General features: G+C 38.2%; 66 protein-coding genes and 1 riboswitch (2 of these 67 cut by a window edge). Of the genes, 45 read left to right on the forward strand and 21 right to left on the reverse strand.

Annotated elements, in window-relative coordinates; translation table 11 throughout:
• The 3 genes from ACIQ38_RS15155 to ACIQ38_RS15165 form a co-directional block, all read left to right on the forward strand.
• Window positions 1-549, forward strand: partial view of an MFS transporter gene (locus ACIQ38_RS15155; RefSeq protein ID WP_402824639.1) — the 3' portion only. Its footprint begins 711 nt before the window's first position; the window shows 549 of its 1260 coding nt (coding positions 712-1260); its start codon lies beyond the left edge, outside the window; it ends in the stop codon at window positions 547-549.
• A 42-nt stretch (window positions 550-591) separates the two neighbouring features.
• Window positions 592-691: riboswitch (guanidine-I (ykkC/yxkD leader) on the forward strand.
• Between the two features lie 120 nt (window positions 692-811).
• Complete coding sequence (locus ACIQ38_RS15160) at window positions 812-1153, forward strand: DMT family transporter (protein WP_402824642.1); 342 nt, start codon at window positions 812-814, stop codon at window positions 1151-1153.
• The gene (locus ACIQ38_RS15165; RefSeq protein ID WP_402824645.1) at window positions 1153-1467 is read left to right on the forward strand and encodes a DMT family transporter; all 315 of its coding nucleotides are present in this window, start codon (window positions 1153-1155) and stop codon (window positions 1465-1467) included. The genes ACIQ38_RS15160 and ACIQ38_RS15165 overlap by 1 nt, the downstream gene beginning before the upstream one ends.
• 18 nt (window positions 1468-1485) lie before the next feature.
• Here ACIQ38_RS15165 and ACIQ38_RS15170 read toward each other — a convergent pair whose 3' ends face one another.
• The 3 genes from ACIQ38_RS15170 to ACIQ38_RS15180 are packed head-to-tail and all read right to left on the reverse strand — an operon-like array spanning window position 1486 to window position 2377.
• Complete coding sequence (locus tag ACIQ38_RS15170; RefSeq protein WP_402824648.1) at window positions 1486-1650, reverse strand: hypothetical protein; 165 nt, start codon at window positions 1648-1650, stop codon at window positions 1486-1488.
• Complete coding sequence (locus tag ACIQ38_RS15175; protein WP_402824651.1) at window positions 1647-2117, reverse strand: hypothetical protein; 471 nt, start codon at window positions 2115-2117, stop codon at window positions 1647-1649. Before ACIQ38_RS15175 ends, ACIQ38_RS15170 begins: the two co-directional genes overlap by 4 nt.
• 14 nt (window positions 2118-2131) lie before the next feature.
• Complete coding sequence (locus tag ACIQ38_RS15180) at window positions 2132-2377, reverse strand: hypothetical protein (protein ID WP_402824653.1); 246 nt, start codon at window positions 2375-2377, stop codon at window positions 2132-2134.
• A gap of 181 nt (window positions 2378-2558) precedes the next feature.
• On the opposite strand from ACIQ38_RS15180, the gene ACIQ38_RS15185 reads away from it, so the two are divergent.
• A complete protein-coding gene (locus tag ACIQ38_RS15185; protein ID WP_402824656.1) occupies window positions 2559-4223 on the forward strand; it encodes a hypothetical protein in 1665 nt (554 codons plus the stop codon).
• A gap of 57 nt (window positions 4224-4280) precedes the next feature.
• On the opposite strand, the gene ACIQ38_RS15190 is transcribed toward ACIQ38_RS15185, so the two are convergent.
• Complete coding sequence (locus ACIQ38_RS15190; RefSeq protein WP_402824659.1) at window positions 4281-4751, reverse strand: DUF3221 domain-containing protein; 471 nt, start codon at window positions 4749-4751, stop codon at window positions 4281-4283.
• Window positions 4752-5220: 469 nt separating this feature from the next.
• On the opposite strand from ACIQ38_RS15190, the gene ACIQ38_RS15195 reads away from it, so the two are divergent.
• On the forward strand, window positions 5221-6060 hold the full coding sequence (locus ACIQ38_RS15195) for a MerR family transcriptional regulator (protein ID WP_402824662.1): 840 nt from the start codon (window positions 5221-5223) through the stop codon (window positions 6058-6060).
• A gap of 77 nt (window positions 6061-6137) precedes the next feature.
• A complete protein-coding gene (locus tag ACIQ38_RS15200; protein WP_402825204.1) occupies window positions 6138-7307 on the forward strand; it encodes an MFS transporter in 1170 nt (389 codons plus the stop codon).
• 146 nt (window positions 7308-7453) lie between these two features.
• On the opposite strand, the gene ACIQ38_RS15205 is transcribed toward ACIQ38_RS15200, so the two are convergent.
• The gene (locus ACIQ38_RS15205) at window positions 7454-8233 is read right to left on the reverse strand and encodes an alpha/beta fold hydrolase (protein ID WP_402825207.1); all 780 of its coding nucleotides are present in this window, start codon (window positions 8231-8233) and stop codon (window positions 7454-7456) included.
• A gap of 130 nt (window positions 8234-8363) precedes the next feature.
• On the opposite strand from ACIQ38_RS15205, the gene ACIQ38_RS15210 reads away from it, so the two are divergent.
• From ACIQ38_RS15210 to ACIQ38_RS15265, 12 genes are all read left to right on the forward strand, one after another.
• A complete protein-coding gene (locus ACIQ38_RS15210) occupies window positions 8364-9185 on the forward strand; it encodes a squalene/phytoene synthase family protein (protein ID WP_402824665.1) in 822 nt (273 codons plus the stop codon).
• Window positions 9186-9353: 168 nt separating this feature from the next.
• Window positions 9354-9860: a ferritin gene (locus ACIQ38_RS15215; RefSeq protein WP_402824668.1), complete on the forward strand. Its 507-nt coding sequence runs from the start codon at window positions 9354-9356 to the stop codon at window positions 9858-9860.
• A gap of 233 nt (window positions 9861-10093) precedes the next feature.
• Entirely contained in the window at window positions 10094-10645 is a 552-nt protein-coding gene (locus ACIQ38_RS15220) for a biotin transporter BioY (RefSeq protein WP_402824671.1), read from the forward strand.
• Between the two features lie 29 nt (window positions 10646-10674).
• Entirely contained in the window at window positions 10675-12156 is a 1482-nt protein-coding gene (locus ACIQ38_RS15225; protein ID WP_402824674.1) for an AMP-binding protein, read from the forward strand.
• Complete coding sequence (locus ACIQ38_RS15230) at window positions 12153-13304, forward strand: thiolase family protein (RefSeq protein ID WP_402824677.1); 1152 nt, start codon at window positions 12153-12155, stop codon at window positions 13302-13304. The genes ACIQ38_RS15225 and ACIQ38_RS15230 overlap by 4 nt, the downstream gene beginning before the upstream one ends.
• Window positions 13301-13699, forward strand: a complete 399-nt coding sequence (locus tag ACIQ38_RS15235) for an FAS1-like dehydratase domain-containing protein (protein WP_402824680.1) — start codon at window positions 13301-13303, stop codon at window positions 13697-13699. The genes ACIQ38_RS15230 and ACIQ38_RS15235 overlap by 4 nt, the downstream gene beginning before the upstream one ends.
• Complete coding sequence (locus ACIQ38_RS15240; RefSeq protein WP_402824682.1) at window positions 13677-14021, forward strand: MaoC family dehydratase; 345 nt, start codon at window positions 13677-13679, stop codon at window positions 14019-14021. Before ACIQ38_RS15235 ends, ACIQ38_RS15240 begins: the two co-directional genes overlap by 23 nt.
• A complete protein-coding gene (locus ACIQ38_RS15245) occupies window positions 14018-14839 on the forward strand; it encodes an SDR family NAD(P)-dependent oxidoreductase (protein WP_402824685.1) in 822 nt (273 codons plus the stop codon). Before ACIQ38_RS15240 ends, ACIQ38_RS15245 begins: the two co-directional genes overlap by 4 nt.
• The gene (locus tag ACIQ38_RS15250; RefSeq protein WP_402824688.1) at window positions 14840-15640 is read left to right on the forward strand and encodes an energy-coupling factor transporter ATPase; all 801 of its coding nucleotides are present in this window, start codon (window positions 14840-14842) and stop codon (window positions 15638-15640) included.
• The gene (locus tag ACIQ38_RS15255) at window positions 15625-16482 is read left to right on the forward strand and encodes an ATP-binding cassette domain-containing protein (protein WP_402824691.1); all 858 of its coding nucleotides are present in this window, start codon (window positions 15625-15627) and stop codon (window positions 16480-16482) included. Before ACIQ38_RS15250 ends, ACIQ38_RS15255 begins: the two co-directional genes overlap by 16 nt.
• Window positions 16475-17278, forward strand: coding sequence for an energy-coupling factor transporter transmembrane component T family protein (locus ACIQ38_RS15260; protein WP_402824694.1), 804 nt, complete (start codon window positions 16475-16477; stop codon window positions 17276-17278). The genes ACIQ38_RS15255 and ACIQ38_RS15260 overlap by 8 nt, the downstream gene beginning before the upstream one ends.
• Entirely contained in the window at window positions 17279-17587 is a 309-nt protein-coding gene (locus ACIQ38_RS15265; protein WP_402824697.1) for a CHY zinc finger protein, read from the forward strand.
• A gap of 67 nt (window positions 17588-17654) precedes the next feature.
• Here the strand turns inward: ACIQ38_RS15265 and ACIQ38_RS15270 are convergent, their stop codons facing one another.
• Both ACIQ38_RS15270 and ACIQ38_RS15275 read right to left on the reverse strand, forming a co-directional pair.
• Window positions 17655-18584: a hypothetical protein gene (locus ACIQ38_RS15270; protein ID WP_402824700.1), complete on the reverse strand. Its 930-nt coding sequence runs from the start codon at window positions 18582-18584 to the stop codon at window positions 17655-17657.
• Window positions 18577-19068, reverse strand: coding sequence for an RNA polymerase sigma factor (locus ACIQ38_RS15275; RefSeq protein ID WP_402824703.1), 492 nt, complete (start codon window positions 19066-19068; stop codon window positions 18577-18579). The genes ACIQ38_RS15270 and ACIQ38_RS15275 overlap by 8 nt, the downstream gene beginning before the upstream one ends.
• 325 nt (window positions 19069-19393) lie before the next feature.
• On the opposite strand from ACIQ38_RS15275, the gene ACIQ38_RS15280 reads away from it, so the two are divergent.
• From ACIQ38_RS15280 to ACIQ38_RS15290, 3 genes are all read left to right on the forward strand, one after another.
• Window positions 19394-20218 carry a beta-keto acid cleavage family enzyme gene (locus ACIQ38_RS15280; RefSeq protein WP_402824706.1) on the forward strand — a complete coding sequence of 275 codons (825 nt, stop codon included), beginning with the start codon at window positions 19394-19396 and terminating at the stop codon, window positions 20216-20218.
• A gap of 15 nt (window positions 20219-20233) precedes the next feature.
• A complete protein-coding gene (locus ACIQ38_RS15285) occupies window positions 20234-21184 on the forward strand; it encodes a 3-hydroxyacyl-CoA dehydrogenase family protein (protein ID WP_402824709.1) in 951 nt (316 codons plus the stop codon).
• Between the two features lie 102 nt (window positions 21185-21286).
• A complete protein-coding gene (locus ACIQ38_RS15290) occupies window positions 21287-22471 on the forward strand; it encodes an acetyl-CoA C-acetyltransferase (protein ID WP_402824712.1) in 1185 nt (394 codons plus the stop codon).
• A gap of 118 nt (window positions 22472-22589) precedes the next feature.
• Here the strand turns inward: ACIQ38_RS15290 and ACIQ38_RS15295 are convergent, their stop codons facing one another.
• From ACIQ38_RS15295 to ACIQ38_RS15315, 5 genes are all read right to left on the reverse strand, one after another.
• On the reverse strand, window positions 22590-23978 hold the full coding sequence (locus tag ACIQ38_RS15295) for a GntP family permease (protein WP_402824715.1): 1389 nt from the start codon (window positions 23976-23978) through the stop codon (window positions 22590-22592).
• 75 nt (window positions 23979-24053) lie between these two features.
• Window positions 24054-25097 carry a ketopantoate reductase family protein gene (locus ACIQ38_RS15300; RefSeq protein ID WP_402824717.1) on the reverse strand — a complete coding sequence of 348 codons (1044 nt, stop codon included), beginning with the start codon at window positions 25095-25097 and terminating at the stop codon, window positions 24054-24056.
• 5 nt (window positions 25098-25102) lie between these two features.
• Window positions 25103-25933, reverse strand: coding sequence for a beta-keto acid cleavage family enzyme (locus tag ACIQ38_RS15305; protein ID WP_402824720.1), 831 nt, complete (start codon window positions 25931-25933; stop codon window positions 25103-25105).
• A gap of 213 nt (window positions 25934-26146) precedes the next feature.
• Complete coding sequence (locus ACIQ38_RS15310; RefSeq protein WP_402824727.1) at window positions 26147-27508, reverse strand: sigma-54 interaction domain-containing protein; 1362 nt, start codon at window positions 27506-27508, stop codon at window positions 26147-26149.
• A gap of 223 nt (window positions 27509-27731) precedes the next feature.
• The gene (locus ACIQ38_RS15315) at window positions 27732-28922 is read right to left on the reverse strand and encodes a class I SAM-dependent rRNA methyltransferase (RefSeq protein ID WP_402824731.1); all 1191 of its coding nucleotides are present in this window, start codon (window positions 28920-28922) and stop codon (window positions 27732-27734) included.
• A 145-nt stretch (window positions 28923-29067) separates the two neighbouring features.
• Here ACIQ38_RS15315 and ACIQ38_RS15320 point away from each other — a divergent pair, with 145 nt between their 5' ends.
• From ACIQ38_RS15320 to recQ, 4 genes are all read left to right on the forward strand, one after another.
• Window positions 29068-29409: an ArsR/SmtB family transcription factor gene (locus ACIQ38_RS15320; RefSeq protein ID WP_402824734.1), complete on the forward strand. Its 342-nt coding sequence runs from the start codon at window positions 29068-29070 to the stop codon at window positions 29407-29409.
• Between the two features lie 20 nt (window positions 29410-29429).
• Entirely contained in the window at window positions 29430-29930 is a 501-nt protein-coding gene (locus tag ACIQ38_RS15325; protein WP_402824737.1) for an SRPBCC family protein, read from the forward strand.
• An 833-nt stretch (window positions 29931-30763) separates the two neighbouring features.
• Entirely contained in the window at window positions 30764-30991 is a 228-nt protein-coding gene (locus ACIQ38_RS15330; RefSeq protein ID WP_402824740.1) for a hypothetical protein, read from the forward strand.
• A gap of 40 nt (window positions 30992-31031) precedes the next feature.
• Window positions 31032-32798: a DNA helicase RecQ gene (gene recQ / locus ACIQ38_RS15335; protein WP_402824743.1), complete on the forward strand. Its 1767-nt coding sequence runs from the start codon at window positions 31032-31034 to the stop codon at window positions 32796-32798.
• Here the strand turns inward: recQ and ACIQ38_RS15340 are convergent.
• Window positions 32783-33004 carry a DUF2187 family protein gene (locus tag ACIQ38_RS15340; RefSeq protein WP_402824746.1) on the reverse strand — a complete coding sequence of 74 codons (222 nt, stop codon included), beginning with the start codon at window positions 33002-33004 and terminating at the stop codon, window positions 32783-32785. The two genes, recQ and ACIQ38_RS15340, sit on opposite strands and share 16 nt — an antisense overlap.
• A 206-nt stretch (window positions 33005-33210) precedes the next feature.
• Between ACIQ38_RS15340 and ACIQ38_RS15345 the strand changes: the two genes are divergently transcribed.
• Together ACIQ38_RS15345 and ACIQ38_RS15350 are read left to right on the forward strand one after the other, a co-directional pair.
• Window positions 33211-33510 (forward strand): AraC family ligand binding domain-containing protein, encoded by a 300-nt coding sequence (locus ACIQ38_RS15345; RefSeq protein WP_402824749.1) that lies wholly within the window; start codon window positions 33211-33213, stop codon window positions 33508-33510.
• Between the two features lie 13 nt (window positions 33511-33523).
• On the forward strand, window positions 33524-34963 hold the full coding sequence (locus tag ACIQ38_RS15350) for a DEAD/DEAH box helicase (RefSeq protein WP_402825210.1): 1440 nt from the start codon (window positions 33524-33526) through the stop codon (window positions 34961-34963).
• Window positions 34964-35038: 75 nt separating this feature from the next.
• Here the strand turns inward: ACIQ38_RS15350 and ACIQ38_RS15355 are convergent, their stop codons facing one another.
• Complete coding sequence (locus ACIQ38_RS15355) at window positions 35039-35482, reverse strand: NUDIX hydrolase (protein ID WP_402824752.1); 444 nt, start codon at window positions 35480-35482, stop codon at window positions 35039-35041.
• Between the two features lie 136 nt (window positions 35483-35618).
• Here ACIQ38_RS15355 and ACIQ38_RS15360 point away from each other — a divergent pair, with 136 nt between their 5' ends.
• The 4 genes from ACIQ38_RS15360 (at window position 35619) to ACIQ38_RS15375 (ending at window position 38228) form a co-directional block, all read left to right on the forward strand.
• A complete protein-coding gene (locus ACIQ38_RS15360; protein WP_402824755.1) occupies window positions 35619-36698 on the forward strand; it encodes an AI-2E family transporter in 1080 nt (359 codons plus the stop codon).
• Complete coding sequence (locus tag ACIQ38_RS15365; protein ID WP_402824757.1) at window positions 36699-37163, forward strand: PH domain-containing protein; 465 nt, start codon at window positions 36699-36701, stop codon at window positions 37161-37163. It begins immediately after the preceding gene.
• A gap of 12 nt (window positions 37164-37175) precedes the next feature.
• On the forward strand, window positions 37176-37562 hold the full coding sequence (locus ACIQ38_RS15370; protein WP_402824759.1) for a DnaJ family domain-containing protein: 387 nt from the start codon (window positions 37176-37178) through the stop codon (window positions 37560-37562).
• 126 nt (window positions 37563-37688) lie between these two features.
• Window positions 37689-38228: a biotin transporter BioY gene (locus tag ACIQ38_RS15375; protein WP_402824762.1), complete on the forward strand. Its 540-nt coding sequence runs from the start codon at window positions 37689-37691 to the stop codon at window positions 38226-38228.
• 43 nt (window positions 38229-38271) lie between these two features.
• Here ACIQ38_RS15375 and ACIQ38_RS15380 read toward each other — a convergent pair whose 3' ends face one another.
• From ACIQ38_RS15380 to ACIQ38_RS15390, 3 genes are all read right to left on the reverse strand, one after another.
• Window positions 38272-38481 (reverse strand): hypothetical protein, encoded by a 210-nt coding sequence (locus ACIQ38_RS15380; RefSeq protein WP_402824765.1) that lies wholly within the window; start codon window positions 38479-38481, stop codon window positions 38272-38274.
• Window positions 38471-38779, reverse strand: a complete 309-nt coding sequence (locus ACIQ38_RS15385) for a DUF3243 domain-containing protein (protein WP_402825213.1) — start codon at window positions 38777-38779, stop codon at window positions 38471-38473. Before ACIQ38_RS15385 ends, ACIQ38_RS15380 begins: the two co-directional genes overlap by 11 nt.
• Window positions 38780-38856: 77 nt before the next feature.
• Window positions 38857-39549, reverse strand: coding sequence for a hypothetical protein (locus ACIQ38_RS15390; protein WP_402824768.1), 693 nt, complete (start codon window positions 39547-39549; stop codon window positions 38857-38859).
• Window positions 39550-40006: 457 nt separating this feature from the next.
• Between ACIQ38_RS15390 and ACIQ38_RS15395 the strand changes: the two genes are divergently transcribed.
• A complete protein-coding gene (locus tag ACIQ38_RS15395; protein ID WP_402824771.1) occupies window positions 40007-41206 on the forward strand; it encodes an NAD(P)-dependent malic enzyme in 1200 nt (399 codons plus the stop codon).
• Between the two features lie 272 nt (window positions 41207-41478).
• Complete coding sequence (locus tag ACIQ38_RS15400; protein ID WP_402824774.1) at window positions 41479-41817, forward strand: DUF6054 family protein; 339 nt, start codon at window positions 41479-41481, stop codon at window positions 41815-41817.
• 24 nt (window positions 41818-41841) lie between these two features.
• Here ACIQ38_RS15400 and ACIQ38_RS15405 read toward each other — a convergent pair whose 3' ends face one another.
• The 4 genes from ACIQ38_RS15405 to ACIQ38_RS15420 form a co-directional block, all read right to left on the reverse strand.
• Window positions 41842-42828, reverse strand: coding sequence for a DMT family transporter (locus tag ACIQ38_RS15405; protein WP_402824777.1), 987 nt, complete (start codon window positions 42826-42828; stop codon window positions 41842-41844).
• 12 nt (window positions 42829-42840) lie between these two features.
• Entirely contained in the window at window positions 42841-44067 is a 1227-nt protein-coding gene (gene pepT / locus ACIQ38_RS15410; protein WP_402824780.1) for a peptidase T, read from the reverse strand.
• 202 nt (window positions 44068-44269) lie between these two features.
• Entirely contained in the window at window positions 44270-44713 is a 444-nt protein-coding gene (locus ACIQ38_RS15415) for an RDD family protein (protein ID WP_402825216.1), read from the reverse strand.
• Window positions 44714-44734: 21 nt separating this feature from the next.
• Complete coding sequence (locus ACIQ38_RS15420) at window positions 44735-46432, reverse strand: M3 family oligoendopeptidase (protein ID WP_402824783.1); 1698 nt, start codon at window positions 46430-46432, stop codon at window positions 44735-44737.
• Between the two features lie 163 nt (window positions 46433-46595).
• Here ACIQ38_RS15420 and ACIQ38_RS15425 point away from each other — a divergent pair, with 163 nt between their 5' ends.
• The 12 genes from ACIQ38_RS15425 to ACIQ38_RS15480 all read left to right on the forward strand — a co-directional run.
• Entirely contained in the window at window positions 46596-47351 is a 756-nt protein-coding gene (locus tag ACIQ38_RS15425) for a DUF2087 domain-containing protein (RefSeq protein WP_402824786.1), read from the forward strand.
• 148 nt (window positions 47352-47499) lie between these two features.
• Window positions 47500-47853 (forward strand): GIY-YIG nuclease family protein, encoded by a 354-nt coding sequence (locus ACIQ38_RS15430; protein WP_402824789.1) that lies wholly within the window; start codon window positions 47500-47502, stop codon window positions 47851-47853.
• A gap of 266 nt (window positions 47854-48119) precedes the next feature.
• Entirely contained in the window at window positions 48120-49181 is a 1062-nt protein-coding gene (locus tag ACIQ38_RS15435; RefSeq protein ID WP_402824792.1) for a phosphotriesterase family protein, read from the forward strand.
• Between the two features lie 42 nt (window positions 49182-49223).
• Window positions 49224-50219: a phosphotriesterase family protein gene (locus ACIQ38_RS15440; protein ID WP_402824795.1), complete on the forward strand. Its 996-nt coding sequence runs from the start codon at window positions 49224-49226 to the stop codon at window positions 50217-50219.
• A 54-nt stretch (window positions 50220-50273) separates the two neighbouring features.
• Window positions 50274-51437, forward strand: a complete 1164-nt coding sequence (locus ACIQ38_RS15445; protein WP_402824798.1) for a thiolase domain-containing protein — start codon at window positions 50274-50276, stop codon at window positions 51435-51437.
• A gap of 3 nt (window positions 51438-51440) precedes the next feature.
• A complete protein-coding gene (locus ACIQ38_RS15450) occupies window positions 51441-51857 on the forward strand; it encodes a Zn-ribbon domain-containing OB-fold protein (protein WP_402824801.1) in 417 nt (138 codons plus the stop codon).
• Window positions 51858-51884: 27 nt separating this feature from the next.
• On the forward strand, window positions 51885-53579 hold the full coding sequence (locus tag ACIQ38_RS15455; protein WP_402824804.1) for a CocE/NonD family hydrolase: 1695 nt from the start codon (window positions 51885-51887) through the stop codon (window positions 53577-53579).
• A gap of 13 nt (window positions 53580-53592) precedes the next feature.
• Window positions 53593-54549 (forward strand): MBL fold metallo-hydrolase, encoded by a 957-nt coding sequence (locus ACIQ38_RS15460; protein ID WP_402824807.1) that lies wholly within the window; start codon window positions 53593-53595, stop codon window positions 54547-54549.
• Window positions 54549-55235: a 3-oxoacid CoA-transferase subunit A gene (locus ACIQ38_RS15465; protein ID WP_402825218.1), complete on the forward strand. Its 687-nt coding sequence runs from the start codon at window positions 54549-54551 to the stop codon at window positions 55233-55235. Before ACIQ38_RS15460 ends, ACIQ38_RS15465 begins: the two co-directional genes overlap by 1 nt.
• Entirely contained in the window at window positions 55228-55914 is a 687-nt protein-coding gene (locus ACIQ38_RS15470) for a 3-oxoacid CoA-transferase subunit B (RefSeq protein ID WP_402824810.1), read from the forward strand. The genes ACIQ38_RS15465 and ACIQ38_RS15470 overlap by 8 nt, the downstream gene beginning before the upstream one ends.
• Window positions 55911-56666: a GntR family transcriptional regulator gene (locus ACIQ38_RS15475; protein WP_402824812.1), complete on the forward strand. Its 756-nt coding sequence runs from the start codon at window positions 55911-55913 to the stop codon at window positions 56664-56666. The genes ACIQ38_RS15470 and ACIQ38_RS15475 overlap by 4 nt, the downstream gene beginning before the upstream one ends.
• A 67-nt stretch (window positions 56667-56733) precedes the next feature.
• Window positions 56734-57671: the 5' portion of an FAD-dependent oxidoreductase gene (locus ACIQ38_RS15480; RefSeq protein ID WP_402824815.1), read on the forward strand. It continues 160 nt past the right edge of the window; only the first 938 of its 1098 coding nucleotides appear in the window; its start codon is at window positions 56734-56736; the stop codon falls past the right edge of the window.

Consider the following 57671-nt stretch of genomic DNA (forward strand, 5'->3'; position numbering starts at 1 on the left):
ACGAATTACTTGTTTCCTGTGTATTTAGCGGATGTGCTAAAGGCTTCTGGGAGTTTTTACGGCATCCAAAGTATGGTTTATGGGGTAGGAGCAGTAATTGCGGGAATGATGGTGCCCATTATTGCTAGGAAACTAGGGGATGAAAAGACAATCGTATATAGCGTTATTACTTATACTATTGCTATTTCGTTAATTGTTATCGCCAATATTCCTTTTTACTTATCCCTTATGTTCTTTATCGCACTAGGTAATAGCGGAGCGCGTGTTGCCCGAAATTCTTTCTTAATGGACCGAATACCAAATGAAATAATAGGAAGAGTGGATAGCCTATTTCGATCGGTTGGGCTTCTATTAAGAATTATTTTACTTGGCATTTTTACTGGTATGGTATCAGCGGGTCTCATTATTTATTGTTTCTTAATACTTAGCGGAATACTAATTATTGCATCTATATTTGTAACTTTTTCTTGGAAAAATGACTTCCAGGGGAATGGAAAAACTATTGATTTTAAGATGAAAAAAAAACGATTAGCAAAAGCTAAAGCTTGAATGGACCATCAAAATGTGTATAATGTAAATTAATTGCATACGTAAAAAGTTTTCTAGGGTTCCGCAACGAATAAGTTGGTCCGTGACCGAGAGAAAACGCTCAGCTTACGCTGTGTCACGGAAGGATAAAAGCCTGGGAGAAACTGTTATTACAGTTCTCCTAGGCTTTTTTATTTTGTAACTTGAAAACATTTTTGCGAACAAATAGGAAAAACTGTTATTACAGTTCTCCTAGACTTTTAAAAAATTTGGAGGGATTTTTGTGAATAAAGATTGGTTGAAAGTTTATATTGCTGCTTTTTTTGAAGTTTTTTGGGTGATTGGCTTAAAGCATGCAGACGATTTCTGGACTTGGTCAGGGACGGTTATTTCGATTGTTGTAAGCTTTTATTTGATGATAGTTGCTGGTCGTAAGCTTCCTGTCGGGACTGTATATGCTATTTTTGTTGGTATGGGGACAGCGGGAACAGTCCTTTCAGAAATTCTGTTCTTTGGAGAAGCGTTTAAACTCAGTAAAATTCTGTTGATTGTTATTTTATTGGCTGGTGTCGTTGGATTGAAATTAGTTACAAAAGACAAAGTGCAAGAAGGGGATGAGTTGTAATGGCATGGATTTCGTTAATAGTAGCAGGTATTTTAGAAATGTTTGGTGTGGCGATGATTACCAAACTACACAAAGACCGTAACTGGCAAGCGTTCGTTCTTCTTTTTCTTGGATTTGGAGGTAGCTTTTTGTTTCTTGCATATGCGATGAAAACTCTGCCTATGGGAACAGCATATGCCATTTGGACAGGAATCGGCGCATCTGGTGGTGCTATTTTAGGAATGATTTTATACGGAGAACCAAAAGACTGGAAAAGACTTGTTTTTATCGCAATGGTATTAGGAGCAGCAGTCGGATTGAAGTTGGTCTCTTAAGGATAAAAGCGATTTATCCTATTTCTTCCTATTCATAAAGTAAAATGCCGTACCGGCAATAAACAGAGCGGTACTTAATGCCATTGCAATGCCGTTCCATTCTCCATTGAATAAGGTGATATTCGTTAATGTAATAAATTGCATTAAGATAATGATGATGTATAATCCCGTTATTGGTCTCATAGTACTTTCTCCTTTGAAATATATTTACTTCTTCTCTCTAATAGTTGATAATCTTTCGTTTTAGAAGTTGGTATGTCATGTTTATCTGTAAATGTAAGTAATTCATTGAAAATTTCATTAGGTGAAAAAAGTGCAAGTCGTAAATTTATACCCTTCTTTGTTTGGATGAGAGCTCCTTGCGTAGTCCAACCATAACGTTTGAACTCCACTTTTTTCATTTGGGAAGGAGAGATTACTCTTTTGTAAATACAAAAAGTCATAATAAATACTTCGTAACTCAAATGTTCATCCTGAATGGTAAAAGTATATTTAACGAAAAATAATGTAATGAAAAAGAGAATTAGCAAAACATTAAAATAGAATAAGTATCCAAAAGATTGAGTGATGACATCAAATACAATATTTGTCCCTAGGATTAACAAAAATAAGGCTAAAAATGATCTCTGGGTTTTAGCATGGAAAGCCATTTTATTTCACCTCTTTAATGTATTAAGTAGTCTTTGATCAGCGTAAGTAAAGTCATATAGATGATGAAAAGACCTAAAGAAAGACCGATAGAAAAATATCGTGGATCTTGTTGCTTCCATTTATATGCATTAAATATAGATTGAGTACCTAGCAAAAGTAAAAATAAACTAGTAGTAAAGGGTGAAATGAAAATAGGGATGAATAATAAAATGGCTACTATTATTTTCAAGACGGAGTGGTTCTGTGTTTGACCAAACAACTATCAGCACCTCTATTTGTAGTATCAAAGTGGATATATATGTTAATAGTGTAGCATTTGAAGAAACTGATATCTACTTGTTTCTGAAAGTTCCGTATTTAGTTATGTAATATATTTCCTGAAACCGTTCAATCTTTCATCCGTATAATAGCTAAGTAGAAAAAGGAAGAGAGATGATTGTATGACCTTTGTTTTTATTATTTCGGCAGTTGCAGCAATTGTTACTGCATTATTAGTCGTACCTTTGACAGCTAAGAGAAAAGACATGGTTTCTTCTTTAATCAGCCTTACCGTTCTAATGTTTATCTTATTAGCGAGTGTATATTATTTAACAAATGTAGACCGTAATTGGATAGCTTTATGGCCGTTGTTAGTACTTGCAACTTTAGCTGGGACTATTTTGTCAAAAGGAGCAGAGCAAAAAGCAAAAGGTTTGCTCTTCTTAGGAAGCTTGGTGTTATCCATTTATATGCTATCAGCACCTATTTGGAATGCCGACGCAAAATTTGAAGTAGCTAAAATGGATGAGCAAGTAGAAATCGAAGCCTTTGATGAAACGAAAACACCCGCTAGTGTGCCGCCTCAATTTGCGAGAAATAAGATGAAAAAAGCATTTGGGCAAGTTCCAAATACGAGTTATTATGAATTAGGCAATTTACAAATTCAAAAGGTGAATGAAGAATATGTGTATATTGCGCCAGTAGAGTTTTCAGGGTTTTTCAAATGGTGGAATGGGGATGTAACACCAGGTTATTTTACGATGAGCGCGACAGATTCATCGGATAATCCAGAATTTATCGAAGCAGATATGACTTACACACCTTCTTCCTACTTCCATAAAAACTTAGAAAGACATATGCGTATGAAGCATCCAACGAAAATATTTTATGGGGATGTTCAGTTAGAAATTGATGAGGACGGGAAGCCATATTATATCCGTTCATATGGAAAATTCATTTCTGCTCGTAATGGTTTTGATGTAGAAGGAATCGTTGCAGTAGATCCTGCTACTGGTCAAACAGATGCTTATGCTTTAGCAGATGTACCAGCATTTATAGATGGAGCAGTGTCACCAGAGACAGTTAGTCTGCAAAATAGCTATTACGGGAAATATATACACGGTTTTATGAATAGCTTATTCGGTAAGAAAGATGTGAAATTACCTTCTGATGAAGGAACAGAAGCAAATGTTAGCCCAATTTTCGGAGAAGATGGTCAAATGTATTATTTCACTGACTTTACGAGTCCAAAAGAAGGCGTCGATTCGATGCTGGGCTATTCATTAACAGATGGTCGAACTGGTAAAGCGACTTATTACACTGGAAATTTAGAAGATTCATATATGGATTCACAAGGGGCACTACAAATTATCGAAAAGAAATTTATCGAGAAGAAATGGCAAGGCGAGATGCCAGTGCTGTACAATTTCTACGGAGAGGCTAGCTGGTTAACACCAGTACTTGATTCGAATGGGTTCTTACAAAATTACTTCATCGTATCTGCTGCAAACCCGGAAATATCCGTGTACGGAAATACACCAAACGAAGCACTGAAATTGTATAAAACTGCTATTCAACGTGGTGGAAGTTCAGTAGACGGCAGCTCAAATGCAGAAGAAAAATCGGTGAATGGTACGGTTGTACGCGTGTTTAAGGAACGGGTTGGAGACTTCACACAAGTTTCGTTCCTACTTGATAATAAAGAAAACTACATTGTATCTTCCGAAATAGCTCCACTTGCAGTTTATATGACTGAAGGAGATATTGTTCAAGTGAAATTCTTGAACACAGGTGAACTATTCCTGCCTGTCAAAGAAGTGACAATACAAGGAATCGAGATAGAATAAATAAGAATGTCGACAAACCCTAATTTATTGGGATTGTCGACATTTTTTATATAAATATTAATTCAAAGGTTTGTCTTCTATTTGAAAATATAATTCCTCGTCATTACTTATTACAGTTACATCCCAGTAGTCCTTATTGTCCTGATATATTATCTCTTTTATAACTGGTATTTCTAAATCTTCATTTTCATTTAATAAAACTTGTATTACATCTTGTTCAGATAAATCAGCCTTGCTTGGTTTAGTAGATTTTAAAATATTTATCCTTTTGGATGTAGTTTGTCCTGGATAGGATTCTTCCATAGAGTCATAATAAGCCTTTACTTTTTGCCCAAGTTGATACTTTTTTTCGTTTGTAGATATCCAAACAGCAGGATAATCCACAGCCCTATCTTTTGAATTATTAGTATCATTAGGATTAGTGCTCACAACAAGTATTTTTCCTTCCTCTTTATCAACAATAAATCCTTCAATGTTAGAACAGCCTGTTAACAAAAAGATAAGAAAGATAAAAATCCGCTTATTCATATAACCTCCTATAATAACAATACTTAGACAACTTGGTTGAAAATCACTGCTTAGATGGTATAATAAAAACATAGCAAGGATATATTAAAAAGACTGCTCGGTGCGCTAACACCAAACAGTCATGTAATAAAATAGCATCGCTTCAAAGGCGATCAGCAAACAGAAAGAGTAAATCACCCTATTGCTTGTGGCTCAGGGGCGGTTTACTTTTTTTCTTTCGAAAAAGTAAGAATGGTAACAATCAAACCAGCGAACGCAGGCAGCGAACATCAAGGCTTCGAAAGTTGACATCGGCAACACCTCCTTTCCCTATTTTTGGTTGGAACCAAAAATAATAAATAGGAATAAAGGAAATGCTGACCGCCCATGAACACCCTATTCTATTACTTTTCTATTATACCATGTACCTTTGTTATAGTTGTTAGAATTTTAGAAATATACAACCAAACGAAACAACAGGAGTGATTCCTTGAAAATCCATTACTTAACAATAGGCGAAGTAGCGAAACTCAGTAATATATCTATCCAAACATTGCGGTTTTATGATCGAATTGATTTATTTAAACCAATAAAAATTGACCCTAAAAATCAGTATAGATATTACCAAAATACGCAATTATATTATTTAGACATTATTAAATCACTAAAATATCTTGGGATGTCCTTAGAAGAAGTGAAATCTGTACTAACATTGAGTCCCGAAGAACTAGTGGATTATTTGGCAGATCAAGAAAATAAAATCGAAGAGGAATTTAAAAGACTAATCGAAACAAAAGAAGTATTAAAACGAAAAAAGGAACAAATACAAGCATTTGTAGTGGATTCCGATAAAATGCATGTCTGTATAAAGGAAATACCTGCACAAAGGATAGTGAAGATTAAAACATCCAATATAAGTGTGAACGATATCCCAAACAGAGAATATGGACTTATTAGCAAGGTGCTAGAAGATATGGGGAGTGTATTCGACACGCTGTATGGTGGTGCATTTGCTTTACGGAAATATGAATCACTAGAAGATATTAATTACGACTATCTATTTACATACGCTGTAACAGACAAGGAAATCGAGATTAACTTGGAGGATGTAGAAATAAGCACTATACCTGCGGGACAATATCTAAGTATTACTTTTGCATTTGTAGATGACGCATATAAAATTTGTTATCAAAAATTAATGGACTATATTGATCAGCAGCAGATGATAATAGAGCCAATCGTGTATGACGTTTGGATGCCAATCAATTTCACCGCTTCAAATGAAGATGAATTTTTAGTTGAATTAAAAATACGAATTCAAGCTACTTGACCCTATAGTTACTATAGGGTTTATTTTTGTAGGTAGAAAGTATTTTTTACTAGATAGCAAGGAGCTTGAAATTGGTTATGCAAAAAAGTAGTTTGAATAAGACAGTATATTTAGTACTAGTCAATTTATTTGTTGTGTTTTTAGGGATAGGATTAATTATTCCTGTAATGCCTACATTGATGAGAGAAATGCATTTAGAAGGATCTACAATGGGTTACTTAGTATCCGCATTTGCTTTCACTCAATTATTAGTGTCTCCTATTGCAGGGAAATGGGTTGATACATTTGGCCGTAAAAAAATGATTGTAATCGGTATGCTTCTTTTTGCACTATCCGAGATGCTTTTCGGATTTGGGAAAGACGTAACGGTATTGTATATATCTAGAATGTTAGGCGGTGTTAGTGCGGCTTTCATGATGCCAGCGGTGACCGCTTTTGTTGCGGATATTACTACGTTGAAAGAACGCCCTAAAGCAATGGGCTATGTTGCAGCGGCCATTAGCACAGGGTTTATCATTGGACCGGGAATTGGTGGGTTTTTAGCTGAACATGGAACGAGACTTCCTTTCTTTGTTGCAGCTGCTTTAGGATTTTTAGGAGCTGTTTTTTCACTAATTATATTGAAAGAGCCTAAACGACCAGAAATAAAAGAAAAGGCAACAGAGAATCAAGTAGTAAAATCGGGATTCCGCAAAGTGTTGGAACCGATTTATCTCATTCCGATGATTATCATTCTTGTATCAAGCTTTGGTCTTGCTGCTTTTGAAACAGTCTACTCCCTTTTCGTTGATCATAAATTTGCCTTTACACCAAAAGATATTGCTTTAATCATCACAATCAGCGGAATTCTAGGTGTTATTGCGCAAGTGTTATCGTTTGACCGTATCGTAGGGAAAATTGGAGAGATCAGACTAATCCAGATTTGTATGGGTGTATCGGCAATATTCATATTTGCGATGATTAAAGTGTCTTCATACTGGTCTATATTAGTGGTGACTTTTATTATTTTCCTAATGTTTGATTTGATAAGACCTGCACTGACGACGTATTTATCTAAAATAGCTGGTGATGCACAAGGTTTTGTAGGAGGATTGAACTCTACTTTTACGAGTGTGGGAAATATTATTGGACCCGGAATAGCAGGAATATTGTTTGATGTGAATATCGATTATCCATATGTATTATCCATGTATGTGCTTGCACTTAGCTTTGTTATTTCGTTGTTTTGGAAAGAGCGAGCAAACTAAAATAAAAGCTATCCTCTTGGAAAATTAGAGGATAGCTTTTTATGTTGGGCATAGAAGGAGAACTATCTTGCGGTTTATGAAGCTTAATTTGCGATTTGCAATCCTTATCTTGCGATTCACTGATATATTGCTCAAATATTAAATAATTAAAGAAAGCTTTCCTGATATTTATGAAAAAAACGATGTAGCAAATGATTATATTCATTCTTCTTCTCTAAAATTGGTAAATGTCCACAGTTGCCGAGAATGACCAACTCCGCTCGTGGCATAAACCATTTCGTTTGGAGGACACTAAACAAAGGATTTACCTCATCGTATTGCCCTCCGATGATGAGAGTTGGAGCTTTGACAAATGGCAGGATGGGAAGATAGTTAGATTTGATTGCAGAAAAAGAGGATGCCAGATAGGGTGTTTTTTTAATAAGAAACATTTTTTTGGCTGCATCGATTAAATTAGTTTCTTTTCGATATAGACATTTTTCGGCGGTATAGGTTGTATATTCATCACTTGTTGATGAATGCAAATTTCTTGCACCCTTCATAACTGTCAGTTGTCCTAAGCATGTGGGAGCATAAGAAAATGTATTAGATAGAACCATCGACCGGACAATCTGATTGTTTTGACAATAAATTTCTTGAACGACTAGTCCTCCCATGGAAAGACCACAAAAATGAGCTTTTTTAATACCTAACTTGGCAAGTAGTGATAAAATATCCTGTGCAAATACAGAAATGGAAATATTATTGTATTCTTGCGATTCACCATGTCCGCGAAGGTCGGGTATGATCAATCGATAATTGGAAGATAATTCGTATTGGTTTTCCCAGGATTCCTTTATGCTTCCTAATCCATGAATTAAAACGACAGGTTCGCCTTGACCGATATCTAAATAATGGATGGTATAGACCTCCTTTACTAAGCTTATTAACGTCTAGTGTTCCCGTGCGACTTCCCATTATTCCTATTTTATTCATAAGGAAGTTGTTTTGTCTTTTTACGAAAATCCGATACAATAGGAGATAAGAACATTTAGTGGTGAAATGGAGGACTTTGTCGTGCCCGAAGCAACAACTTTACAAAAAGAAGCAATGGACATGCTAAAAAAGACAAGCAGAACTTTTTACATACCAATCACATTTTTGGAACCAAAACTGAAAAAAGCGGTTGCCTCTGCTTATTTGGTGATGCGTGCTATAGATGAAATAGAGGATCATGAAGCATTAGGTTCGGAAGAAAAGCAGGCACTATTACGTGCAACGAGTAAAATGTTAGCAACTGGATTTAATGTAAAAGAATATGAACAACTCGTAGCACCTTTTAAAGATATACTGCCTGAGGTTTCCTTAAGACTTGGTGATTGGCTTGCAATTTGTCCAGCAGATTTAGTGGAAAAGGTAAAAGAATCTTCAAGCGAGATGGCAGAAGGTATGGCTAAATGGGTAGAAAAGAATTGGCAAGTAAAAACAAAAGAAGATCTGGATGAGTATACATATTATGTGGCGGGTCTAGTCGGGGTAATGCTTTCTGACTTATGGAAGTGGAGTGCAGATATCGATACAGACCGAGAACTAGCGATTGCTTACGGGCGAGGTTTGCAAGCGGTAAATATTTTGCGCAATAAAGACGAAGACAAAGAACGAGGAGTCCAATTCTTCCCAGAAGGCTGGACGCGTGAGGACATGTTCCGCTATGCTGAAGATAATTTAGCAAAAGCAGATGAATACAACAAAAGTATTAAACGAAAAAGTATCATGCTGTTTTGCAAACTACCACTTGCATTAGCGCATAAAACGTTAAAAGCGTTGAAGAGTGGAAAAGAAAAAATGACCCGAGCAGAAGTAGAAGCTACTGTGGAGGAAGTACAGGCGGAAGTTTAATTTTTGGGGGTTGTCCATTATAGGATAGCCTTTTTTTAAAGCTATCTTTTTCTAATGATTGATAACGATTATCATTTATCAATTGCATTGAAAATGTTCCTAGTTGTATACTTGTAATTGAAGGTGAAGCTTTCATCTATCATGCTATCAAAAAGGGAGGAATCTATGTTGTTATCTGAAAAACTACATGAAGCCTTGAATGAACAAATGAATTTTGAATTCTATTCTGCACATGCGTATCTCTCAATGGCTGCATACTGCACAGCAGAGGCATATGACGGATTTGCTAATTTCTTTTTAGTACAAGCAGAGGAAGAACGTTTCCATGCGATGAAGTTTTACAACTTTCTAAGTGATTTAGGATACAGAGCTACGATTGATGGATTTTCAAATCCACAAAATGATTTTGCCTCTATTTTGGACACTTTCGAAACTGCATTATCGCATGAAAAAGAAGTGACACGCCGTATTTATAATTTATCAGATATTGCTTTAGATGAGCGAGAGCATGCAACTATGGCATTTCTAAGATGGTTTATCGACGAACAAGTAGAAGAAGAGTCAACATTCGATACGCTAATCAATAAAATCAAGCGCATTGAAAATGATTCAAATGCAATATTTATGCTAGATTCGGAGCTAGCGACACGTACATTCACTCCGGACGAAGCGTAAAATTAATATTTAAACGAAAATCCCAAGAAGAAAAAATTCTTCTTGGGATTTTTTTGTCCCTGTGCAGCAAAGAATTCAGAATTGTTTGCTGCACAGGGGCATACCGGAATGAGTTAACCAATAAAAAAAATATGTTTACACAAATGAATATTCGAGCTATGATTTATTTAATTCATGGATGTCGACTTCTTTTGAAAATTTGCAATTATACATTGTGTTAATGGGGGAAGAAAATGAAAACAAAGGAAATGGTATTTGCTGCTTTATTTGCTGCATTAATAGGAGTATTGGGGATGATTCCGCCAATTCCATTAGGTTTTATACCAGTGCCGGTTACAGCACAAACGCTTGGTGTTATGCTTGCGGGGAGTTTTTTAGGAAAGAAAACGGGAGCAATTAGCTTAGTTTTATTTATCGTATTGGTCGCTTTAGGTTTACCTTTATTGTCAGGTGGACGGGGAGGTCTTGCTCCGTTAGTAGGACCGTCTGCTGGGTACATATTCAGCTGGCCCATTGCCGCATTTTGTATCGGGCTTGCCATTGAAAAAGTGTGGCCGACGTTAAGGATATGGAAAGTGATAGTTATCAATTTTATTTTCGGCGTTGTTCTTGTTAGTTTAATTGGTGCACCAGTAATGGCGATTATAACGAATACATCTGTTTGGGCTGGACTTGTAGGTGCTACTGCATTTTTACCTGGAGATTTAATAAAAGCAATCATTGTAGCCATTATTATTGTGCAAATAAAAGCAGTTAGTCCAATTGAACAGAAGGTTAATAACTAAAATATAAAACGATTAATAGGATGATGAGAATGAACTTAGTAGGCACTATACTACATAATGCTACACAGTACCCTGACAAACTTGCTTTAACGGATGGACAAAAATCCTGTACGTACGCAGAACTTGTACAGTCGATGAAAAAGGTAGCTAACGGGCTATATAGTAATGGTTTCAAGCATGAAAATATCGCCATCTTGTCAGAGAATCGTATCGAATTCGTGGAGGTTTTTCTTGGAGCAATTTATGCCGGCTGCGTCCCCATTCCATTAGATCCTAAATGGAGTACAAATGAATTGACGACTATTATTCAGCAGTGTAAACCTGAAATAGTTTTTGTAGAAGAGGCACTGGTAGCAAATTTAAACTTACAAGATAGAGAGATGCAAATAGTAAGCTTTTCTACTGTTGAAACAGGTTCTTATGCAGACTGGAAAGTCGGGTTAAAACCAGAAGCCAAAATGGATAACACAAACGAGTTGTTATTTATCGGCTTTACATCGGGGACAACTGGTATTCCAAAAGGGTATATGCGCACTCATTTATCATGGATCAGAAGTTTTGCAGCGACGAATGAAGCGTTCCAATTCGACGAGATGGAGCATATTTTAGCACCGGGTCCATTTGTCCAATCATTGTCCTTGTTTGCTGTAATGCAAAGTTTGTATAGTGGGGCTACTTTTCATATCATTCGAAAATTTAATGCGAAGGAAGTTTTACGGATTTGCAGTCAGCATTCCAATGCAATTTTGTTTGTAGTCCCGACGATGATCGAACCCATACTTGAAGAAATTACACCAGGTCAGGTGCATATCCAAGCGCTCATTTCTTCTGGGGCAAAGTGGTCAGAGGAGTCAATCAATAAGGCAAGGAAAATGTTTGGTGTAGCAAAGTTATATGAATTTTATGGTTCATCGGAAGCGAGTTATATTAGTTATTTAGACGTAAATGCAAAAGAAAAGCCCAATTCATTAGGGAAGCCCTTTTCTGGTGTCCAAGTATCGATTCGAGATGAACGATTTCAGGAAGTACCGTTCGGAACAATCGGACAGCTCTGTATTCGAAGTGACATGATGTTCTTAGGGTATCATCATTTACCTGAAGAGACAAAATCGGTCTTTCGAGACGGTTGGCTTCTGCTTGGAGACTATATGTTAATGGACGAAGATGGTTATTTATATTTGGCGGGCCGTGTGAAGAATATGTTGGTATCTGGAGGCTTGAATATTTACCCCGAAGAAGTAGAATCCGCACTACGGCAACATCCAGCAATCAGGGAAGTAATGGTGATCGGAAAACCAGATGCATACTGGGGAGAACGAGTAACAGCACTTGTAAAATGGGGTGGGCAACAACGTCTATCCATAGAAGAAGTGAAAGCGTATTGTCGAGACTATTTAGCAAGTTATAAAGTACCAAAACAACTTATAACGGTGGATGATTTTATTTACACAAGTAGTGGGAAATTGGCGCGTCAGGCAATGAAAGACTATATGGAGAAGGTGATGGTATGACAGAAGCGGTGATCGTCATGGCAAAACGCACGCCAATAGGTAAGATGGGTGGCATGTTAAGTACGCTGGAACCGGAAAATTTATTGGCGCCCCTTATCGAGCATATTTTTGCGGAAACAGATCTACCAAAGGACATAATCGATGATGTGATTATCGGTAATGTAGTCGGATCTGGAGGCAATATTGCTCGTGTATCAGCACTAGAGGCAGGTCTACCTTTTACCGTTCCTGGCGTGACTGTTGACCGTCAATGCGGCTCTGGTCTAGAGGCAATCAATATAGCTGCTAGATTAATACAAAGTGGTGTCGGGGAAGTTTATTTAGCAGGTGGTGTGGAAAGTACGAGTCGCGCCCCTTGGAAAATGGCTAAGCCTCAAAACTTAATGGGTGTACCAGAATTATATACACGTGCCAAGTTTACACCTAGTAGCTACGGCGATCCAGATATGGGAATTGCTGCTGAAAATGTAGCCGAAAAATATGCAGTTACAAGAGAAGCCCAAGATCAGTTTGCTTTGGAAAGTCATCGAAAAGCCACCCATTCTCAGCAAACGGGACGATTTGAACAGGAAATCGTGCCTCTTCAAGTTAATGGAGAATGGATTACCGAAGATGAATGCCCAAGATCTAATACGAGTATGGACAAGTTACAGAAATTGCCGCCTGTATTTCAGGGAAATGGAACGGTTACTGCAGGAAATGCCTGTCCGCTAAATGACGGAGCTGCACTTATATTGATCATGTCCCGTGATAAATGTGAAGAACTAAATCTTAAGCCCATTTTAAGAGTAGTAGATGCGCAAGCCGCTGGTGTGAATCCAAACTATTTAGGAATTGGACCGATTCCAGCTGTGCAAAAAGTGCTAAAGAGACAACAAATGACAGTAGATGATCTAGATATAGTGGAATTTAATGAAGCCTTTGCCTCGCAAGTATTAGCCTCGTTAATGGAACTTCATATTCCACTGGAAAAAGTTAACCGTGGGGGCGGTGCATTAGCAATCGGTCATCCATACGGGGCATCTGGTGCCATTTTAATGACAAGATTATGTGCTGAAATGCTACATAAACCTTATAAAAAGGGACTTGCCACACTAGGCATTGGTGGTGGAATAGGGCTTGCAACGCTTGTAGAGGCAGTCCAATGAATAAAGTCCAAAAACAGTTACAAGTGACGGCAGAGTGGATTTCGCAGTATGCACAAAGTATAGAATTTCCTTTACAAACGATGGACGGTAAATTCATTGCCCCTTCCACCATGCCCATTATTTTTTGGCAGGAGTTTGATATTCCATGGCTTACAGGAGATAAAGCACTGATTCATGGTACACAGTCTTTTTTGTACGAGGAACCCATCAAAGCGGGAATGGTGCTAGATTGCGAGTTAATGTTAACCAATGTGGAGGAAAAAGCAGGAAAGCAAGGGCTGTTCACTTTTTTAACACATACGCTCGTTTGTAAATATAAGGATAATCTCATTGTTACAGCAGAAACAGTATTAATCCAAGTAGGTGACTCCCGTGAAAAAACATATAACAGTTGAAGCAATCGAAAAATATGCTGCTGTTTCAAAAGATAAGGCGGCGATTCATCTGGATGTGGATGCCGCACGAGCAGCTGGGTTTGATCAGCCTCTTGTTCATGGCATATATGTGATGGGGTTAGCGCAATCATTGTTTATGGAAGGGCATCCTAAGCAATGGATTACAGCTTATAAAATGAAGTTTCAAAAACCACTTTTGGTGGATACGATAGCGGTTTTTAATTTTGAGCGCGTAAAGGATAGTGTGGGAGTGACGGTTACAAAGGAAAATGGCGATAAGATTGCTGTAGGGACTTTTTTAGTGAAGGAGTTGCAACGATGAAAAAAGTAGCGATTATTACGGGTTCCACAAGAGGTATTGGGTTAAGCATTGCCATGCATCTTGGGCAGTCAGATTATCAGGTTGTCGTGAATGGCACAAAACAGGAGTTAGTAGACGATGTTGTGCAACGTATTAATCGAAATGGCGGTGACGCGGTAGGTCATGTTGCCAATATTGCCGATCCAATTGCAGTTACAAAAATGGTTGAGGCAGTTATTGCTCAATTTGATCGCATAGATGTGCTTATACATAATGCAGGTAATTTGCATGATCAAAAATGTCTAAAGATGACCGATGAAGAATGGCAGTCCGTACTAGACGTGCATTTAAACGGTGCTTTCTACAGCATTGGGCGAGTACTTCCACATATGCAAGAAAGTGGTGGTGACATAATTTTAATGACCTCTACAGCGGGATTAGGGGGTTCTATTGGTCAAGTGAATTATAGCGCGGCAAAAGCAGGAATACTTGGTATGACGTGGACGCTTGCAGCTGAACTAAAGCGCAATAATATTCGAGTGAATGCTATTTCACCAGCTGCTTTAACGGATATGACTAGACCTGTGATTGAACATTTAAAGACTAAATATGCCAGTAAAAATGAGCTGTTTCCGGAGTATTGGAAAGTAGGAGAACCAGATGATGTTGCCCACTTTGTAGGAGAGTTACTTGCACACCGAGATTCGGATTTAACTGGTGAAATATTTGGTGTTAATGGCTCGAAAGTGACCCGGTGGCAAAAGCCTATCCCAACATTTTCTGAAGATAGTATAGATGCATTTTTCACTACATGGCAAAGTCGAAAGGGAAATGAATAGATGCTTACTTTCGATCATGTTGAGTTTTATTATAAAAAAGGGCAGCCCGTCATTGATGGTGTGAGTTTTACGATTCAAGCGGGGGAGTTTGTGTCGATTGTTGGAGCCAATGGAAGTGGGAAGTCCACTGTTGCAAAGCTTATTGACGGTTTGCTTTTACCTAAGAAAGGAACGGTAAAGGTTCACCAACTAGATACGGCAAATTCTGATGAACTCCTAAAAATTCATCAGCAAATAGGCTTCGTTTTTCAAAATCCAGAGGATCAATTCATTACAACAACCGTAATGGATGAAGTGCTTTTTGGCTTGCAAAATATTCAGGTCCCAAGGGAAGAGATGCGTGCTAGAGTGGATGCTGCCTTGCACGCAGTTCAGATGGAGGAATATTTGGAAGCAATGCCGCATCAATTATCGGGCGGGCAAAAGCAACGGGTAGCGATTGCGGCAATACTAGCAATGCGACCACAAATGATTATTTTTGACGAAGCAACTTCTATGTTGGACCCGCAAGGTAGAAAGCAAGTGCTATCTATTATGCATGAGCTGCATAATCAAGGCATGACGATTGTCCATATCACGCATCATATGGAGGAAGTGCTATGTGCAGAGCGTATTTTACTAATACAGGAAGGGCGTCTTCAATTTGATGGTGACCCGTTAAGCTTTTTTGAAACAGTAGCTGTTGCAGACTATCAATTACAGCTACCTTTTGCAGTTCGTCTACATAAAACACTCCAGCTAGAAGGACCATTAGCTGCCGATTGGAAAGAAGGGATTCGTTCGCAATGGTCTATCAATTAAACAATGTAAGTGTGAACTATTCCAATCGAATGGCATTAAGAAATGTAAGTTGCACAATCGAAAAAGATAAATGGATTTCGGTCATTGGTCAAACAGGTGCAGGAAAGTCAACTTTCGTCCAAGTGCTAAAAGGATTGATTCCCCATATTAATGGAGACTATTTAATCGATCACCAGCCTGCTAAAAGGGATGCCAAGGGGCAGCTAAAGGTTATTTCAGAAATCGGTTTTGTTTTTCAATATCCGGAGCATCAATTATTTGAAACAACCGTATTTAAGGAGCTTGCTTTTGCCCTGAAGCAACAAGGTTGGTCTAATGAGCAAATCAAAAAGAGCATCTCAGAAGTTTTGCCACAACTAGGTCTGTCGGAAGACATTTTACCATTAGCGCCATTCCAATTAAGTGGCGGTTTGAAACGCCGTGTAGCTATTGCCTCTGTAATAATGATGAATCCGAAGCTACTTATCGTAGACGAACCAACAGCCGGTCTTGATCCAGTTAGTAAGGTTGCGTTATTACGATTACTAAAAAATTGGCAACAGCAAGATAATCGCACGATTATTTTCGTGTCACATCAAATGGAAGATGTAGCGGAGTATTCAGATGAAGTGATCGTTTTTCATGAAGGTTGCTTAATGGGGCAATTGGACACTTGCACATTATTTTTGGAACAATCTCATTTACTAGAGAAAATAGGCATGTCGCTACCAGAATCTGTACAGTTATTAAAGTTAGTAGAGGAACTATCTGGAGAGAAGATTAAAATCTCCTGCTGTAGGGAGCAGGAGATTTTCGAAAAGATCCTACCGATTTGGAAGGCAGGGAGGATTCTACATGTCTGATACCGTCTTAATAGGCCAGTATATGGAGACGAATTCCGTGTTTCACCGACTTGATCCGAGGACAAAAATTATAAGTATCTTTCTGATCATGCTTAGTTTTCTAGCGCTTGAAACCATTACGAGTTATACAGTTGCGACTTTATTTGTCTTTGGCATATTAGTGCTATCGAAAATCCCCTTTCCAGTTTTTATGAGAGGATTAAAGCCGATTATATTTATTTTAACGTTTACTTTTGTTTACAATGTCCTGCTCACAAAAGGGAATATCATTTGGTCCTGGTCGTTTATCGAAGTGACTACGGAAGGATTGCAAAATGGAGTTCGTTTCGTTTGGCGAATTATTTTACTCGTGTTATTAGCCTCTATTTTAACGTTAACGACAAAGCCTTTAGAATTAGCAAGTGGTCTTGAAAAACTATTAGCACCTTTATCCAAACTCCAAGTGCCGGTAGAGCAGTTTTCCTTGATGATTGTAATTGCCATTCGTTTTATCCCGACAATTTTGCAAGAACTCGACCGGATTATACTCGCTCAAAAAGCAAGAGGACATGATATCGTTCATTTACCGCTAGTAAAGCGAATGCTTGCTTATATTCCGATTTTAGTTCCTTTACTATTCACTACAATTCAGCGTGCGGAGCAGTTAACATATGCAATTGACGCACGTGCTTATGGAAAAGGCAAGGGAAGAACTACGTATAAGCTATTGCAATATCAGCAAATAGATTACCTAGTAGGGATGGTCGCTGTTTTATTTGTGATTACCGTATTGGTCATACAGGTAGGAGGAGTATAAATGAAAGTATATGGTGCTGTCGTAGACAACGAAACTCGCTGTAAACACTATCATACAGAGAAAGATATCATCGCCATAAAATTCAAATGTTGTGATCGTTATTATCCTTGCTATAAATGTCATGAGGAAGATACTGACCACAAAATCGACCGTTGGCCAAAGGAGCAGTTTGATGAACTTGCTATTCTCTGTGGGAAATGTCAGACAGAGTTAACGGTTCATCAGTATATGGATACTGCTAGCTGTCCACACTGTCAGGCAACTTTTAATGAGCGGTGTAGCGCCCATTATCCGATATATTTTGAATGATTTTATAATATAATCCCAAGATATTATTCTTCTTGGGATTATTGAAACTTCGTATATAAATACTTTATTAAAACCCAAATACACATAAAACTAAAGCAACAGTCCCAATTAGATGATTAATAATGGTCAATTGAATAGAGCGCATATGCTCTCCTTTTTTCAAACGATATGCTACTTGGCAAGCTCCATACATAAGCCATAATGCAGCGTATGCAGCAATATGAAAGGTTCCATGATCCCTAACCCAAACCCAGAAGAATCCAGATATAAGGACAATGGCTAAATAATTTAGCAAATGATGTGTCCAGTTTAAAGACCATTCGCGGCGCTTGATAGTAGGAAATTTGTGTTTGAACCAAAGTGTCATGGAAAACGGCATGAAAAACAATAGAAGTATTCCAAGTACTTTTCCTAAATTGGAATTAGGATTTTTAAAAAATTCCTTTGAAAAGTCGAACCAACTATCAGAAGGAATATAAAAAAGTTCATCTGATTCCATATCAAGAAAAACAGAACTACTCAATTCTTTTAATCGAAGTTCAGATCCATCCTCGTACATTATGAGGACATCCATCGCTGGAAAATCCGTACCAGACCAACTACTATAATAATCCTCTTTAGAACGAGTTACTATGTCTTGTAAAAAAGACTGGAACTGATCAAGCATCTTCGGATCATTCACTACCCCAACATGTAAATAAAAAGGAGACCACTTTTCAAAAAATGTATCCTCATCCCAAGTTCCATTAGTAAAATAATATACTTTTTCAATGCTTTGAGTGTCAGATGTGGAAGTTAAAGAGCTATTATGATTGGATGTCACTAAATAAAAGGTTAATAAAAATACCGAGACTAATGATACAGTGCTAATGAAAGAAACCATCCAATTTTTGATTGGCTTTGCTGTTGCATCCGTAATTGCCTGGATAGATGTGTTTTGTTCTGTATCTGTTTGCTTTAATCTCCGCATTTGTTCAAAAATCTTTTCTTCATTCATTTTGCACACCTCCCATTTCTTTCCGCAAAGCCTGCATCGCTCGTTTTAATGTATTTTTGACTTTTTCCTCACTCCAACTAAGTATTTCCGCCGTTTCTTTTGTAGAAAGTTCCTCAATCTTTCTCCATATGATGACTTCCCGATAGGAAGGTTTCAATTTTCCTAAAGCAATATATAATTCGCGAACTTCCTCCATTTCAAAAAATGGGTGTTCACCCACTCTTTCATGGATTGATATAAAAGGAATAAATTCAATAAGCCGTTTTCTACGCAAGTAGTCAAACGCAATATTTCGCGCTGTTTTACGAAGCCAAGCTTGAATTTCGACTGGTGTTCTATGTATATCTCCCATCCTGACAAAGCGAATAAAAACTTCCTGCGTTAAATCTTCCGCTACTTGTTTATGCTGCACTAAATAGGACATATATCTGAAAATGGACGGGCTAAACTGCTTATATATATTCGCTACCTCATATTCATTCAACAACTGCACCTCCTTATTACTTAATACGAATGAAAGGCTAAAAGGGGTCAAAATTGGGTTGAAATATTAGTTAATTATTAATTAGATCAAAACAGACATATTAAAAGTGTTGCTGTTATCAATAGATGATATAAATCATCGAGGGTGATGAATAATATCATCATGAAAAATCTATATATGGTGCTAACTTTATGAAAATAAAAGAAAAAACGATGAATATTTTCATCGTTTTTTCTTTTTTAATTTGACGAATGCTTATTCTTAGCCATTTGCATTATGGCATGAATCTTGCAGTAAAAAGTAATAAAAAGAAGGAGTGATACAAATGAAAGATAAAGTAATTATTACAGCAGCATTGACAGGTGCATTTCCTGCGAAGGATAAAAACCCTAACATTCCTTTGACACCTAGAGAAATCGCAGATGATGTTATTAACGTTTGGAAAGCAGGAGCTGCCATCGCGCATCTGCATATGATTGACGACGAAGGTAAGGGCACGATGAATAAAGAAAGGTTTAAAGAAACGGTAGAGCTTGTTCGTGAAAGAGAATGTGATATTATCTTAAATTTAACAACTTCAGGTGATTTAAATGCAACAGATGAAACGCGTATGGCACATTTAATCGAACTTAAACCTGAAATGGCATCATTTGACGCGGGTAGTATGAACTGGATGCACAAAACAATTTTCTTAAATACTCCAACCTTTTTAGAAAAGCTTGGTCAAGTAATGCTCGATAACAACGTGAAACCAGAAATTGAAGTCTTTGATGCTGGTATGCTATACAATACCCTATATTATGTAAAAAAAGGACTGGTTGCAGAACCAACACATTATCAATTTGTTCTTGGGGCTCCAGGTGGTACAGCAGCTACGGTTGAAAACCTCGTCTATTTAAAAAGTTTACTTCCTGAAAATTGTACATGGTCCGCATTTGGAATTGGGCAAGGTCATTTACCAATTCTATACGCAACATTGGCACTGGGAGGACATATACGAGTAGGTTTGGAAGATAACATTTATTATGCTAAGGGACAAATAGCGAAATCAAATGCGGAATTTGTGGAAAGAGCTGTTCGTATCATTCGTGAACTAAATAAAGAAGTTGCCACTCCCGAAGAAGCACGACAAATTTTAGGATTGAGATAGGGGTAGGTGCGATAAATGATCAAGACTATTGGTGTAATAGGTGCTGGCACAATGGGCCATGGTATTGCAACGAGCTTCGCGATTAACGGATATGAAATCCATTTATACGATGTAGATGAAAAGCGATTAAACAGCGTAGAAGGAGATATAGAACAAGAGCTTCGTATTTTATGTGATGAAAAAGTGATTGAAGAATCTACTGTTATGAAGGCGCTACAAAATATTAGCTACTTTAATGACTTACGTGAAGCCGTTTCACAATGCGATTATGTGATTGAAGCAGCGCCTGAAATGATAGAGCTAAAACAAAACCTTTTTAAACAATTAGATGCCTTTTGTCCCGAGCATACAATTTTAGCGAGTAATACATCTAGCCTAGACTTGGAAAGTATGATGGCGTACGTGAGCAAAAAGCGTAAAGAACGTATGATGATAAATCATTGGTATAATCCGGCTCATATTATGCCGATTGTAGAGCTATCCTTTTTTGGTAATATGCCATTACATATTTATGAAGAAGTCGACAAGCTTTATCAATCGATTAACAAGCAACGCGTTAAAGTATTAAAGGATGTACCAGGCCTGGTAGCGAACCGAATTCAACAAGGTATCGCACGGGAAGTATTTTCGATTATTGAACAAGGTATTGCTTCTTACGAGGATGTGGATCGTGCATTGAAATTTGGTCCAGCTTTCCGTTATGCTACTGCTGGTCAGCTGGAAATTGCTGATATGGGCGGGCTCGATATTTGGTGTACAGTTGGGGATAATTTGTTGAAGGTCATGGATAATAGCCAACAAGCAAATGAGCTATTAAGAAGTAAAGTATCTGCTGGTGAGTTAGGCGTTAAAACGGGAAAAGGATTTTTTGATTACGATGAAAAGCAAAGTGTGGACATAAAGAAACAATTTAATAGGAGGCTTATTCACCAGTTAAAAGCGTCCAGATATTATATGGAACAATAGATGTTTGGAGAGAAAGTATTCGATATATTTTAAGTATATTTTGGACACCATGCTTGGTTTCTTCGTTCTATCATTATTGTTATATAAAAGGAGAGCTAATAAATGACAATGGAAGTAGTGATTGTGAGTGCAGTACGTACAGCTATCGGTTCATTTCAAGGATCGCTAAAGGATGTGCCAGCAACAAAACTTGGAGCTATCGTTATTAAAGAGGCGCTACATCGAGCCGGTGTAAAGGGAGAACAAGTGGATGAAGTCATTATGGGAAACGTGCTGCAAGCAGGGCTAGGGCAAAATCCAGCTCGTCAGGCTTCGATGCAAGCCGGATTACCGCAAGAAGTATCAGCGATGACGATTAATAAAGTATGCGGATCTGGTTTGAAATCTGTACACTTGGCGGCACAAGCCATTGTCGCTGGAGATGCAGAAATTATTGTTGCAGGTGGATTTGAAAATATGAGCCAGTCACCATATTTATTGAAAAATGCACGTGATGGTTACCGCATAGGCGATCAAAAAGTAGTAGATAGTATGATTCTGGACGGGTTATGGTGTGCATTTAATGATTATCATATGGGGTTAACGGCAGAAAATTTATGTGATCGGTATGGCATCACACGTGAGGAACAAGATGAATTTGCAGCGCGTTCCCAAGCAAGTGCTGTGGCCGCTATAGAAACGAATCGTTTTGCCCATGAGATTGTGGCTGTAGAAATCCCACAACGTAAAGGGGAGCCAATTATATTTAATCGAGATGAATTTCCACGAGCAAGTTCTACAGAGGAGAAATTAGCAAGCCTACGTCCAGCATTTAAAAAGGACGGCTCCGTAACAGCGGGTAATGCATCCGGTATTAATGATGGAGCTGCGGCAGTCGTTGTAATGTCAAAGCGCAAGGCAGAGGAGTTAGGGATTAAGCCATTAGCAACGATTGTTGCGAATGCAAGTGCAGGAGTGGATCCTTCTATAATGGGAATTGGCCCTGTAAAAGCTGTTAACAAAGCATTAGAAAAAGCGAATAAAAGCCTTGCAGATATCGATTTAGTAGAAGCGAATGAAGCATTTGCTGCACAGTCACTCGCTGTAGATCGAGAGCTTGGCTTTGATGCGGAAAAATTAAATGTGAATGGCGGTGCGATTGCACTAGGGCATCCCATTGGTGCAAGTGGAGTACGTATATTAGTGGCGTTATTGCATGAGATGGAGAAGCGTGACGCTAAAACTGGACTAGCCACTTTATGTATAGGCGGTGGTCAAGGAGTCGCCACTATTGTACAACGTGGATGATATTTAGAAGTCTCTAAAAAAGTCCGTATATTTATTATTAAGTAAAAACGAGATATTTATAATCTTTACAAAGAAAAGGGTGTCCCATTTGTTATTGGGACGCCCTTTCTGTTTGTCATTATACAATGAAAGATAGTATTACAGCTGTACCAAACGCTACAAGTGCTTTCATAATTGTAATTGCGAAAATATCTCCATATGATTGGCGATGAGTAAGACCACAAATGGCAAGGATAGTGATTGTTGCACCACTATGTGGCAGTGAATCTAAACCGCCTGCTGACATGGAGGCAACCCTATGAAGAAATTCCGGATCAATCCCCATAGAATTCGCTAAGTCCAGATAATGTTGCCCCATTACTTCAAGAGCAATAGACATCCCACCTGATGCTGATCCGACTACACCAGCTAGTACGTTAACGGCAATAGACTCCGATATTAATGGATGGGAAGAGACTCCCGTAATTGCATTTCTGATGACTTCAAAACCCGGTAGTGTTTTTACAACATTTCCAAAACCTACTTCTGATGCTACATTGAACACGGCTAGCAAGGAACCGCTTGCAGCCAAAGTGAGTCCAGAAGAGAGTTTAGAAGGTGTAAATGATTTGATATTGATAAAGAGCGCAGCGATAATCCCTACTACAAGTGCGACAATAAGTGCCCATGTAGAACTTAGGCTACTCAAGTTTTGGATATTGAAAGTACTTTCCAATAATTCAGGTGAATACCAGTGACTAACTGCGAAACTTGTTTTAGTAAATACAAAGTTAAGAACAACAACTGCTACTAAAGGAATAATTGCTACCCAAAAGTTTATTACTTTTTCATTTGGATCAATGACTGGTTCGTTTGTATGTCCTTCTCCGTAACCTTCTCCAGCTAGATTTGCTTTCTTCACTCTTTTTGCTAACCAGAGGTAACCTAGGAAGAAGATAACTAACCCTGCTACAATTCCTGTGATTGGAGCCGCATATGCATCAGTCCCAAAATAGTTTGTCGGGATAATATTTTGGATTTGAGGTGTACCTGGAAAAGCATCCATTGTGTATGTACACCCACCTAAAACAATTACTGCAGGGATGAATCTCTTTGGAATACCTGCCTCTCGAAAAACTGCTGCAGCAAATGGATATACCGCGAAAACTACAACGAATAAAGAAACACCGCCATAAGTTAAAATAGAACAAGCGATTATTGTCGCTAATAGTGCTCTTTTAATCCCAAAGATGTTCATAATTTGTTTCGCGATTGCAGTCGTAGCTCCATTTAGTTCCATTAACTTTCCGAACACTGCACCTAAAATAAAAATAGGGAACCATGTTTTAATATAGTTTGCCAAATTCGGCATATATACTTCTGTATAGCTTGGTAATAAAGCCATACCAGAAAGAGCGACTGCTAATAATGTGACGATAGGAGCGATGACGATAACTGGAAAACCCCGATAGGCTAAGAATATAAGTAACCCTAATGAGATGAGAATAGCAATAACTTCGATAAACATTGGTTACACCGTCCTTTTTCATATATCATTTTGGAATAGGCGCACTAATGTCCGCCCATCCCTACATTTTATTTTTCAATTGAATGTTTTTTGCTCATCGCTCACTAGGTTAAATTCCTTCATATTTTCAGCAAAGATAGGCAGTTCTTTCGTTTCTTCTGATTTTTTTACAAGGGCACAGACTAAATCATTATAAGGAGTGGGAATATTTTTCTCTCTTCCTTTTTTCGATACATGCCCATTAATAAAATCGATTTCTGTTTTAAGACCTTTCTCTAAATCTTGTAACATACTAGCTTTAAGATTTGCATGAGGTCCCCAAACTTCTTCGTAAAATGCCATTTTCTCAGGGATGTCTTCTTGCTTTTCCAACTCTAAAAATTCAAAGTCTTTCCCTTGCATTTCTACTAGTTGAACATTATTCGCTCGTGCAACTTTAATCGTTTCGTCGGCGATGTTTGCTAAGCTTTTCATGGCGTCCTGATTATTTAATACCTCTCCGAATGTGCACCCTAATGCAGCGGACATTCCACTAAAGGTGGCATTCATTAACAGCTTAGACCATTTCATCCCATTAATATTAGTAATGATTTCGCAATAACCAACCGTTTCCAAAATGTCTTTGATTGTAATTAATCGTTCGGTGATTTCTCCTGTAAGTTCCCCAATATCAAAAGCATATTTTTTCACTACTTCTAGTTTCGTTGTAAGTTCGGATACCCCGGGTCCTTTCCAAGTAGCCCCGAAGCCTACGACACCGCCAATCGTTCTTTCCTTCCCAACAATAGCGGCAACATTTTCTTCTGGTATACCGTTTTGCAACGTACACACCACACTATCCTCATTTAAAAAAGGAAGAATGTTTTCCAGTGAGTCTTTTGTGTAAACTTGCTTCGTTAGTAGAAATATCAAATCATATTTTTCGCTTAAGTGGTCCGGATGTTTTGCTTTTACAGGGATGATTTCTTCTAAAAAGCCTGTTATCTTTGCTCCATTTTGATTTAGTTCATCTACATTTCGTTGATTGATATCTATCAAATCAACATCATATCCTCCTTTCGTGATTAGTGCCCCGATAATTGTCCCAAGTGAACCTACTCCCAATACGCCTATCTTCATGAAAGTCACCCCTTAATTAATTTTTTGGATAGTTGTAAAATTTTTCTTGCTTCATCTGGTGTAGCAACTTCTCTTCCTAAAATACCAGCTAACTCTACTATTCTTTTTACAAATTGAGCATTTGTAGTAGCTAACTCACCTTTACGGTAGTACACACTATCTTCCATTCCAACTCGAACATGACCGCCTAAAAGGATGCTCATCGTATTAATCGTTAGTTGCTCCTTACTAGCCCCTATAGCTGACCAAGTGGAACCTTTAGGAATGCTATCCACTAAAAACATGAGATTTTTAGGGGTCGCTGGCATTCCCCCATGAATCCCTAATACAAATTGAAAATGGAATGGTTCTTCCAATAATCCCTTTTTTGCGATTCTTAAAGTATTATCTATCATTCCAACATCAAAAATCTCAATTTCCGGTTTAATTTGACGTTCTTTTGTAACCGCTGCCAACTCTTCTAAAAAGGAAGGAGTATTATGGAAAACCTCTTGACCGAAGTTCATTGTGCCTGCATCAAATGTCGCCATTTCTGAATTTAACTCGCAAACTTTTAATCTTGCTTCTTCATCGTTCACTAATCCTCCGGCAGTTGTGAGGTTTAAAATAATGTCACATTTATCTTGGACTCGATCAATTACTTCTTTATACGTGTCTAGATCAAGCGTATTGTCTCCTTTATGATCTCTAACGTGAATATGCGCAATGGCTGCCCCTTCTTTCCATGATTCATAAACGGAATCGGCAATATCCTTTGGTGATAATGGCACATATGGTGTATGTTCCCGAGTAGTTTGTGATCCAGTTGGTGCTACTGTAATGATTAATTTTTCCATCCCTTTTTACCCCCGTTTTCTCTATAATTGCTTACGCACTTTTATAATGCAATTTGTGTGCCAACTATAAAAAAGCAGAATGATAAAGGCTTATTTTCCTTCTGTAAAATAAAGTGATGAAATAATTCATCGATATATAATAAAAAACATAATTATCTGTCAATTATTGATGTTAGTAGGCGATTAAAAAAGGAATCAGTTCTGATTCCTTTTTTAATCACTTATATGAATTCCTAATTTTTTTGCCTTTTTTACTACGGATGATTGACTAATTTTTAATACTGCAGCTGCTTTTCTCGTACTGCCATAGTCTTTTAATGCCTTTTCTATTATTTTCCTTTCTACATTTTCTACAATTTCTTTCAGGCTTAGTTCACCAGTTGATGTTTCTGTGCTCTCTGGCTCCATATTTAATATTTTTCTGGCTAATTCCGTATTAATTTTTTTATATTTATCAGAGGTAATAACTAATCGCTCCACCACGTTTTGTAATTCTCTTATGTTTCCTGGCCATGTATACGTTTTGAATACCTCAGTGACTTCACGATCGAATACTACTTGTTTTCCATATTTCGTGTTGTAAATGTCTAAATAATGCTGCGTTAATAATTCAATATCTGAAAAACGATTTCGAAGGGGAGGTATATGTATAGGAAATACATTTAATCTGTAATATAAGTCTTCTCTGAATTTCCCGGTTTTCACTAGTTCATATAAATCACAATTAGTAGCAGCGAGGATTCGAACATCGAGTTTAATTGGTTTTGTTCCGCCAACGCGGGTGACCTCTTTTTCTTGGATAATTCTTAGCAGTTTTGATTGTAATTCAAGGGGCATTTCTCCAACTTCATCTAACAGCAATGTACCTTTATTGGCTAATTCGAACATACCGATTTTCCCTTTATTAGATGCTCCAGTGAAGGAGCCAGCTTCGTATCCAAACAACTCTGCTTCTAGTAGATTTGCGGGAATTGCAGCACAATTCACTTTTATAAAAGGTTTGTCATGTCTGTCACTATTTTTATAAATTTCATTTCCTATCACTTCTTTGCCTACTCCAGTTTCTCCGGTTATAAGAACAGTTACATCCAAATTGGCTACTTGATGAATCATTTGCATAATAGGCTGGATCTCATCGCTTTTTCCTATTAACTTATTCGTAACTTGTAAATTCCTTAGATGTTCAATTTCATTTTGGGAGGCAACGAGTTTCTTTTGCATATCCAATAGATCTGACATGTCTCGGTTAATAACGACGACTTTCTTTATATTGCCTTCTTGATCTAAAATAGGGGATCCGGAGAGTAATACTTTTACCCCTGTACGAATTTCTGCCATTGCATTAATCGGTTTTTTTGTTTTAATAATGTCCGGTGTGATTGCATTTTTGTACAGACCTTCCTTCATAAGATCAATTACATACTTACCTAGGACGAGGTCGGGGGACAAACCAGTTATTCTGCTATAAGACTTGTTCACATATAAAGTTTTTCCTTTTTCATCAGCGATATAAATCCCATCGTATAATTCATCACAAATTTTTTTATAATCGACAGATTCCACATACTCTTCCAATTGTACATAATCTCCTTTTAAACCCGATTCCACTTCGTTCTAATCTAGAATCAAGTAGTCAATTTTAAATACTCATCTCATACTTTTCTATATTTTCAGTATATATAATAGACATTTAGTTTACCATGCTACTATTCAATTAAGCCTAAATGAATGGGAATAGCAAAAAACCTCCTGATTATTTAGCAATCAGGAGGTTTTTAGAAACTAGCGCCTATTCGTGTTATTTTGTTCTGACAAACAATACTTTCAAATAATTCCCCTCTTTAAATAGTGGAGAAGTTTTAAAATCACTAGGAAGTGAAAACTCTTCTTCAATTGTGTACTTACGATTACTATCTTTGAATGCCTTTTCGACAAAAGTTTTGAACTTTTTCATACCAAACGTAGCGTTGTTGGTAGAGGCTATGATGACACCATTTTTTTCTGTAATAGCGATCGTATCTTTCAATAAGTTCGTGTAATCCTTAGATGAGCTAAAGGTGTATTTTTTAGAACGTGCAAAGCTTGGTGGGTCGAGAATTACTACATCAAAAGCTAATTCTTTTCGTTTAGCATATTTAAAGTAATCGAATACGTCCATTACAATAATGTCTTGTTTCTCCGCGTCGATTCCGTTCACTTCAAACTGCTCGGTAGTTTTACTTAAGCTACGTTTTGCAAGGTCCACACTTGTCGTTTTCGTTGCACCACCTGCAGCTGCGAAAACAGAAAAAGCACCCGTATAAGAAAACGTATTAAGCACTGTTTTTCCTTTAGAATAAGCATCTCGAATCTTTTTTCGAACGTCACGTTGGTCCAAAAATACACCAACCATAGCTCCATCGTTTAAGTAGATAGCAAAGTTTTGTCCACTTTCTTTCACGATTAGTGGAAACTCTCCACGTTCCCCTTTGACAAAATCATCATCTTCCAAATACTGACCTTTTGTATCGAAGCGTTTTTTCTCATAAATCCCTTTATAGGTCACAGAAGCTTCCAGACCAGCTAATATCATTTCTTTAAATGAATAAATTCCTTCACTATACCAGCTGATTAAGTAAAAACCATCGAAATAATCAATCGTTAAGCCGCCAATTCCATCGCCTTCTCCGTTAAATACACGAAAAGCAGTCGTATCGCTACTATCGAAATAATCCGCGCGATGTTGAATTGCAGTTGCAATTTTCTTTTGGAAAAAGGAAGTGTCGATTGGTTCGCTTTCATTTTTCGTTAGAAGCCAGCCTATTCCTTTATTTTGCTTACCGACATAGCCTTTACCGACAAACTTGCCCGCAGGGTTGCGCAGTTTTAAAATTGCACCTTCTTGTAAAGAGTCTATTTCGTCGAACCCGTCTTTTAGTAAAATAGGAACTCCTTTTTGTAAGTCTTGTGCTAGTGCATCTTTTACTTTTATGTCTATTTCTTTATGCATGATTGTCATCCTCGAAGTTTGTTTTTCTTTTATTATCACATATGAAAGTACTTAAATAAAAGAAATGCGTTAAATTGGGTAATATAATTTATTATATTTAACCATATAGTTGAATATCTAACGGGAATCAATTATATTTAACTTCATGGTTAATCAAAATGAAGACAATCTAAATGAAGTTTTCCAAGCTTTAGCGAACGACACGAGAAGAGATATGATTCGTATGATGGCAACGGAAGAAAGGACGGTCTCAGAACTTGCGGAACCGTTTGACATGTCCTTAGCTGCAATTTCAAAGCATATAAAAGTTTTGGAAAGAGCAAATTTAGTCGAGCGGATAATAAACGGAAGAACGCATATATGCCGCTTAAAGACGGAGTCACTATCTCAAGCAACAGAATGGCTTCATTTTTACGAGAAGTTTTGGAACAAGCGCTTTGATCTCCTTGAAAGTGAGCTAATGAAGGCAAAAAGGAAAGAACATTAAACGATAAAAGGAGCAAGAACATGAACAATTTATCAACAACCACTTTAACAATGACAAGAACATTTGACGTAGCCCCAGAGCGAGTTTTTGATGCATGGCTGAACCCTGAGATGATGAGAAAATGGTTTTTTACATTGGAGGGGACAAACAAGGTTGCACAAAATAATCCTCAAGTAGGGGGAACTTGGGAAATCGTCGATCATCGAGGTGGTCAAGATTACCGAGCAATTGGAGAATATCTTGAAATAGATCCTCCTCAAAAATTGGTATTTACTTTTAAAATGCCTCAATTTAGTGAATTAGAAGATATAATTACGGTAGAGCTAAAAGAACTTCCCCAAGGCTGCGAAATGACATTTTCACAAAAGATTCATGTTGCACATGAAGAAAATTGGACAGAATCTGATATTGAGAAAGCGCTAGGAGAATATCATGATGGATCGGAACATGGTTGGAATTTAATGTTCATGGGATTGAAAGAATTACTTGAAACAGGAAAAATTAGTTATACAGGTCAATAATATAGTTTAATAATAGCCGCATTTTCTGACTGGAAAATGCGGCTATTTGTTATGCTCTAGGAAATTGTAAAATCTATGGTGTATGAATACGTATCTCCAAATCACACAAAGAATGTAACTTACTTCTATTTAAACGTGATATAGAGATAATGCGCTGCAGCAAAAATCAATAAAAATTGCATACTTATGTAGAGACGATATTAACAATAAGTGGTTGAACAAGACAATATACATCTTGAAGGCAACAAAATACCTCTCGAACACGACAAACCTGTCTAGCAGATGCCGGACAGGCGAGTTTGAAGGGCTTTCAGGGTTGGTGTTACCATTATATGTAAAAGTGGTAGCTGTTTAACTCCGAGTAAACTTGCTATTGTAAGAATTAATCGCTTTCGTGGGAGATTTAGTTGCTCTCATACTTGATTTAGTCGCTCTCAGACTAAAACTAGTTGCTTTCAATGACCAGTTAGTTGCTCTAAGCCATTTACTGCATGCTCTACATGAAAAGATGATTGTTTTAAGCCAGATGATACTGAAAAAGTAAGCAAGTTCTACTGATTTTCACAGCAGCCGGCGACTCCTGTGGGAAAAGCATGAGCCGCAGACCCCACAGGAGCGCTAGCGACGAGGAGGCTAAGGCCATGCCCACGGAAAGCGTCCGGTTGCTGCGAAAATCTCAGCGGATACTCCCTTGCCACACATTATCCCCATATTGTATAAAATATCAAAGAGAATATAGTGAAGAAGACTAGATGGATATACTCTCACTCGCTCCTTAAAGAACTGTTTATGGTACAATATACTATACATATGTACGAGGAAGGAAGTTCGTTGTGAAAAAGTCGAAAGTTGTCATTCCGATTATGGTCGTGGTAGCAATACTCGCTACATGGATACTGAAGGACCATACGGATGTACCGATTCTCCATAAGGTCCTTATTACAATAGGTGCTTGTATAATGTCGGGAGGACTTGGCTACATATTACTAAAACCTGACGTTCAAAAAGTTGACCCAAAACCAAATCTGCAACAAACAAACAAAAAGGGAAGCAGAAAGTAATCTGTTTTCCTTTTTTCTTAAATAGATAGGAGGTACAAGAATGCTCGAAAATGCTCGTCAATTATTACAAAATTATTTTGGATACGATTCCTTTCGAGAAGGACAAGAAACAATTATTAAATACGTATTAAACAGTCATTCAAGTCTTTGTGTTATGCCTACAGGAGGCGGAAAGTCACTTTGTTATCAAATCCCCTCTCTACTGTTAGATGGAACTACTATTGTTATTTCCCCGCTTATTTCCCTTATGAAAGATCAAGTAGATACTTTAGTGCAAGCAGGCATTTCTGCAACTTTCATCAACAGTACATTAACTGCAGAAGAAGTAAGAGAAACGATGGAAGAAGTGCAAAATGGACAGTATCGTTTACTATATATAGCACCTGAACGATTAGAATCTCAAAGCTTTTTAAACCAATTAAAACGTGTCAAAGTACCATTAATCGCAGTCGATGAAGCGCATTGTATTTCTCAATGGGGGCATGATTTCAGACCAAGCTACCGTGCAATCCATAGACTTAAGGACGTATTTGAAGTAGAACCGGTCGTACTTGCATTAACAGCGACGGCAACTCCAGAAGTTCGTGCAGATATATGTAGATTGCTTCAAATTAATGAAGATAGCACAGTGATTACAGGATTTGCACGTACCAATTTAACTTTTTCTGTCGTACTTGGACAAGATAAAACTAAATTCCTGAAAGATTTTATTAAAAAGAATGCGCAAGAAGTAGGGATTATTTACGCGGCAACAAGAAAAACGGTGGATCAGCTATATGAATTGCTAAATAAAGCCGGAGTGCGCACCGCAAAGTACCATGCAGGGCTACCTGAAGCATTTCGCAATAAAGAGCAGGAGCGTTTTCTAACGGATGAAGCACAAGTGATGGTAGCAACAAATGCGTTTGGAATGGGTATTGATAAATCGAATGTTAGATACGTCATTCATTATCAACTTCCGAAAAATATGGAGAGTTATTATCAAGAAGCCGGAAGAGCTGGACGAGATGGTCTACCTAGTGAATGTGTTGTGTTATATGCATCCCAAGACGTACAAACCCAACGTTTTTTAATCGACCAAGCATTGGATCGAGACCGAATTCCAGGGGAGTTAGAGAAGCTACAAGGGATGGTCGATTATTGTCATACGGAAAATTGTTTACAGCAGTTTATCGTGACTTATTTTGGAGAACCAGACGCGAAAGCTTGCGGACGCTGTGCAAACTGTACAGATTCAAGGGAAGTACAAGATGTTACAAAAGAAGTACAAATGGTATTATCCTGTGTTGTTCGTATGGGGCAGAAGTTTGGAAAAACGATTACAGCACAAGTACTGACAGGTTCACAAAACAAAAAAGTGATAGATTTCGGCTTTACGAAGTTATCTACTTATGGAATATTAAAAGACCAGTCTTTAAAAGAAGTATCGGGATTAATGGAGTTTATGATTTCAGAAGGGATTCTATTAGTAAATCACGGTAGTTTGCCGACGATATATGTATCGGATAAAGGAAAAGATGTATTACTTGGAAAAAGACAAGTAATGCGTAAAGGAGTAGCGGTAACAAAACAAATTGCGAAAAGCGATCCATTATTTGAAAGTTTAAGAGTACTTCGGAAAAAAATTGCGGACGAAGCAGGTGTACCACCGTTTGTTATTTTTTCTGATAAAACACTGCAAGATATGTGTGTAAAGCGTCCGCAAACCGAAGAACAATTTTTAGAAGTGCACGGCGTAGGTGCAAATAAACGAGATAAGTACGGAAAAGCCTTCCTTGAAGAAATTAACCGTTATACCACTGTATAGTTTTTATGTGACACTACTGTTAAATTGGAAGGAACATTGATCTTTTTCGCATCTTCCGTCGATATTTCGACAATAACAGAGTGTTCTAAAATTTTGAAAATAGTACCTTGTACTTCACAATCATTACGAGTAAAAGAGATCTTCTCATCAATTTTCCGTGCTGCTACGAAGTCTGAAACTTCTTTTGGTTGTCGTTGGAAACTCATGTATCTGCCTCTATTCTAGTTTTTTTACGCAAATAGCGATACTTCTATTATAACATAAATAAACTATTAAAATGCTTGATAGGGATTATTAGATGTAATTGGTAGTAAGCTTTGGAAAAAATCAGTGGACAGCAAGGTGCAATTTTTACTTTCAGAAATTATTGGATATGATAATGTTAAGAAATTGATTGTAGGGAGGAATCTACATGAATTTAATCGAAACGCCGTACTTATTAGAAGAAAAAGAGAAGCATGTGTCGAAAGTGGTTCAAATGGACAACCATCAAGTGATGAATATTCAATTGCGAACAGGAGAAGAAATAAAAGAGCATGATGCAAAAGAATATGTTTTAATTGTTGTAAGAAAAGGCAAAGTATTGTTTACAGTAGAAGGCGTGGAACAACTAGTAACGACAGAACATATCCTTCACATGAATCCACTAGAAAAACATGCATTAAAAGCAGTAGAAGATGCGGATATAATCGTTATTAAAATTGGAAATTAAGAGGAGACTATGCATAGTGCATTTTAACGAACTAACATTAGACGAAAAGATTTTACAAGCAATCGAACAATTAGGTTATACAGAACCAACAGAAGTGCAACAGAAGGTCATTCCAGTTGCTCTAAAAAAACAAGACATTTTAGTGAAATCAAAAACAGGTAGCGGAAAAACAGCAGCTTTTGCAACACCACTATGTGAACTAGTCGAGTGGGAAGAAAACAAACCACAAGCATTAGTATTAACACCAACAAGAGAATTAGCTGTTCAAGTACAAGAAGACATTACGAATATCGGTCGTTATAAGCGTATAAAAGGATTTGCCCTATACGGCAAATCACCATTTGCAAAACAGAAGCTAGCATTAAAACAAAAAACACATATCGTTGTTGGAACTCCAGGTCGTGTGCTAGATCATATCGAAAAAGGGACACTAGATGTATCCAAAATTGAATATCTAGTTATTGATGAAGCCGATGAAATGCTGAATATGGGCTTTTTAGAGCAAGTTACATCAATCATTAAATTACTTCCCACAAAACGCACAACAATGTTGTTTTCAGCTACTTTATCTGATGAGATCAAAAAGTTGAGTAGTAAGTATATGAAGCAACCCGTTTCGATTGAAATCGATGTTGCCGAAGAAAATGCTCCGGATATTGAGCATGTGAAGTATGTAGTGCAGGAAGAACTTAAGCTTTCATTCCTCGAAAAACTAACGATTATTGAAAACCCTGACAGTTGTATCATCTTTTGTCGTACAAAAGAACGTGTGGAACAACTTGTAGATATATTAGATGAAAAAGGATATACGGCAGATAAAATTCATGGCGGCATGATGCAAGAAGACCGCTTTGAAGTAATGGATGATTTTCGGAGAGGTGATTTCCGCTATTTAATCGCTACGGACGTTGCGGCTCGAGGAATTGATATTGAAGACATCACGCATGTTGTTCATTATGATGTGCCACTTGAACAAGAAAGCTATGTGCATAGGACAGGTCGTACAGGTCGTGCTGGTCGTAGCGGGAAATCGATTATGCTTGCAACACCATATGAAGATAAATTTGTAAAAGAAATCGAAAGCTTTATTGGTTTCGAAATTCCAACTGGTCCCGAATTATCTGTTGAAGCAGTAGCGAAAAATCGATCTGCCTTTGATTTGAAAATGCAAGAACAGCCAGAAATAAAAAAATCAAAAAGCGAACAATTAAACGCCAATATCACCAAACTATATTTCAATGGTGGTAAGAAGAAAAAGCTCCGTGCAGTAGATTTCGTTGGTACCATTGCCAAAATAAATGGCGTGTCTGCAGATGACATCGGAATCATCACGATTCAAGACAATGTAACTTATGTAGAAATTCTAAATGGCAAAGGTCCACTTGTATTAAAAACGATGCGAAACACAACGGTTAAAGGTAAGCAACTAAAGGTGCATATCGCACATAAATAGTAGCGGGTGCCACATAACTAGTGGCGAACACCACATAACAATTAGTGACCACCACATAAACGAGCTTGGGGCTATTTAAACCCCAAGCTCGTTTTCAATAAATGCTCGATAAGATGGCAATATACCATCTGGTAAATTATTTGGTTGAAAAAATTGAAGACTGCGTGATTCAATCCCGTCGGGAGAAAGTTTTCCTTTGTATTCTTTCGTTTTGTAAACCGTCGTTACAGAATAAAACTTATCTCCATTAGGTTTTTCCATGAAATATTCTGGGCCGGAATACACATGACATAATTTTAATTCTCCAATATGTAATCCCGTCTCCTCTAAAACTTCGCGACGAGCAGTATCTTCTAAGCTTTCTCCAAGCTCCATCAATCCACCAGGTAAACCGTAAACTCCAAGTTCCCTTTCTTGCAATAGCACTTCCTCATTGCTATTCAAAATGAGTACAACGGAGCCTGGAAGTATTAGCGGACGATGGCCGACATATTTTCGAAGTTCCTTATAATATTCCATTCGCTGTATCCTTTCTAAGATAAGATTTTAATATTAGTTTAAAGCAAAAAATGGTAAGATACATAATAATGTGAAACTTCTAAGATAGGGAATCGTATAACCTATGAGTGAGTAAAAAGTAAGGATGTGAACGTCGGTGACAAATAAGCGCTGGTTTCAAATAGGCGTAGCAATACTATTGACATTATTAATTATTTTTATGTTTATGAAAGTAAAAAGTATTTTTTCACCATTAGTAATTATCGGGCAAACGATCTTTATGCCGTTATTGATAGGAGGCGTTTTGTTTTATTTAACAAGACCGCTTTTAAAATGGTTAGAGTCGGTAAAGTTCCCAAGATGGGCTAGTATACTGTCTGTATTTGTTGTAATTGGAATAGTTGGATGGGGTTTTTATGGATTAGTCGGCCCACCTTTAACAAAACAAGTAAATACGCTTGTAGAAAATACACCAGAAATTGTATCGGAAGTTCAGCAATTTTCGAAGTATTTCACTGAAGACCAAGAGCGTTTTCCTGAATTTCTACAAAAGACCATAACAGAAGTGTCGGGTAAGGTTGATACAATTGCCGTTGGTGCTGGAACTTTATTGATCAAGTTTATCCAAAACGTATTCCAAGGAGTTTTCTTATTCGTCCTTGTGCCATTTTTCCTTGTGTATATGTTGAAGGATCATGAAAAATTTGCTCCTTTTGTAGCGAGTTTTTTTAAAGGAGATAAGAAAACTTGGATGCGCAAAACATTAGCTGATATTGATGATGTATTACGTTCCTATATTCAAGGTCAACTATTTGTCAGCTTTTTAGTTGGTGTTATGTTATTCATCGGTTATTACGTGATAGGACTTAAATATGCTTTATTGCTAGGTGTATTTGGAATGATGATGAATGTTATTCCATTTTTAGGACCTTATATTGCGCTTGTACCAGCACTTATAATTGCATTTTTACAAGAGCCAAAGATGGCGATTTATGTAGCGATTATTATGCTCGTTTCGCAGCAAATTGAAAGTAATCTTATTACGCCGAATGTGATGGGAAAATCCTTAGATATTCATCCTTTGACTGTTATTACAATTATTTTAGCAGCGGGTAATATTGCGGGACTATGGGGAATTATTTTAGGGGTTCCGACTTATGCAGTCATAAAAGCGATATTGAAAAATATTTATGCACACCGAGGAGAAATTAAAGACGCCGCAACGGAGTCCGTATAAATGGATAATAACCTAGCGTTTAAATCTAAAAGGGATAAAACTTTTTTTAGAATGATTATAGCGGCAATTGTAGTTGTGGCATTAGTAACACTTGTGCCGGCAATATATGAATTATTTTTTACAGTAGAAGGAGATATGCTCGCTGTTATTATTACTACCATCCTATTTTTACTATGCGCTGGTTTTATTGTTTGGATTTCTTTTGATATTGAATATACCTTTACAGAAAATCACTTATTTGTACGTGGTGGACCTTTTCGCAGCAAAATCTCGTATGAAGATATAACTAAAGTAAATCCAACGTCGAATATTCTTGTTGGATACCGAGTTCTTTCTTCCAAGGATGCTTTAGAAATTCATTATAAAAAAGCGCTATTGAGAAGTGTCATTATTTCACCTGAAAAGCAAGAATTATTTTTACAGGTTTTAGTAGAAAAAGCACCACATATTCATCGGATGAAATGAGGGTTCTAGCTAATGGATAAAGACAATTTCAATAAACCGAGTAACGATTTGATTGGGGATATTTTAAGAAATTATGAAAAAACGGGTGGTATGGACAATTTAAAAGGTCAAGGAAAACCATTACCAGACGATTATTTTTCGGAAGATATATTCCAACATTTTCAAAAGATAGCAAAGGATGCAGGCTTTAAACCTCACTGGCTAAAGCTACAGCACGCGATTCGGGATGAATTAAAAGATATAGCCGAAAAATACAAAAATGGACAAAAGGATGGTTTGCATTTTCGAGTAACGAAAGTGAATGAAAAAATAATAGAGTACAACAAATCATGTCCACCACCGATGCAAAAGGGTGTAGTTCGATTGGAAACAATCGATGTATCAAGTCAAATGTGGTAAATAATTAGAGTTCTCATTTTAGTGAGAGCTCTTTTTTATATTGACGAGAAGATGCATTTTTTATATGATAATTTTAGTTAACTTATTTGTTTATAAAGTTAACTCATTGTGCAAAGGGGAAAAAATATGAGAAATGAACGGTTAAAAATGATGATTATTGCTGCGTTGTTTGCTGCAATTATAGCGGTTGCTGCACAAATAATTATTAATATTCCACCGGTTCCATTCACATTATTAACAATAGCAGTGATGTTAACGGCAACCATTTTAGGAGCAAAGTATGGGGCACTTGCTGTTGCAGTGTATGTATTGATGGGGGTTATTGGTATTCCCGTTTTTGCAGGGATGAAAGGCGGATTTGGAGTTGTGTTAGGTCCGACTGGTGGCTATATTGTCGCGATTATTCCCGCTGCATTGTTTATTGGCTGGTACTTAGAGAATTTTGGGTATACAAAAGTGCAAGCAATTATCGCAAATATGATTGCTGTATTGATCATTTTAGTTCTTGGTTCCATTTGGTTGAAAGTTGCTGCTGATCTTCCATGGAATGGAGCATTCAAAGGTGGCATGATTCCATTTATTGTGCCGGATCTAGTAAAAGCAATCGTAGCCGCGCTTATAGGAATACTCATTCGAAATCGCTTAGTTGCAGCAAAACTAATATAAAAAAACAACTTGCCTGAGAGGAGTCAGGCAAGTTTTTGATGTCTTAGGGGTATCGTTCTTCGCTTAATGAACGATTTTTTGTGTGGTGGTGGAATGCCTCATCTTGCACTTGTATGTTGAGTTCTTCCACTGGAATAGGATCTACTGTTTGCATATCTTCGTGCATGTCAAAAAGGCTTTCTTTTGTAGTGCGTACGCCATCAGGATTATCCAGAAGGCGTCCTTGTGCTTCTTTTCGGATTTTATCCTTCATTTTTCACAAGGTTTAAAAGCAGATGGCTAAGAACATGTTGTTGTTCTTTGTCTCCACTTTTCCAAAGTTGTTGAAGCAGATGTTCTTCGCGGTTACGAGGTTCTTCATGTTTTGCAAGGTAACCTGCTACTTTTTCTGTAGCCTTAGCTAGTGCTTCTTCACTTAAACCCAGCTTTTCACCAGCGGCAACTTTACTAGCTAAATAAGATTTAAAAGTTGTAAAGTTTTTTAGGATTTCTTCTTTTTCTTCCGAGTTAATACTACTTAGCTTAGCGTCTAGACGATCGTCAATATTCATTGCCATTCACATACACTCCTTTCTCTTTGAATCATTTATAGTTATGTCCAGAGAAAGAGCAATCATGCATATTCATTTTAGGAATTAAGTGGACAAAATCCACATTTTTGTAGCCCTGGTACATCCTTTGAAAAACAACAAGTCGTACGAACTGGGCTATTGATCAATTGTGCTGGACTTTTTCCTTTCAAATAGTTGGATAAAAAAGATTTTGAAGTAAATGCAGTCCAAATGGATTCATCTTGCATAGTAGACCAATCTTGTTTTGCTTGGTCTGCAATTGCTTCATTGTCAAAAAAAACGTAGTAATGCCAAAGTAAATAGCCAAAGACATTTTCCCATAGGGTGAGAGGTGAGACGCTGCATTTTGTACGCAATTGCTGAATAATAGGATAGCATTGCTGTTCCCATATAAGCTGCACATCTTCGCTACGATTTACGCTCGTTTCGCGGAAATGTTCTTCCCGTATATAAGTGCTAATTGTTTTATTTCCATACTCATTCGTTGTAAAAAATGATAATTCTTCTAGTGGTCCATCCCAAATTTCATCATACATGGTCATCATATAAAACTGCATGGAAATGAACATACCAACTCTCCGCATGAAAAAAGAAGCAGCAATAGGATCAGTTGGAGCGCCCGAGATTAACTTAATCATGGCAAGAGAACTTTCTACGTTTTTAGCATGAAAAAGAGGAGTTCCAACAGGTTCCAAATACACACTATAATTATTCAATTGTCTGATTTGATCATTCGATAAAGTAGTCATAAATGTATTATACAGAATTTCATCAAAACTGTTGACATTTTAAATGAAAATGATTATCATTACCATATAGAGACTTACTCTTAGTGAGGAAGATTCTAACCAGCGACTTTTCTCCAAAATTGTGGCTGACTTTCGCACACTTAACCCCCCTCAACGTTAAGATAGTGCATTCATGCGCATCGGTAACCAAAAAATTGGTTGCCGATTTTTTTGTCCCTGTGCAACAAGCAATTCAGAATTGTTTGTTGCACAGGGACATCTTTATTTTTGAATAATTTTACATATAAATATAAACATAGGAAAATATATGTGAAGAACTTCACTAAGACTTATGCATTGACTTTAAAATATACACCCTCTATAATTTTCAGAATATAGAGAATATCGAATGTGTCTGTTCGATTTTCATTATAAAAGGGGAGTATTTTGAAAATCTAAAAGATGGGTGAGTGAGAAGATGGATTTGAGAACACGTGCATTAAACTTGCACCGAGAAAGCAGAGGAAAGCTGGAGTTAGTAGCTAAGGTCCCAATGGGTAGTATGGAGGATTTAAGTTTAGCTTATTCTCCAGGAGTAGCAGAGCCTTGTATAGAGATAAAAAATGATCCCTCCGCTATTTATGAGTACACAGCAAAAGGTAATTTAGTCGGGGTAGTAACAGATGGTACAGCAGTTTTAGGACTCGGGGATATTGGACCGGAAGCTTCTTTACCGGTTATGGAAGGTAAAGCAATTCTTTTAAAAAGATTTGCGAACGTTGATGCCTTTCCAATTTGTTTAGATACAAAGAATGTCGATGAAATTGTTCAAATTGTAAAAGCAATCAGTCCAACGTTTGGTGCCATTAATTTAGAAGATATTTCTGCACCACGTTGCTTTGAAATAGAAGATCGTCTTCGTGCAGAGTTAAATATTCCAGTATTTCACGATGACCAGCATGGAACTGCGATTGTGGTAGGAGCTGGGCTTCAAAATGCGGTGAAGCTTGTGAATAAACAAATTCCAGCGCTAAAAGTTGTTATTAACGGTGCAGGTGCAGCAGGAATGGCTATTTTACGTATCCTTCAACAATTAGGCTATACGAATATTATTATGTGTGATTCTACAGGTATTATTTATGAAGGACGCGAGGAAGGGATGAACTCAGTTAAGGAGTCCATTGCTAGTACAACAAATCCATATGATTTAACAGGGAATTTACAGGACGCTTTGGAAGGTGCAGACGTATTTATTGGTGTTTCTGTCGCAAATCTACTAACGAAAGATATGATTGACTCGATGAATAATGACCCAATTATTTTTGCTTTGGCGAATCCAAACCCTGAAGTAGCTTATAACTTGGCGAAAGAGTGGGGAGTGAGGGTAATTGCAACTGGTCGATCTGATCATCCAAACCAAGTAAATAATGTCTTGGCATTCCCAGGCATTTTCAGAGGAGCATTGGATGTAAGAGCAACGGATATCAACGAAGAAATGAAGCTAGCAGCAGTCCATGCGATTGCATCTCTAATTGAAGAGCATGAAATTAGAGAGGACTATATTATTCCAGATGCATTTAATGAACAGGTTGTAGATGCTGTTGCGAAAGCAGTAAGTGAAGCTGCTATTCAAACAGGAGTTTCGACTTTATTCCAACCAGCGTTAAAAGAAGCATAATGAAATTTTTTAAAAAATAAGTGGAAAATATTTGATGAAAATAACAATATTCGTAATCTCTAAAAGGGAATGGAACTAATATTCCTGTGTGATTGAATCACTTATTAGTGAGCTTGCGATACTTTTATTCCAAGTTAGTTTCAAGAAGTTTAAGATAAAAATGTTCCTAGAGAGAAAGTCTCTAAGGAACATTTTTTTGTTAGCTTCTATTGTTAGAAACTATTTTCCTTTTCAAACGTAAAGTAAGTATAAGGGAAAATGGAGGGATTTGGATGGATATACGTGAGTTTTACGTTTCATTGACACCGAAAGCTGCGCTAGATGTTTTACAACAACATATTGTGCAAGGAAGTATTTCAGGCACGATTATAGACGTGTACGAACGATTAGTAGGAGAACGTCAAGTTGTCGTATGCGTACTCGAGAAGTATTATATGCGTACAAGCAATCGGGCTTCATTAACTATTACACTTGATAATTTAGAAAATAAAACAAAAGTACATGCAGCTTCATCAGGAGCCGGCTCGGGAGCTTTTTTACGCTTTGACTGGGGAGCAGGAGGCAATTTTGTAAATAGTGTAGAAAGAGCTCTGGAAGGATATATGATATAAAAAAGTACATGGTTTTGAGGAAGTTTACTCATAACCATGTACTTTTTTTTCGGCTGTATTTGAAGTTAATGCTACTGCTCTAGTATTTAAAACCTTTGTATAATAACTGTGCAAAAACATTCCTAAAATAATAATTCCAAGTCCAATTAAAGCAATCGGTGTTGGCAATGGAATATGGAGAATAATCATTTCCCCGACAATTACAAATAGTATTTCTGTCGACTGAGTTGCTTCTACAGCAGCAAGCTTTCCTTGATGGTTGCGCACGCGGTCCGTTGCCATAAAAAACAGTGTAGTAGCGATAACCCCGGAACTAACCGCTACGATCAATGATTGTATGACTTGATTCATAGAAGGAAGTCCAACTGTAAAGAGCGCAAATACTACAAGAATAATCCAAGCGGGAAGAGAAGCAATTGTCATCCCAAGCACGCGTTGAAATGTATCCAGTTTACCATCTAAATGATCCATCATTTTGCGGTTACCTAGCGGATAGGCAAATGCAGCAACTACGACAGGTAGTATACCTAGAAAAACAGCACTCATTGAAAGAGAATTTGTATTTGGAATTTGAATAAGAATAATACCTATTAAAATGACAAATGAGATTAATAGCGAAATGACTGGGATTTTTTGTTTAATTATCCGGTCCTTTATTCGCACCGAAAAAAACGGGGCAAGTAACACGCCCGCAACAATGGTAAATTGCCACATACCAGAGATTAGCCAGCCTGGTCCATATGCAGCAGCAAAAGTAAGTGGTGCATAAAACAAGACAAAGCCTACAAAACTCCATATAAGCCACGGAGCAGGAGCAGACCTCAGTTCATGAAATGTATTAGCCAACCCTTTTCGATAAGAAACGATGATCAATAGAAAGGGTAGCATAAAGAAGAAGCGGAGGGAGGAGCTCCAAAGCCAGCTTCCTCCCGATACTTCCATCGAACGATTGAGAATGAATGTTACCGCAAAAAACAAGGAGGCAAGAACCCCTAGTAATATTTCCCGCATGAATTCACCTACTTATGCTTGTTTTTCAAAAGCTTGAATGATTCCTTTAACAACTTCAGTAGACTTTTCCATCACGTCTACTGAAACATATTCATATTTACCATGATAGTTTTCGCCACCAGTAAATACGTTAGGAGTCGGCATCCCCATATAAGAAAGTTGAGAACCATCTGTACCGCCACGAACTGGAATGATAAGCGGCTCGATATTTTGTGCAACCATAACGTCTCTTGCTATATCTACAATTTCCATCACAGGCGTAATTTTTTCACCCATATTGTAGTATTGATCTTCTAGTTTAACTGAGATAGCACTTTCTCCATATTCTGCTTTGATCTTTTCAGCAGTATCTAGGAACAATTGCTTTTTCGCTTCAAATTTTTCACGATCATGATCGCGGATAATATAGCTAAGCTCTGTTTTTTCCACGTCACCATTGAAATTCATTAAGTGGATAAATCCTTCGTAGCCTTCTGTTTTTTCAGGAACAGCATCAACTGGCATATGTGATTGGAACTTCGTTGCGATTGTAATCGAGTTCACCATTTTGTCTTTTGCAGAACCAGGATGCACACTTGTACCATTTGTTACCACATGCGCACCAGCAGCGTTGAAGCTTTCGTATTGCAATTCACCAAGCGGACCACCGTCCATCGTATAAGCGAATTCCGCACCGAATTTTTCTACGTCAAATTTATGTGGTCCACGACCGATTTCTTCATCTGGGTTGAATGCTACACGAATTTTACCGTGTTTTACATCTGGGTTTTGAACGAAATATTCCATTACGGTCATAATGATTGCAATACCGGCTTTATCATCCGCACCTAGAAGTGTTGTACCATCCGTAGTAAGGAGTGTATGACCAACATAGTTTGTAAGCTCTGGGAAGTCCTTCACAGCCATCACAGTCGATGCATTTAACTCGATGTCTTTTCCATCATAGTTATCGATACGCTGTGGGTTGACATTTTTCCCTGTGTAATCGGTTGCAGTATCTACATGTGCTAAAAATCCGATTGTCGGTATATCTTTATCTGTATTAGCAGGTAATGTAGCAAACAAATAGCCGTTTTCATCTAAAGTAATTTCTTCTAAACCAATCTCCGCAAGCTCTTTTTCTAATAGATGTAGTAAATCCCATTGACCTTCAGTTGAAGGGCAAGTCGTACTTGCTGCATCCGATTGCGTGTCTATTTTTGCATAACGAGTTAAACGCTCGATTAATGTTTCTTTCATGAAATGAGATCCCCTTTCAAAGTAAAAAGCCTACTATTATTTTAACAGATTCTTTCGACTTTCGGAATTATTACTGGTGCCAGGCACCTGTAATAATTCATCCAACAAATTACAATTCCAACTAAGTTGGTCATTATTCCAACTAAACCTAAATCCCACACAAAAAGGCTACCGAAAATTCATTTTTTCGGTAGCCTTTTCATCAAAACTGTTCTTTTTCTTCCAGTGTTTCTTCTAGCGTTTTTTCCGGTGGATCATACGTCACATATGTTCCGGCAATGAAATCGTGAATTGCACGCTTATCTTCACGAATTCCTACCATACATGCACTCACAATTAAAGCAATTCCAAATGTAAATGCATATATGAGACCTCCTACAACTACACGCAAAAGCATTGTTCCGAAACCAAGTTTGGAGCCGTCTACTTTTGCAATTCGGATGCCTAACACTTTCTTCCCTACAGTATATCCATACCACAAAACTGGAACAATTAATGTATATAGCACATTTCCCAAACTTGTAATCGGAGTTTCATCCCAACTTCCGACTACCAGGTAGCTAATAACAGATAACGGAAGGCCGATAATTAAACTATCTAAAAGACTTGCACCAAACCGAGCCCAAAAACCAGCTGGATTCAATATATACACTTCCTTCTGCAATTTTTATAAAGCAGAGTCATCCACACTATTTAAATATTCTTCAATTGTGCCTACTACAGACTCTACGCAACCTTCCTCGAATGGCGAGATTAAATTTGCTTCCTCTACTAATTTAGTGAAAGATTTCGAACCTCCTAGTTGACAGAGATGTAAATAATCTTTCCATGCAGCTTCATGGTCTTCTCTTGAACGCTTCCAAAATTGGAAGGCACAAATTTGCGCTAATGTGTAATCGATATAATAAAACGGACTCGCGTAAATATGCCCTTGACGTTGCCAGAAAGCACCCGCTTCTAAATAACTATTACCATCATAATCGCGTTGTGGTAAATAAATTTCCTCAATTTTTTTCCAAGCAGCTTTTCGTTCCGCTGGAGTCATTTCGGGATTTTCATATACAGCATGTTGGAATTCATCTACTGCGACTCCATAAGGCAAGAACAGTAGACCACTGCTTAAATGAGCAAATTTATACTTATCCGTTTGCTCTTTAAAGAATAATTCCATCCAGGGCCATGTGAAAAATTCCATACTCATCGAGTGGATTTCACAAGACTCAAATGTTGGCCAAATGTATTCTGGAATACCAATATTTCGGCTAGTGTACACTTGGAAAGCGTGACCGGCTTCATGCGTTAGCACGTCGATATCACCGGAAGTTCCGTTGAAGTTGGAGAAAATGAACGGAGATTCGTAGTCATCGATAAACGTACAATATCCTCCAGATTCTTTCCCTTTTTTCGCAACTAAATCCATCAAATCACGATCAATCATAAATTGGAAAAACTCCGCTGTTTCAGGTGAAAGCTCGTCATACATCTTCTTCCCATTTTCTACAATCCACTCTGGAGAACCTTGTGGTGTAGCATTTCCTGTTAAGAAATTCAGTGATTCATCGTAATACTTCAATTGATCAACACCGATACGCTTTGCCTGGCGCTCATATAGTTTATTTGCCAAAGGAACGATATAATCACGCACTTGGTCGCGGAACTTTTTCACCATTTCAGCATTGTAGTCGATACGATTCATCCGTACGTATCCAAGTTCCACAAAGTTTTTATAACCTAATTTCGTTGCAATCTCATGGCGCACTTTCACAAGCTGATCGTAAATATCATCAAACTTTTCTTCATGTTCTTGGAAGAAACTAAATCTTGCTTCTGTCGCGTTTTTGCGCACTTCTCGGTCCGTCGATTCTGAGTAAGGTCCAAGTTGTGCCAGTGTTAAAGTTTCTCCGTTAAATTCTACTTGTGCAGAAGCAACTAGTTTAGAATAATCGGAAGCTAGTTTGTTTTCTTTTTGCATAAGAGAAATAACTTCAGAAGAAAAAGCTTTAATTTGAAAGTCTGCTAGATCAAATAATTGACTACCCCATTTTTCTTCCAATTCTTCTCGGAATGGAGAAGCAACAAGCGCTTTATAGTATTCCGTAACAAGTTCATCTACCTCGGGACTGATTTCATCAAAATAATCGCGTTCTTTTTGATAATACTCGTCGTTCGTGTCAATCGATGCTCGAATGTACACTAAGTTAGCTTGTGTTGAAAAGTCATTGCGCAATTTGTTTAGTTCTTCAATTGCTGCGCTTTGCTCTTCCATAGAAGAAGCTTGCTTAAATTTTGTTAAAGCCTCATTAAACTTTACTTTGTCTTCTTCTAAATTTGGGCGTTTGTATTCGTAATCTTTGAATGTTACCAATGAAATTCTCCTCCCGTTCGCTTCTTCGAAATCCGAAACGTTTTCCTTTCCATTGTTCATTATTTTCTGATAGATTGCAACTATATATTTGATGTTTGATATTTAATAGACATTAATGTATTATGTTTATAAAATAATAAACAAAGAACGGTTGTGTTTGTGAATGGAACTATCAGATTTGTTTTGGAAAGCTGACGTAGAACAGTTAAAAGCGGGATATGTGGAAGAAAAAGACGCTTTTATTTGTTTAGTGTGCGGTGAAAAGGTAGAGAAGGGTATTATTTATCCTTATCAAGAAGTTTTAATGGAATCAGAACGATTTATGAAACTACATATCGAACAGGGGCATGGTTCCATATTTCATTATTTAATCGGCTTGAATAAGAAGCTAACAGGCTTAACGGATCACCAAAATAGCTTACTTCGATTATTTTATGAAGGGAAAAGTGATACAGAAATTCAAGCCGAATTAAATATAGGAAGCAGTTCTACTATAAGAAACCATCGCTTTGTACTAAAAGAAAAAGAGCGGCAAGCGAAAATTTTCTTAACGATGATGGAGTTATTGAAGGAAAAAGACGACCATGCACCGGTATTTTTGCCCGTTCATAAAAATGCAACAATGGTAGATGACAGATACAATATGACGGAAGAAGAGCAACAAGAAGTGGAAAAGAAATTTTTTCTAGAAGGTACACATGGTCCTCTAGTGAAATTCCCGAAAAAAGAAAAACAGAAACTAGCAACACTGCGCGTCATCATTAAGCGGTTCGAACAAGAAAAAGTGTACAGCGAAAAAGAAATAAACGAAGTACTCAAAAATGTATATGCAGACTTCGTTACTTTAAGACGTTATTTAGTCGAATATGGATTTTTAGATCGTAAAGACGACGGTAGTGAATATTGGGTAAAAGTTTAAATTTATTCGGGAGGGGTTAAACCCTCCTGAATAAAGTTAAAGCCTCCGGCGGATGTCACAGATTTAAAAAGGAGTTAATTGAGCAAGCTCAATTCTAAATCTGGACGCAAATTCTCCAAGGCGAATTTGATTAGAAAGGATGATTTAAATGGAACGTAAAAAAGAACTGAAACAAGCGTACAAAGAAGTAAAAATTGAAAGTGGTATTTATACGATTACAAATAAACAAAACGGAAAAAAGTTTGTCGCATCAACCCGTAACTTCAAAACACTAAATGGTACAAAATTCACGTTAGAAAATGGAATGCATACAAACAAAGAGCTACAAAAAGAATGGAATGAATACGGAAAAGACGCTTTTGAAATCGAGCAAGTAGAAGTATTAAAGATTCCAGAAAACCAATTTATAAACGAAAAGAAAGAATTAGAAAAGCTGTTAGATCAGTGGATGGATAAATTGCAGCCATATGGGGAGAAAGGGTACCATACGAAAAAAGATTAATAAAAATACGCAACTAACATGGGCGTTCTATGTTGGTTGCGTATTTTTATTCTCCAGCAAAATTTGGAAGTATTATTACAGAACTCTCAATATTTTAGTAATTCAAAAGAGTCGGAAAAAATAATTGACTTTGGTATAACAATATTATAATATTTCATTATCAACTTAGACATTACATCGGTACATGTACTTTAAAAGAAAGCGATTACACCAATAGGATAATGTTCCGAAATATGGAACTATAAAAATGATAGGAGGTTTTAATTATGCTAGATACTATACAAGAAAATAATTCAGGGGTTGTTCATACGGTTCTTGGACCAGTACCTACAGGGGAACTCGGTGTTGTACTTATTCACGAGACACTTCTCTCTGTAATGCCTGGGGCAGAGTTTGCACCTGAGATTAACATGGATAAGAGTGAAATTTTTGAGATATTAAAACGTCAACTAATGGATTACCGCCGACTTGGTGGGAAAACGATTGTTGATCGTAGTGGTATGTTCCATGGTCGCGATGTCGAGCTTTACAGAACGCTTTCCAAAACAACGGGTGTGCATATCATTGCATCTACTGGATTAGGACCTGAGCCAATGTTAGGTGGTTATTTTATGACACCTCAAAAAAATCCACCTACCCCTTGGTCTGCTGAACAGTTTTCTGGTCTTTTTACAAAAGAAGTAACGGAAGGGATTGTTATACCACGTGTTGAACGTTCGAGTTCAGCGGGATTAGTAACATCAATCGCATCTAATACAGGGAGAACACAAGTAGAAACTAGTCTATTCCTAGGCTCAGCATTGACGGCGCTTTCAACTGGCATACCAGTATCTGTACAATATGGTGCTGATGCTATAAACGATTTAGAGGTTTTATTGAGTGCGGGTATTGCTCCTAATCGTGTCATTATCGGAGGTCTGGACAGTTTAGATGCGGTAGAGAGTAGATCAGTTTTCGAAATTGCTGAACGAGGAGCATATGTTGCGATTGACCATGTTGGTTGGTCATCTAACGAAGGCTATGTAAATGATATAGAACGTGCAGCTTTAGTCGCTGAATTATTTGCAGCAGGGCATGGCGAACGAATATTAATCTCTAGCAATACAGTTGGTGTGGCTAAAGGTCATGAAGCCAAAGAGCTTGGTGTTGACCACTTATTAACATCATTCGTACCGCAACTTCGTAAAGCGGGAGTAACAGAAGAACAAATTCGTGCTTTACTTCAAGTAAATCCACAAAAAGTACTAGCACTGGATCCTTCAGCTGGGCAAAAGATTTCTGGATGGAAATATGAGTGGGATAAATTGTATCAACCTGTCACTAATTAAGAGGAACAGACAAAAGTGATTATAAAATAAGGAGTGATAAATATGGGGAAAATTAATACTGTTTTAGGTCCAATCCCAACAGAAGATTTGGGAATCGTAGCAATGCACGAGCATATTGGATTTGGTCTACCGGGATGTGATTTAGATACACAGTGGTGGAAAAAACCTGAAGAAGCATTCGAGGTAACACTGCAAAAGTTACGTAGATTCCGTGAGCACGGAGGAAAAACATTTGTTGACTGTACCGGGATTGGGAATGGTCGTGATATCGAGTATTTCCAAGTACTTTCACGCAGAACAGGGGTACATATTGTTGCCGTTACAGGGTTTGTGGCAGCTGACTCAGCCCTACCATATTTCCGTAACAAATCAGTCGAGTATCTTACCGATTTACTTGTTCATGAAATAACGGTAGGTATTGATGGTACAGATGCAAAAGCGGGTGCTATAAAAGTAGGAGTTAGCCGTGGCGGTAAACTAAATGAATTAGATAAACGTATTTATCGCGCAGCTGCACGAGCAGCATTAAAAACTGGTGCCCCGATTATTACACATCTATGTGTAGATGCTGAGACTGCAATTGATATTTTCAAAGAAGAAGGTCTATCACTTGATCGTATTCTTTTTGGGCATGCAGATGACGGTGGATATCTGGATGAAGCCCGTGATTCCAAAATTGCAGAGTTAGGTGGTTATGTAGGTTTTGACACAATTGGCTATGACAGTGAAGTAGAGGGAGCACCTTACTGGGCACGACCACGTCAAGACCGCGTGGAGCATTTCCTTCGTTTTCTTGATAAAGGATTTTTGGATCGTGCAGTTATCTCTGCAGATGCCAACTGCTGTGCCTTAGGATGGCCTGGATTGAAGGGGCATTCGGTCAATTATTTATTCGAGGAATTCATTCCAGATCTTCGTAAAGCTGGTGTTGGTGAAGAAGTATTTGAGCAGCTCCTAATTCATACTCCTGCTAAAATTTTAACAATGCAAGAGCCTCGTTTAGTCGGCATACGTGAAGCAGTAGCAATATCCGAATAAAGTGAAGTAGACTTCTAAATCTAGAAGTCTACGAGAAAAAGGAGATTATGGCAGATGAGTATTAAAGGGATGGCTTATATTGTTGGTGCATACGAACACCCAACGCGAAAAGCTGAGGACAAATCCGTTGCAGCTTTACATGCGGAATGTGCCAAAGGTGCTCTGGAAGATGCAGGGCTAACATTTGCGGATGTTGACGGTTACTTTTGTGCGGGAGATGCTCCAGGTGGTGCCTTATCGATGGTAGATTACCTGGGACTCAATGTTCGCCATATCGACTCTTCGGAAATGGGAGGCTCATCCTATATTGCACACGTTTCACATGCAGCTCAGGCCATTGCAGCAGGTAAATGTAATGTAGCCTTAATCACAATGGCGGGTCGTCCACGTTCGGCAGGTAGAAGTGGTGTGAAGCAAAAGATTGTTGGTGCGAATGTTCCTGATGCACCATTTGAACTTCCTTTTGGTCCAACTGCCGTGAATGAGTACGCAATGGCCACGATGCGTCATATGCATGAATTTGGCACGACGAGCGAACAGTTAGCGTGGGTCAAAGTTGCCGCTTCTCATCATGCCCAATACAATCCAAATGCAATGCTACGCGATTTAGTGTCTGTTGAAGATGTATTGGCTTCTCCACTAATTGCGGACCCACTGCACCGATTAGATTGTTGTGTTGTAAGTGACGGTGGTGGTGCATTAGTTGTGGTGAAACCTGAAATAGCAAAAAGTCTAAAACGCCCACTAGTCCGAGTAATGGGTAGTGGTGAAGCGTCAAAAGGACTATTAGGTGGCAAAGTAGATCTTACATATACAGGAGCAATTTGGTCAGGACCTAGAGCTTTCGAAGAGGCGGGGATAACCCCTCAAGATATTAAATATGCTTCCATTTATGATAGTTTCACGATTACCGTGTTGATGCAGCTGGAGGATTTAGGTTTTTGTAAAAAAGGCCAAGGTGGTAAGTTCGTTGCTGAAGGGAACCTAATTTCAGGTGTTGGTAAGCTTCCAGTTAATACAGACGGTGGTGGTTTGAATAATAATCACCCAGCAAGCCGAGGAGGCATCGTTAAAGTAATCGAAGCTGTTCGCCAATTACGTGGAGAAGCTCAACCAGAAGTACAGGTGAAAAACTGTGACATTGCATTGGCTCATGGTACTGGCGGTGGGCTAGCAAGCCGTCATGGTAGTGCGACACTTATCTTGGAGAGGGTGTAGATCATGGTAACTACGTATCAATCAAGAACAATGGCAATCCCTGAAATCCATCCAGAACATAAAGAATATTGGGATGCTGCTGCACAAGGAAAACTACTGATCAAGCATTGTGATTCCTGTGGTGAGTATCATTATTATCCACGTGTCTTATGTCCAAACTGCATGAGCGATAATACGACATGGATAGAAGCAAAGGGCACGGGAAGTATCTACACATATAGTGTGATGAGACGAGGCGTGCCATATGCGATTGCCTTCGTGGAGCTTGATGAAGGGCCGAAAATGATGACGAATATCGTCGATTGTGACCTCGATAAGGTTCACATTGATCAAAAAGTAACAGTGGTATTCAAGCCAAGTGGGGATTCAGACACTGAGGGACCTTTTGTTGCCTGTTTCAAACCAGTTGAGCTTGTATAGAAGTATTTATAAAAGGAGCGGACTCAAATGATTATTACGAAAGACGAACGCATTAAAATGCGAGACGGTGTGTATATCGCTACAGATATTTACCGTCCTGAAGGTAACGAAAAAGTTCCAGCATTACTTGCTATTAGTCCTTATGGTAAAGAACTACAAGCACAGGCACTCACCTTACCGCCACAAGCACGTCCCAGTCATCTTTGGAACGGTGCAATTGAAGCAGGAGATATTCATGAAGTAGTGTCACGAGGTTATGCGCATATTATTGCTGACGTACGAGGCACAGGTGGTTCGGAAGGACAAATGTGTGGAAACTATAACTCCGGTGGTCATGGAGATGGTAAAGACATTTATGACCTTGTTGAATGGTTAGCCGAGCAAGATTGGTGCGATGGCAATATCGGAATGATTGGTATTTCATACTTTGCATCCGTTCAAATTTTAGGTGCAGCAGAGCAACCACCACATTTAAAGGCAATTTTTGCAAACGGTGGTCATTTCGATCTGTATGAACTTTGTTATCACGGAGGAATTATGTGGTTAATGCCACGTGCTTCTCGTGAAGGACGCGGTGGCGATAGCGGAAACGCATTTAATAACGTAGCAAGTAAGAGCTCGAAAGTATTTACACCAGAAGAGCTTAAACAAAAAACGCAAGAGCGTTTAAACGATCCAGATATTGCCCATTGGTCAGATTTTGTTCATCTATTACATTATCAAGATCGTCATGAATTGTGGATGGATTACTTATTAAATCCACTGGACGGACCATTCTGGCAAAAAGATTCTGCCATAGAAGTAGCGCATAAAGTAACGATTCCAACTTATTTCCAAGCGAAATGGGGTCGCGGTTGGAATGTAGAAGGCACGATCGAAGGCTTCCATAAAGTATCAGGCATTAAAAAGCTTGATATCCAAGCACTACCACCGATGTTAGAGCGTCCATTCCATGAAAATCATGATGAAATGTTCCGCTGGTATGATTACTGGTTAAAAGGTATTGATACAGGCATTATGGATGAACCAGCAGTTCAGTTCTCGGTAGAAGGTTCTTACAAATGGCGAGGCGAGGACCAATGGCCATTACCATATGAAGAAAAGAAAGAGTTTTACTTACGACCACGTCACAAAATTAGTGCTAAACCAGAGCCATTAACATCTGAATATGCACATCCAGATGGTTTCTACCAAGCGCCATTAACAGTTACAACTAAATCAGAGGCGATTAAATGGACTAGTGATAAATTCCTAGAGCCTGTAGAAATGACAGGTACTGGGGCATTATATATCCACGCGGAAATCGATACGGATGACACGAACTTTATCGCTAAGCTTTATGATCTAGATCCAAGTGGTAAACGTACTTTAATGACTTCAGGTTATTTAAAAGCATCGCATCGTGAACTAAATGAAGAAAAATCTACATACGGGGAACCGTGGCATCCACATAACCGTGCAATCCCAGTACCACCTGGTGAAATTATCGAATATGCAATTCGACTATACCCATTCTCCTTCCTTATCAAACAAGGACATCGTATTGAATTGGAACTTGCGTGTAACGAACCACTTGATGGAGAAGATGCAAAATTATTACCACCAGATAGCTACCACTTACCTAGTGGTCGTGCGACAATGCACAAAATTTATCGAGACAAAGATCATCAATCTCGTTTAGTTTTACCAGTCATTCCAAAAGAGTTCAACATTCTTAACTAGAGGAGTGAAACGATTGGAAAATTCAGTACGTATTATTCCCATTGAATGTAAATTTGGTCCAGTCTCTGCATTCGCTTATTATGTGGATGCGATAGAACCGGCAATCATTGATACAGGTGTTCATATATCTGCAACGCAAGACATTGAGCCGGTTCTAGCTGAACACAGTATACGAATGGAGGACATTCGTTGGATTCTATTAACGCATGGTCATGTGGATCATCTCGGTGGTGCTTATGCAGTATGGGAAAAGACAGGACGCCGCGCAAAAGTAGTAATTCCGAAAAAAGAAGCTAGATTATTACGAAATCGTAATGAACAGATTGTCGATTACAAAGCTTTGCAAGGGAAATATATTACCGATCTAGCGATACAAGAAAAGCATATGGCCATGTTAACAACGGATATTGGTGGCAATATAGAACCTGAACTTGAAGTGAAAGATGGCGATCAGATCAGCCTCGGTGGTGATTTATCGTTAACTGTTGTAGAAACACCCGGTCACTCCATTGGGTCGGTAACATTTGTATTAGATGGTCTAAACTTTGCATTTGCGGCGGATGCGGTCCAAATGTATGGGGGCTTAAGTGGCTTACCTACGATTGAAAAGCCGAGGCTATACCGTGAAAGTATACATCGTTTATTGGAAGAAGTTCGTCCAAGTCGTTTGTACTTAGGGCATCCATTCCGTAATATCAAGGGTGAACTGCAAAGTGCACAAATCACTGGTGATGAAGTAACATCTGTTCTCCGAGCAAGCCTAGATATGGATGCCAAGTTGGTGGACATCGTGCAGAGACATCTTGCAGGAGATACACGGACGAACGAAAGCGACGGATTATATGGACCGTTTGAATCCATTGCAGCGGAGCTTGGTTATACAGGGGATCCAAGGCATTTACCTTGCACATTCTTTGTTACGATGCATGGTTATCAAGAAGAAATAAATGAAAGGGGGAAAATAGAATGATCCAGAAAAAATATGAAAACGTCGCACAATCCATAGCTGATATGGAGGACGGAGCAACGCTTTTAGTTGGGGGATTTGGAGGCAGTGGACTCCCTTTAAAACTTATCGCAGCCCTTACAGAGAAAGGCACGAAAGATCTGACCGTTGTATCCAATAATATAGGTGCTGTAAGTGATGGTGTAGCTTCGCTAATTAGTAACAACCAAGTAAAGAAAATCATTTGCTCTTTCCCAGTAGGCCCTCACGCTGACGATTTAGTAGAGCGACTTCAAAAAGGGACGATTGAGTTAGAAATTGTCCCTCAAGGTACACTAGCGGAGCGTATCCGGGCAGGTGGAGCAGGAATTCCAGCTTTTTATACACCAACAGGGGTGCAAACGGAGCTTGGAGAAGGAAAGGAAACACGCAATTTTAATGGCCGTGACTATCTTTTGGAGCATGGGATTGTAGGCGATTATGCTTTTGTTAGAGCACATCGTGCAGATCGTTGGGGAAATCTTGTTTATAACAAGGCACAGCGTAACTTTAACCCAGTGATGGCGACAGCGGCAAAAATTACAATTGCTGAAGTGGACGAAATTGTAGAAATTGGACAAATCGATCCAGAAACGATTGTTACCCAGAGCGTCTACGTACATCGTTTAGTGCAATTGGAAAGCGAAGGGAAGGTATTAGTACATGAGTAAAGATCAAGAGCAAATTGGATGGTCAATGCCAGAACTAGCCTCGCGAGTAGCTTTAGATTTAGAAGATGGGTGGTTCGTGAATCTTGGAATCGGTTTACCGACACTTGTAGCGGACTACATTCCCGAAGGAAAGGAAATCATTTTACACAGCGAAAATGGACTTCTCGGATTAGGACCAAAACCAGAATTAGGTGAAGAAGACTGGGATCTTGTAAATGCAGGAAAAGAGCCAATTACGCTAAAACCTGGTGGCTCATTCTTCTCGCAATCGGAATCATTTGCCATGATTCGTGGAGGTCACTTGGATGCAGCAATTCTTGGGGCATTCCAAGTATCACAGTATGGTGACTTAGCAAGTTGGAAGCTTCCAAACGCAACGCTTGGACGTGTTGGCGGCGCAATGGATCTTACTGCGGGTAGTAAACGTGTTTTCCTGTTCATGCAACATACAAGTAAGCAAGGACCAAAAATTGTAGAAGAATGTACGTATCCACTAACGACTCCTCGTTGTGTAGATCGAATTTATACAAATCTTGCAATAATTGATGTAACAGAAAATGGACTTATTGTTTTAGAACTTGCCCCAAATGTTTCATTTGAATACGTACAAGAACGCACTGCAGCACCGCTTAAGCTACATGTTGGCTTACAAAAAGAAACGATTGGAGTACAGCAATGACTAGACATGCACTAAAACTTACTATTGACCGGCAATCGGGGGTGCCACTTTACAAACAGATTAAGGAAATATTGATAAAGGAGCTACAGGAGGCAGCAGGGGAGACGGGTCGTCCATTTAGTACGGAGCATGAGCTTGTGGAGCGGTTCCGTGTGAGTCGGGCTCCTGTCCGCCAGGCATTGAAGGAGCTTGCAAATGAGGGGTACGTTTATCGAGAGCGAGCAAAGGGCACTTTTCCTGTTCAGGAAATGCCGGTACGACCTCCGGGGCTAGAGTTAGGGGGACTAGTTGGTTTTCTTCGTGATCAAGGGATGGATTGCAAATCGAAAATATTAAGTGTTGACTGGGTATTACCTACAGAGAATCTATGTGAAATCCTTCGTATTGAGCCGAATGACAACGTTTTGAGAATTTCTCGTTTAATCATGCTTAAAGGGAAACCGCTCGTGTGGGCACAAACTTATCTGCTTGTACCGGAGGATTTCCAACCGGGTAAACGGGAGCTTGAAGAAGCTGAGAGTGTCTTTGTACTTCTTGAGAGAGAACAGGGGATCCTCATTTCTCGAGGAGATCATCAAATTTATGCATCTGGTGCGAGCCAAATGGTAGCAGAGGTTTTAGACATTGAAGACAGAGACCCTGTTCTGGTAACGGAAACCAAGCTGTACACACGTAATGACCGCCTAATAGGCTGGAGAAAGGCTGTCCATATTGCAGATGATTACAAGTTATCTTTTTCAGTGAATCGTTGAGATGGTTCACAATTGGGGTGTATGAATAAAAAATTGGTGTGAAAAACACAAATAGGGGGAAATGTTCATGAAATCTAAAGCTCAATTAAGAATTGCAATTATTGGTGGAGGCATTGGGGGAGCATCAGCTGCAGTTGCATTAAAGGCAAAAGGAATTCGCGCAGACGTGTATGAGCAAGCATCATCTATGAAGGAAGTTGGAGCGGGAATTGGGATCCGGCCGCCAAGTGTGAGATGCTTTAAGGAATGGGGTCTATATGAAGCGTTAGAAAAAGTAACGACACAAAGTGATCACATGGAAATTATTGCAGGAGATGATCATGTTCTTATTAAAGAAGCATGGCCGGTACTAACTGATGACAAAACAGAAGCATACGCTCGTCTAGTTCACCGTGCAGACCTATTAGAAACAATTGTTTCGGGTATTCCAGAAGATCAAATTCATTTAAATCATCGTTGTGAGAAAGTTATCGATCACGGAGATTATGCGGAAGTTACGTTTGCAAATGGTACAACAATTGAAGCAGATCTTGTTATAGCAGCAGATGGTATTCGTTCAACTGTCCGTAATCAGGTTTTAAAGAATGTGGAGCCGGTATATTCAGGCTATCTTGCACACCGTGTATTAATTGACTTTGACGATGCACTTGGTTTGGCTTCAGAGGACAATATTTTACGAATTTATGTAGACGGTGATAACTCTTTTTATTTATTGCCATTAGAGCATCGCAATCAAGTATCTGTAGATATAACAGTGCCAGGTGAATTTGCATGGAAACCAGAATTAACAAAAGAAGAGATTTTAGCGAGTATTACAGGTTTCGGTCCAACACTTCAAAAATTAGTAGAGAATATCGCATTTGAAGACATTGTGACTCGTCCATTATGTGATTTAGAACCAATTGATAAATGGAGCACGAAATCAGTTACGCTAATTGGTGATTCGGCTCACGCAATGCTTCACAATCAAGGGCAAGGCGCAAACATGGCCATGCAAGATGCGGA

Source organism: Psychrobacillus sp. NPDC096389 (assembly GCF_044762855.1).
Lineage (GTDB): Bacteria > Bacillota > Bacilli > Bacillales_A > Planococcaceae > Psychrobacillus.

Bases quoted from the DNA above. Each gene is read 5' to 3' on its own strand.
- ACIQ38_RS15165 (WP_402824645.1), top strand. From the start codon at position 1,153: ATGGCATGGATTTCGTTAATAGTAGCAGGTATTTTAGAAATGTTTGGT.
- ACIQ38_RS15170 (WP_402824648.1), bottom strand. From the start codon at position 1,650: ATGAGACCAATAACGGGATTATACATCATCATTATCTTAATGCAATTT.
- ACIQ38_RS15175 (WP_402824651.1), bottom strand. From the start codon at position 2,117: ATGGCTTTCCATGCTAAAACCCAGAGATCATTTTTAGCCTTATTTTTG.
- ACIQ38_RS15185 (WP_402824656.1), top strand. From the start codon at position 2,559: ATGACCTTTGTTTTTATTATTTCGGCAGTTGCAGCAATTGTTACTGCA.
- ACIQ38_RS15190 (WP_402824659.1), bottom strand. From the start codon at position 4,751: ATGAATAAGCGGATTTTTATCTTTCTTATCTTTTTGTTAACAGGCTGT.
- ACIQ38_RS15200 (WP_402825204.1), top strand. From the start codon at position 6,138: ATGCAAAAAAGTAGTTTGAATAAGACAGTATATTTAGTACTAGTCAAT.
- ACIQ38_RS15220 (WP_402824671.1), top strand. From the start codon at position 10,094: ATGAAAACAAAGGAAATGGTATTTGCTGCTTTATTTGCTGCATTAATA.
- ACIQ38_RS15225 (WP_402824674.1), top strand. From the start codon at position 10,675: ATGAACTTAGTAGGCACTATACTACATAATGCTACACAGTACCCTGAC.
- ACIQ38_RS15230 (WP_402824677.1), top strand. From the start codon at position 12,153: ATGACAGAAGCGGTGATCGTCATGGCAAAACGCACGCCAATAGGTAAG.
- ACIQ38_RS15235 (WP_402824680.1), top strand. From the start codon at position 13,301: ATGAATAAAGTCCAAAAACAGTTACAAGTGACGGCAGAGTGGATTTCG.
- ACIQ38_RS15245 (WP_402824685.1), top strand. From the start codon at position 14,018: ATGAAAAAAGTAGCGATTATTACGGGTTCCACAAGAGGTATTGGGTTA.
- ACIQ38_RS15250 (WP_402824688.1), top strand. From the start codon at position 14,840: ATGCTTACTTTCGATCATGTTGAGTTTTATTATAAAAAAGGGCAGCCC.
- ACIQ38_RS15255 (WP_402824691.1), top strand. From the start codon at position 15,625: ATGGTCTATCAATTAAACAATGTAAGTGTGAACTATTCCAATCGAATG.
- ACIQ38_RS15260 (WP_402824694.1), top strand. From the start codon at position 16,475: ATGTCTGATACCGTCTTAATAGGCCAGTATATGGAGACGAATTCCGTG.
- ACIQ38_RS15265 (WP_402824697.1), top strand. From the start codon at position 17,279: ATGAAAGTATATGGTGCTGTCGTAGACAACGAAACTCGCTGTAAACAC.
- ACIQ38_RS15270 (WP_402824700.1), bottom strand. From the start codon at position 18,584: ATGAATGAAGAAAAGATTTTTGAACAAATGCGGAGATTAAAGCAAACA.
- ACIQ38_RS15280 (WP_402824706.1), top strand. From the start codon at position 19,394: ATGAAAGATAAAGTAATTATTACAGCAGCATTGACAGGTGCATTTCCT.
- ACIQ38_RS15285 (WP_402824709.1), top strand. From the start codon at position 20,234: ATGATCAAGACTATTGGTGTAATAGGTGCTGGCACAATGGGCCATGGT.
- ACIQ38_RS15290 (WP_402824712.1), top strand. From the start codon at position 21,287: ATGACAATGGAAGTAGTGATTGTGAGTGCAGTACGTACAGCTATCGGT.
- ACIQ38_RS15295 (WP_402824715.1), bottom strand. From the start codon at position 23,978: ATGTTTATCGAAGTTATTGCTATTCTCATCTCATTAGGGTTACTTATA.
- ACIQ38_RS15300 (WP_402824717.1), bottom strand. From the start codon at position 25,097: ATGAAGATAGGCGTATTGGGAGTAGGTTCACTTGGGACAATTATCGGG.
- ACIQ38_RS15305 (WP_402824720.1), bottom strand. From the start codon at position 25,933: ATGGAAAAATTAATCATTACAGTAGCACCAACTGGATCACAAACTACT.
- ACIQ38_RS15315 (WP_402824731.1), bottom strand. From the start codon at position 28,922: ATGCATAAAGAAATAGACATAAAAGTAAAAGATGCACTAGCACAAGAC.
- ACIQ38_RS15320 (WP_402824734.1), top strand. From the start codon at position 29,068: ATGGTTAATCAAAATGAAGACAATCTAAATGAAGTTTTCCAAGCTTTA.
- ACIQ38_RS15325 (WP_402824737.1), top strand. From the start codon at position 29,430: ATGAACAATTTATCAACAACCACTTTAACAATGACAAGAACATTTGAC.
- recQ (WP_402824743.1), top strand. From the start codon at position 31,032: ATGCTCGAAAATGCTCGTCAATTATTACAAAATTATTTTGGATACGAT.
- ACIQ38_RS15340 (WP_402824746.1), bottom strand. From the start codon at position 33,004: ATGAGTTTCCAACGACAACCAAAAGAAGTTTCAGACTTCGTAGCAGCA.
- ACIQ38_RS15345 (WP_402824749.1), top strand. From the start codon at position 33,211: ATGAATTTAATCGAAACGCCGTACTTATTAGAAGAAAAAGAGAAGCAT.
- ACIQ38_RS15355 (WP_402824752.1), bottom strand. From the start codon at position 35,482: ATGGAATATTATAAGGAACTTCGAAAATATGTCGGCCATCGTCCGCTA.
- ACIQ38_RS15365 (WP_402824757.1), top strand. From the start codon at position 36,699: ATGGATAATAACCTAGCGTTTAAATCTAAAAGGGATAAAACTTTTTTT.
- ACIQ38_RS15370 (WP_402824759.1), top strand. From the start codon at position 37,176: ATGGATAAAGACAATTTCAATAAACCGAGTAACGATTTGATTGGGGAT.
- ACIQ38_RS15375 (WP_402824762.1), top strand. From the start codon at position 37,689: ATGAGAAATGAACGGTTAAAAATGATGATTATTGCTGCGTTGTTTGCT.
- ACIQ38_RS15380 (WP_402824765.1), bottom strand. From the start codon at position 38,481: ATGAAGGATAAAATCCGAAAAGAAGCACAAGGACGCCTTCTGGATAAT.
- ACIQ38_RS15385 (WP_402825213.1), bottom strand. From the start codon at position 38,779: ATGAATATTGACGATCGTCTAGACGCTAAGCTAAGTAGTATTAACTCG.
- ACIQ38_RS15390 (WP_402824768.1), bottom strand. From the start codon at position 39,549: ATGACTACTTTATCGAATGATCAAATCAGACAATTGAATAATTATAGT.
- ACIQ38_RS15395 (WP_402824771.1), top strand. From the start codon at position 40,007: ATGGATTTGAGAACACGTGCATTAAACTTGCACCGAGAAAGCAGAGGA.
- ACIQ38_RS15400 (WP_402824774.1), top strand. From the start codon at position 41,479: ATGGATATACGTGAGTTTTACGTTTCATTGACACCGAAAGCTGCGCTA.
- ACIQ38_RS15405 (WP_402824777.1), bottom strand. From the start codon at position 42,828: ATGCGGGAAATATTACTAGGGGTTCTTGCCTCCTTGTTTTTTGCGGTA.
- pepT (WP_402824780.1), bottom strand. From the start codon at position 44,067: ATGAAAGAAACATTAATCGAGCGTTTAACTCGTTATGCAAAAATAGAC.
- ACIQ38_RS15425 (WP_402824786.1), top strand. From the start codon at position 46,596: ATGGAACTATCAGATTTGTTTTGGAAAGCTGACGTAGAACAGTTAAAA.
- ACIQ38_RS15430 (WP_402824789.1), top strand. From the start codon at position 47,500: ATGGAACGTAAAAAAGAACTGAAACAAGCGTACAAAGAAGTAAAAATT.
- ACIQ38_RS15435 (WP_402824792.1), top strand. From the start codon at position 48,120: ATGCTAGATACTATACAAGAAAATAATTCAGGGGTTGTTCATACGGTT.
- ACIQ38_RS15440 (WP_402824795.1), top strand. From the start codon at position 49,224: ATGGGGAAAATTAATACTGTTTTAGGTCCAATCCCAACAGAAGATTTG.
- ACIQ38_RS15445 (WP_402824798.1), top strand. From the start codon at position 50,274: ATGAGTATTAAAGGGATGGCTTATATTGTTGGTGCATACGAACACCCA.
- ACIQ38_RS15450 (WP_402824801.1), top strand. From the start codon at position 51,441: ATGGTAACTACGTATCAATCAAGAACAATGGCAATCCCTGAAATCCAT.
- ACIQ38_RS15455 (WP_402824804.1), top strand. From the start codon at position 51,885: ATGATTATTACGAAAGACGAACGCATTAAAATGCGAGACGGTGTGTAT.
- ACIQ38_RS15470 (WP_402824810.1), top strand. From the start codon at position 55,228: ATGAGTAAAGATCAAGAGCAAATTGGATGGTCAATGCCAGAACTAGCC.
- ACIQ38_RS15475 (WP_402824812.1), top strand. From the start codon at position 55,911: ATGACTAGACATGCACTAAAACTTACTATTGACCGGCAATCGGGGGTG.